Annotated in this window: 46 protein-coding genes and 2 tRNA genes (2 of these 48 cut by a window edge); 21 read left to right on the top strand and 27 right to left on the bottom strand. The window is 69.3% G+C overall.

The features are described 5' to 3' along the window. The 5 genes in view from ACQE3L_RS06465 to ACQE3L_RS06445 are tightly spaced (at most 2 nt apart) and all read right to left on the bottom strand, a layout consistent with a single transcriptional unit that may run on beyond the window. Positions 1-2389, bottom strand: the 5' portion of a protein-coding gene (locus ACQE3L_RS06465) for a hypothetical protein (protein WP_426962949.1). It extends 278 nt beyond the left edge of the window; the window shows 2389 of its 2667 coding nt (coding positions 1-2389); its start codon is at positions 2387-2389; its stop codon lies beyond the left edge, outside the window. Further along, positions 2386-2991 (bottom strand): hypothetical protein, encoded by a 606-nt coding sequence (locus tag ACQE3L_RS06460; RefSeq protein ID WP_426962948.1) that lies wholly within the window; start codon positions 2989-2991, stop codon positions 2386-2388. The genes ACQE3L_RS06465 and ACQE3L_RS06460 overlap by 4 nt, the downstream gene beginning before the upstream one ends. Continuing rightward, positions 2988-5798: a hypothetical protein gene (locus tag ACQE3L_RS06455; protein ID WP_426962947.1), complete on the bottom strand. Its 2811-nt coding sequence runs from the start codon at positions 5796-5798 to the stop codon at positions 2988-2990. The genes ACQE3L_RS06460 and ACQE3L_RS06455 overlap by 4 nt, the downstream gene beginning before the upstream one ends. Next, on the bottom strand, positions 5795-6841 hold the full coding sequence (locus ACQE3L_RS06450) for a hypothetical protein (RefSeq protein ID WP_426962946.1): 1047 nt from the start codon (positions 6839-6841) through the stop codon (positions 5795-5797). Before ACQE3L_RS06450 ends, ACQE3L_RS06455 begins: the two co-directional genes overlap by 4 nt. Positions 6842-6843: 2 nt before the next feature. After that, positions 6844-8673, bottom strand: coding sequence for a hypothetical protein (locus tag ACQE3L_RS06445; protein WP_426962945.1), 1830 nt, complete (start codon positions 8671-8673; stop codon positions 6844-6846). 286 nt (positions 8674-8959) lie between these two features. On the opposite strand from ACQE3L_RS06445, the gene ACQE3L_RS06440 reads away from it, so the two are divergent. Then, entirely contained in the window at positions 8960-11134 is a 2175-nt protein-coding gene (locus tag ACQE3L_RS06440; RefSeq protein WP_426962944.1) for a S9 family peptidase, read from the top strand. 24 nt (positions 11135-11158) lie between these two features. On the opposite strand, the gene ACQE3L_RS06435 is transcribed toward ACQE3L_RS06440, so the two are convergent. From ACQE3L_RS06435 to ACQE3L_RS06425, 3 genes are all read right to left on the bottom strand, one after another. Then, on the bottom strand, positions 11159-11554 hold the full coding sequence (locus ACQE3L_RS06435; RefSeq protein WP_426962943.1) for an acyl-CoA thioesterase: 396 nt from the start codon (positions 11552-11554) through the stop codon (positions 11159-11161). Between the two features lie 89 nt (positions 11555-11643). After that, a complete protein-coding gene (locus tag ACQE3L_RS06430; RefSeq protein WP_426962942.1) occupies positions 11644-13860 on the bottom strand; it encodes an amino acid permease in 2217 nt (738 codons plus the stop codon). Beyond that, on the bottom strand, positions 13857-14291 hold the full coding sequence (locus ACQE3L_RS06425) for a universal stress protein (protein WP_426962941.1): 435 nt from the start codon (positions 14289-14291) through the stop codon (positions 13857-13859). Before ACQE3L_RS06425 ends, ACQE3L_RS06430 begins: the two co-directional genes overlap by 4 nt. Positions 14292-14589: 298 nt before the next feature. Here ACQE3L_RS06425 and ACQE3L_RS06420 point away from each other — a divergent pair, with 298 nt between their 5' ends. Further along, positions 14590-15354 carry an Lrp/AsnC family transcriptional regulator gene (locus ACQE3L_RS06420; RefSeq protein ID WP_426962940.1) on the top strand — a complete coding sequence of 255 codons (765 nt, stop codon included), beginning with the start codon at positions 14590-14592 and terminating at the stop codon, positions 15352-15354. A gap of 180 nt (positions 15355-15534) precedes the next feature. Further along, positions 15535-15699 (top strand): DUF7838 family putative zinc beta-ribbon protein, encoded by a 165-nt coding sequence (locus ACQE3L_RS06415; protein ID WP_176696591.1) that lies wholly within the window; start codon positions 15535-15537, stop codon positions 15697-15699. A gap of 489 nt (positions 15700-16188) precedes the next feature. Here ACQE3L_RS06415 and ACQE3L_RS06410 read toward each other — a convergent pair whose 3' ends face one another. From ACQE3L_RS06410 to ACQE3L_RS06395, 4 genes are all read right to left on the bottom strand, one after another. Continuing rightward, positions 16189-17028 carry a fumarylacetoacetate hydrolase family protein gene (locus tag ACQE3L_RS06410; protein WP_426962939.1) on the bottom strand — a complete coding sequence of 280 codons (840 nt, stop codon included), beginning with the start codon at positions 17026-17028 and terminating at the stop codon, positions 16189-16191. After that, on the bottom strand, positions 17028-17375 hold the full coding sequence (locus ACQE3L_RS06405; RefSeq protein ID WP_426962938.1) for a cupin domain-containing protein: 348 nt from the start codon (positions 17373-17375) through the stop codon (positions 17028-17030). Before ACQE3L_RS06405 ends, ACQE3L_RS06410 begins: the two co-directional genes overlap by 1 nt. Positions 17376-17572: 197 nt before the next feature. After that, entirely contained in the window at positions 17573-17806 is a 234-nt protein-coding gene (locus ACQE3L_RS06400; protein WP_426962937.1) for a hypothetical protein, read from the bottom strand. Positions 17807-17873: 67 nt separating this feature from the next. After that, on the bottom strand, positions 17874-18668 hold the full coding sequence (locus tag ACQE3L_RS06395) for an SDR family oxidoreductase (protein ID WP_426962935.1): 795 nt from the start codon (positions 18666-18668) through the stop codon (positions 17874-17876). A 154-nt stretch (positions 18669-18822) separates the two neighbouring features. On the opposite strand from ACQE3L_RS06395, the gene ACQE3L_RS06390 reads away from it, so the two are divergent. Next, entirely contained in the window at positions 18823-20091 is a 1269-nt protein-coding gene (locus tag ACQE3L_RS06390) for a CaiB/BaiF CoA transferase family protein (protein WP_426962934.1), read from the top strand. A gap of 79 nt (positions 20092-20170) precedes the next feature. Next, positions 20171-20452 carry a DUF7553 family protein gene (locus ACQE3L_RS06385; protein ID WP_426962933.1) on the top strand — a complete coding sequence of 94 codons (282 nt, stop codon included), beginning with the start codon at positions 20171-20173 and terminating at the stop codon, positions 20450-20452. 36 nt (positions 20453-20488) lie between these two features. On the opposite strand, the gene ACQE3L_RS06380 is transcribed toward ACQE3L_RS06385, so the two are convergent. After that, positions 20489-21007, bottom strand: coding sequence for a hypothetical protein (locus ACQE3L_RS06380; RefSeq protein WP_426962932.1), 519 nt, complete (start codon positions 21005-21007; stop codon positions 20489-20491). A 152-nt stretch (positions 21008-21159) separates the two neighbouring features. Here ACQE3L_RS06380 and ACQE3L_RS06375 point away from each other — a divergent pair. Then, a tRNA-Val gene (locus tag ACQE3L_RS06375) sits at positions 21160-21234 on the top strand. Between the two features lie 240 nt (positions 21235-21474). Here ACQE3L_RS06375 and ACQE3L_RS06370 read toward each other — a convergent pair. Then, on the bottom strand, positions 21475-22359 hold the full coding sequence (locus ACQE3L_RS06370; protein WP_426962931.1) for a hypothetical protein: 885 nt from the start codon (positions 22357-22359) through the stop codon (positions 21475-21477). A 275-nt stretch (positions 22360-22634) separates the two neighbouring features. On the opposite strand from ACQE3L_RS06370, the gene ACQE3L_RS06365 reads away from it, so the two are divergent. The 3 genes from ACQE3L_RS06365 (at position 22635) to ACQE3L_RS06355 (ending at position 26324) form a co-directional block, all read left to right on the top strand. Continuing rightward, on the top strand, positions 22635-23636 hold the full coding sequence (locus ACQE3L_RS06365; protein WP_426962930.1) for a C-terminal binding protein: 1002 nt from the start codon (positions 22635-22637) through the stop codon (positions 23634-23636). A gap of 93 nt (positions 23637-23729) precedes the next feature. Further along, positions 23730-24890, top strand: coding sequence for a hypothetical protein (locus ACQE3L_RS06360; protein WP_426962929.1), 1161 nt, complete (start codon positions 23730-23732; stop codon positions 24888-24890). A gap of 78 nt (positions 24891-24968) precedes the next feature. Further along, positions 24969-26324, top strand: a complete 1356-nt coding sequence (locus ACQE3L_RS06355; RefSeq protein WP_426962928.1) for a hypothetical protein — start codon at positions 24969-24971, stop codon at positions 26322-26324. 30 nt (positions 26325-26354) lie between these two features. Here ACQE3L_RS06355 and ACQE3L_RS06350 read toward each other — a convergent pair whose 3' ends face one another. From ACQE3L_RS06350 to sucC, 3 genes are all read right to left on the bottom strand, one after another. After that, positions 26355-26663 carry a DUF8119 family protein gene (locus ACQE3L_RS06350; protein ID WP_426962927.1) on the bottom strand — a complete coding sequence of 103 codons (309 nt, stop codon included), beginning with the start codon at positions 26661-26663 and terminating at the stop codon, positions 26355-26357. 127 nt (positions 26664-26790) lie between these two features. Then, positions 26791-27660, bottom strand: a complete 870-nt coding sequence (gene sucD, locus ACQE3L_RS06345; RefSeq protein ID WP_426962926.1) for a succinate--CoA ligase subunit alpha — start codon at positions 27658-27660, stop codon at positions 26791-26793. Beyond that, positions 27657-28802, bottom strand: coding sequence for an ADP-forming succinate--CoA ligase subunit beta (gene sucC, locus ACQE3L_RS06340; RefSeq protein ID WP_426962924.1), 1146 nt, complete (start codon positions 28800-28802; stop codon positions 27657-27659). Before sucC ends, sucD begins: the two co-directional genes overlap by 4 nt. Positions 28803-28989: 187 nt before the next feature. Between sucC and ACQE3L_RS06335 the strand changes: the two genes are divergently transcribed. Further along, positions 28990-29634 (top strand): DUF4870 domain-containing protein, encoded by a 645-nt coding sequence (locus ACQE3L_RS06335; RefSeq protein WP_426962923.1) that lies wholly within the window; start codon positions 28990-28992, stop codon positions 29632-29634. 47 nt (positions 29635-29681) lie between these two features. Here ACQE3L_RS06335 and ACQE3L_RS06330 read toward each other — a convergent pair whose 3' ends face one another. Then, positions 29682-30860 (bottom strand): inorganic phosphate transporter, encoded by a 1179-nt coding sequence (locus ACQE3L_RS06330; RefSeq protein WP_426962922.1) that lies wholly within the window; start codon positions 30858-30860, stop codon positions 29682-29684. A gap of 162 nt (positions 30861-31022) precedes the next feature. On the opposite strand from ACQE3L_RS06330, the gene ACQE3L_RS06325 reads away from it, so the two are divergent. Continuing rightward, positions 31023-31724 carry a hypothetical protein gene (locus ACQE3L_RS06325; protein ID WP_426962921.1) on the top strand — a complete coding sequence of 234 codons (702 nt, stop codon included), beginning with the start codon at positions 31023-31025 and terminating at the stop codon, positions 31722-31724. A 60-nt stretch (positions 31725-31784) separates the two neighbouring features. Here the strand turns inward: ACQE3L_RS06325 and ACQE3L_RS06320 are convergent, their stop codons facing one another. From ACQE3L_RS06320 to ACQE3L_RS06310, 3 genes are all read right to left on the bottom strand, one after another. Further along, positions 31785-32276 (bottom strand): DUF7979 domain-containing protein, encoded by a 492-nt coding sequence (locus ACQE3L_RS06320; protein WP_426962920.1) that lies wholly within the window; start codon positions 32274-32276, stop codon positions 31785-31787. Between the two features lie 556 nt (positions 32277-32832). After that, complete coding sequence (locus ACQE3L_RS06315; RefSeq protein ID WP_426962919.1) at positions 32833-33879, bottom strand: hypothetical protein; 1047 nt, start codon at positions 33877-33879, stop codon at positions 32833-32835. Positions 33880-33903: 24 nt separating this feature from the next. After that, a complete protein-coding gene (locus ACQE3L_RS06310) occupies positions 33904-34605 on the bottom strand; it encodes a DUF1405 domain-containing protein (protein WP_426962918.1) in 702 nt (233 codons plus the stop codon). 101 nt (positions 34606-34706) lie between these two features. Between ACQE3L_RS06310 and ACQE3L_RS06305 the strand changes: the two genes are divergently transcribed. Then, complete coding sequence (locus ACQE3L_RS06305; protein ID WP_426962917.1) at positions 34707-35348, top strand: FxsA family protein; 642 nt, start codon at positions 34707-34709, stop codon at positions 35346-35348. A 103-nt stretch (positions 35349-35451) separates the two neighbouring features. Further along, a tRNA-Ile gene (locus ACQE3L_RS06300) sits at positions 35452-35525 on the top strand. A gap of 295 nt (positions 35526-35820) precedes the next feature. On the opposite strand, the gene ACQE3L_RS06295 is transcribed toward ACQE3L_RS06300, so the two are convergent. The 3 genes from ACQE3L_RS06295 to ACQE3L_RS06285 all read right to left on the bottom strand — a co-directional run bounded on the left by ACQE3L_RS06295 (position 35821) and on the right by ACQE3L_RS06285 (position 37693). Then, positions 35821-36564 (bottom strand): hypothetical protein, encoded by a 744-nt coding sequence (locus ACQE3L_RS06295; protein ID WP_426962916.1) that lies wholly within the window; start codon positions 36562-36564, stop codon positions 35821-35823. 110 nt (positions 36565-36674) lie between these two features. After that, positions 36675-37229: a type IV pilin domain-containing protein gene (locus ACQE3L_RS06290; RefSeq protein WP_426962915.1), complete on the bottom strand. Its 555-nt coding sequence runs from the start codon at positions 37227-37229 to the stop codon at positions 36675-36677. A gap of 2 nt (positions 37230-37231) precedes the next feature. Further along, positions 37232-37693, bottom strand: coding sequence for a type IV pilin domain-containing protein (locus tag ACQE3L_RS06285; RefSeq protein WP_426962914.1), 462 nt, complete (start codon positions 37691-37693; stop codon positions 37232-37234). 351 nt (positions 37694-38044) lie between these two features. Here ACQE3L_RS06285 and ACQE3L_RS06280 point away from each other — a divergent pair, with 351 nt between their 5' ends. Together ACQE3L_RS06280 and ACQE3L_RS06275 are read left to right on the top strand one after the other, a co-directional pair. Beyond that, a complete protein-coding gene (locus ACQE3L_RS06280; protein ID WP_426963105.1) occupies positions 38045-38296 on the top strand; it encodes a DUF8006 family protein in 252 nt (83 codons plus the stop codon). A gap of 55 nt (positions 38297-38351) precedes the next feature. Further along, positions 38352-39236: a homoserine kinase gene (locus ACQE3L_RS06275; protein ID WP_426962913.1), complete on the top strand. Its 885-nt coding sequence runs from the start codon at positions 38352-38354 to the stop codon at positions 39234-39236. Positions 39237-39329: 93 nt separating this feature from the next. Here ACQE3L_RS06275 and pdxS read toward each other — a convergent pair whose 3' ends face one another. Next, a complete protein-coding gene (pdxS, locus tag ACQE3L_RS06270; protein WP_426962912.1) occupies positions 39330-40238 on the bottom strand; it encodes a pyridoxal 5'-phosphate synthase lyase subunit PdxS in 909 nt (302 codons plus the stop codon). Between the two features lie 104 nt (positions 40239-40342). Here pdxS and ACQE3L_RS06265 point away from each other — a divergent pair, with 104 nt between their 5' ends. Continuing rightward, positions 40343-42493, top strand: a complete 2151-nt coding sequence (locus tag ACQE3L_RS06265; protein WP_426962911.1) for a hypothetical protein — start codon at positions 40343-40345, stop codon at positions 42491-42493. Next, a complete protein-coding gene (locus ACQE3L_RS06260) occupies positions 42483-43466 on the top strand; it encodes a hypothetical protein (protein WP_426962910.1) in 984 nt (327 codons plus the stop codon). The genes ACQE3L_RS06265 and ACQE3L_RS06260 overlap by 11 nt, the downstream gene beginning before the upstream one ends. Positions 43467-43480: 14 nt before the next feature. Here the strand turns inward: ACQE3L_RS06260 and ACQE3L_RS06255 are convergent, their stop codons facing one another. Beyond that, a complete protein-coding gene (locus tag ACQE3L_RS06255) occupies positions 43481-44911 on the bottom strand; it encodes a hypothetical protein (protein WP_426962909.1) in 1431 nt (476 codons plus the stop codon). Positions 44912-44929: 18 nt separating this feature from the next. Then, a complete protein-coding gene (locus ACQE3L_RS06250) occupies positions 44930-48466 on the bottom strand; it encodes an FtsZ/tubulin family protein (protein WP_426962908.1) in 3537 nt (1178 codons plus the stop codon). Positions 48467-48960: 494 nt separating this feature from the next. On the opposite strand from ACQE3L_RS06250, the gene ACQE3L_RS06245 reads away from it, so the two are divergent. The 4 genes from ACQE3L_RS06245 to ACQE3L_RS06230 all read left to right on the top strand — a co-directional run. After that, positions 48961-51039 carry a hypothetical protein gene (locus ACQE3L_RS06245; RefSeq protein WP_426962907.1) on the top strand — a complete coding sequence of 693 codons (2079 nt, stop codon included), beginning with the start codon at positions 48961-48963 and terminating at the stop codon, positions 51037-51039. An 8-nt stretch (positions 51040-51047) separates the two neighbouring features. Beyond that, a complete protein-coding gene (locus ACQE3L_RS06240; protein WP_426962906.1) occupies positions 51048-54551 on the top strand; it encodes a coiled-coil domain-containing protein in 3504 nt (1167 codons plus the stop codon). Positions 54552-54599: 48 nt separating this feature from the next. Continuing rightward, positions 54600-56057 (top strand): hypothetical protein, encoded by a 1458-nt coding sequence (locus tag ACQE3L_RS06235; RefSeq protein ID WP_426962905.1) that lies wholly within the window; start codon positions 54600-54602, stop codon positions 56055-56057. Positions 56058-56130: 73 nt separating this feature from the next. Beyond that, a protein-coding gene (locus ACQE3L_RS06230) for a restriction endonuclease (RefSeq protein WP_426962904.1) crosses the window boundary here: on the top strand, positions 56131-57193 show its 5' portion. The gene runs 737 nt beyond the window's last position; the window shows 1063 of its 1800 coding nt (coding positions 1-1063); the start codon lies at positions 56131-56133; its stop codon lies beyond the right edge, outside the window.

Below are 57193 nucleotides of genomic sequence, written 5' to 3'. Positions count from 1 at the left end.
CGATCGCCTTCGTCGTCCCGTCGATGGACCGCTGGACCGACTCCAGGTCCTCGACCGTCGACCGGAGCGTCGACAGGCGGTCCTCGAGGTCGGACTCGCGCTCGCGGGCCGCGTCCAGCACGCGCTCCCACTCTGACTCCCGCCTGTCGGTGAGCGCGCCGATGCGCTGCTCGCGCTGTCGCGCGAACGCGATCGCGCCCTCGATGTCGGAGAACGACCCCGAGACGGCGACCGAGGCGTCCTCCAGGTTCGCGCGCTTCCGCTCCAGGCGCTGTCGCAGGTCCGCGGCCGTCTGCTCCCCCTCCCGAGCGTCCGCCCGATACCCCTCGCGGACCTCCCGGAGCGACTCGCGTTCCGCCTCGAGGAGCTCGGTCCGCGTCCGCTCGTCCTGGTCCGGCGCGTCGACCGCCTCCAGCGAGGACAGCTCCTCGTCGACCTCGGATAGCCGGTCGTCGAGCGCGGACGCGCGCCGGTCGTCGGCCTCGGCCAGCCGCTCCAGATACGCGACGTTCCGCTCGATCCACGCGAACTCCTCGGCGATTCCCGCCTCCACGTCGGTCCCGAGGTCCAGGCGACGCAGATACGCACCCAGCTGCTGGTGGTAGCTGGGCGCCTCCTCCACGAGGCGCTGGACCCGACGGTCCTCCTGCTGGAGTTCGACGAGCGTGTCCAGGGAGTCGATCCGGCGCTCCAGAACCTCGATTAAGCCGTCCCTGAGCGTCCGTCCGGCGGACAGCAGCTGTCGGCGGAACTCGGCCTCCCGCCGTTTGTACTGCACTCGCTCCTCGCGCCGGTCGGCCTCGCGGCGCTCCCGCTGGTCGCCCCGGCGTTCGCTCTCGCTCGCCCGAGCGCGCGCTCGGTCGGCCGTCTCCCGCGCGCGAACGGTCTGGTAGTACCCGCTTCGCACGAGCGCGTCCCTGGCCGCCGGCCCGAGGGGGTCCGGCGCGTCCCGCATCAGCTGCGAGAGGTGATCGCGCGCGTCGTCGTGGCCGAGCGTCTCCAGCGCCGCGACCGCTTCCCGCGCTCCCGCCGGGTCGCTTTCGCCGGCGTCCGCGGCCGCCTCGGCGACCGGGTCGGCCGCCGCGAGGATCACCTCGTTCGAGACCGCATCCAGCGCGGCGGCGACGACCGGATCGTCGGGGTCGCGGTCGTCCAGGAGCGCCGTCAGCCGCTCCGCGAGGTCCTCCGGCCGGGACCGTATCAGCTCCGCCACCGCGGCGGAGACCGTCGCCTCGTCGGCCGACCCGCGCTCGCCGATCTCCTGGAAGAGCGTCCGGATCTCCGCGTCCGTCGCCGCCACCTCGTCGTCGGTGACGTACCGGACGCGGTCGCGGTAGCGAACGTCGGGGCGCTCCTCGACCTCCGCGTCGAGGCCGGTGAGGACCGAGCAGAGCGCCCGGACCGCCTCCCGTCGTTCGGGACCCGTCTCCTCCGCGGCGACGTCGAGCAGCACGTCGACCACCGCTCGAACGCCGGTGACGCCGTCGAGGGTCTCGATGACGTGTTCGATCGACTGGCGGTACTGGGGGAGGTCGCGCAGCCGGTCGACCTCCTGGCCGAGCGCCTCCACCGCGACCTCCGAGAGGGCGATCTCGTTCCGGAGCCGGCCGGGGAGCTGTTCGCGGTCGGCGCGCTGGTAGGCGTCGAGCGCCTCGACCGCCTCGGTCAGCGCGAACTCGTCGTCGCCCGGCAGCTCCGCCGACCACTCCTTCAGGTTCCGCAGCGCCGTCATCATCACCGACTGGTCCTTGCTGTTCCGCAGCGGAACCAGGTGGTACAGCAGGACGTCGAAGTCGGTCTCCGAGAGCGACCCGTCGCCGAGCAGCCGGAGCGAGCTCTTGACCTCCTCCGGCGGCGCCGTCTCCGAGAGCAGCTGGTTCAGGGACCGCTGCTGGTTGAAGTTCGTGACGACGTCCGCCGTCGGCGAGTCGTCGGTCGGGGCGCTCCGGTAGAGGTCCTTGAGGGCGTTCCTGACGCGCGGTGGATAGCTCCCCCCGCGCCGGGAGCGCTCGGCCTCGGCGACGATCGCCGAGAACAGGTGCGGCTCGGACGACCGGTGGTTCCGCACCCAGCCGACGACCGCGGACAGAAAGCTCACGGCCTGTCTCGGCGGGTCGGACGCTCCCGCGAGGTTCACGAAGAGGACCTCCAGGAGCAGTCGCCGGTCGTCGGCGCGCATCTCCCGGAACCGGCGCCGGAGGGTCCGCTTGCAGAGCCGTCGAACGTCCCGGTCGTCGTCCCAGAGCCCCAACACCAGCGCGCGCGTGACGCGCCGGTCCCCCGGCGGCGCGTCCGCCAGCGTCTGCGCGTCCGCGTTCCGCTGTGCCGCGTCCCCCCGTCCCGCACTGAGCCGGCGAACGGCGGACGACACCGCCGACGCGCCGCTCATGTGTCCCCCTCCCTGTTCTCGTCGCGCTGCCGGCGATCGGCTGGCTCGCGTTCCGCCGGGCGCTCCTCGTCGTCGGCCGCCACCTCGGGCGCCCCCTCGCGGAAGCCGATGGGGAAGACGTCCTCGCCGATCGGGAAGCGGTCCGAGTGAAGCTCGAACCAGTCCTTCTCGGTGTACGGGACCGGCGTCTCGGGCTCGACCGCCGGTCGCTGTTCGGCCTCCGCGACCGCTTCGGCGACCTCGTCGACGGTCACGGGATCGGAGAGGTGGTAGTCGTTTCGCGCCGGGAGGTCGGGGTCACCGTGGACCGACTCGCCCGCCGAGACGGCCGGCGGCGGTCCGGCCGCCTCGCCCGCGTCGAAGTCGGCCTCGGCCCCCCGTGCCGACTCCTGGCGGTCCGTCGTCCGAGCGACGTCGCTCCGGGTCTCCTCGACGTCGGCCGCGGTTCCCTCCCAGGTCTCCTCGATGCGGTCCGTCGACCCCTCGATCTCCCGCTGGAGCGACTTCGAGTCGTTCAGAAGGCTCTCCGTCCCGTTCAACAGCTCGTCCCAGTTCGACCGGTTCCGCTCCGCGTCGCCGGCGCGGCGGGGGCGCTGTCTCATCGCTCCTCACCGCCCTCGACTCGCTCGGCGGCCCGGTCCGCCAGTTCTTGGTCGACGTCCGCGACCCTGTCCGCCTCGACGGCCCGCCTGAAGACGCTGTCCAGCCGCCACTCCGTCTCGTTGCGGCGGTACTGGCGCGTTCGCGCTCGCTCCGCCGACTCGACCGCCGCCACGTCGGCCTCCGGGACCTCCGCCCTCGTCCGCTCGCCGAGGGCCGCGAGGTCGTCGTGGTCCGCGTCGAGCCGGTCCGCGAGCTCCCTGACGTGCTCGGCCTGGCGCGTTCGCCGGTCGAGCGCCTCCGACTGCGTCTCGGCGAGGGACCGGAGCGTCCCCCGGAGCGAGTCGGCGCGCGACCGAGCCGTCTCGCCCCGGTCCCGCAGCGTGGCCTCCCGCGACCGGGCGGACTGTCGCACGCCGGTTAACTCGCCGACGATGTCGTCGACCCGCGCCTGGACGCGGTCGTACTCCTCCCTGATCTCGCGGAGCTCCGACTGCCGGTTCTCGAGTTCGCGCCGGTAGCCGTCGATGCGCTGGAGCGAGTCCTCGAGGTCGCTCTCGAGGTCGCGGTGATCGTCGCGGAGCCGCCGCAGTTCGTCCTCGAGGTCCGAGATGTCGGCGGTCAGCCGCCGGAGATCGGACTTGCGGTTCGAGAGCTCCGTCTCCGCCTCGTTCTGCTTCCCCTCCAGCTTCTCGATCTCCCGGTTTATCTCGCCCATCTTCCGTTCCCACTCGTCGTGTCTCCGCTCGTACTGCTCCCGCCAGTTCTCCCCGGAGAAGTCCCGCGGTGACGGCTCCTTGCCGTCCAGCTGCCGGAACTCCCGCTGGAGCGACCCGACCTCCTGTTCCAGGCTGGGGATGACCTCATGTTGCAGCTCCTGGATCCGGTTTTCGACGTCGTCCTTCTCCCGTCGCGCGCTGTCCAGGTCCCCTTCGGCCGCGTCGATGTCGCTCTCGACCGCCTCGATGTCGCGCTCGATCCGCTTCGCCTCGTCGCGCTCCGTCTGCACCTCGTCGCGCAGGGAGTCGATCCGGCCGACGAGCTCGCGGATCGCTTCCTCGAGCTCCTGCAGCTGGTCGAACAGCGGCGCCAGTTTCAGCATCCGCGTCGCCCCCTGCGACCGGAACTCGGCCAGGTTGTCGACGCTCTTCGACGCGGCCTCGGCCGCCTCCAGGCCGGCCCGCTTTCGCTCGTCCTCCGTCGACGCTCGCTCCTCGGCCCGGTCGCGGATCTCGCGGTCGATGTCCGTCGCCGTGGACATCGCGTCGAAGCGGGCCTCGATCCGGTCGGCGGTGGTGCGGCGCTGCGACTCGCGTTCGACCTCCGACTCGTAGCCGGCGTCGACGAGCGCCTCGCGGGCCGCACGCCGCAGTTCCCCGTCGTCCGCGTCGAACGCCGGGTCCAGCAGGACGTCCACGATCTCCCGCGACTCGAGTCGGTCCAGCGCGTCGACGAGCCGGAGCCGTTTGTCCGCGTCCCCCTCGGCGGCGTCCCAGAGGTCGGCCGCGACGTCGACGAACTCGACGAGCCGGTGGTCGGCCGCGGCCTCGAGTTTGGCGTCGGCGACGGCGCTTTCCCCGACGTCCTCGGCGTCGATCTCCCACAGGAGCCGCTGGATCTCGGGCGGCCGAACCGAGAGCCACGCGCTCGCCGCGTGCGCGCGGACCGCCTCGGAGTAGGAGGAGGACTCGACGATCGTCTGCAGCGTGGACCGGACCGCCTCGTCGACGCCGAGCTCCGCCTCGGTGAAGAACACGCCCCGCATGTGGTCGGTCTGAGCCGGAGTCTCCGTCTCCTGCCGGGGCTCCAAGCCGACGAGGACCGACTCGAGGACGTCGATGCCCGCGTGCACCGCCTCGTCCTCGTGAGCGTCCCGGAGGAGGAACGAGCAGACGTCGTCCGCGCAGCCGCGGAGGCCGGGGACGTGCTCCAGCGTCTCGAAGGCCGAGACGACGACTTCCTGCCGGCTCTCGATGCGCGGCAGCTCACGCAGCCACTCGACGATGGCGGGACCGACGTACCCGGACATCACGATGCCCGTGACCATCGAGGTCGGCAGCTCGTCGAGGTCGCCGGCGAGGTCCTCCTCGAGCAGTTCGATGGCCTCCTCCGCCGTGCGCCGGTCGTCGAGCTGTTTCGCCCACGTCTCGTAGGCGTCGAGCGCCGCCTTCTCGACCGCGGCGTCGTAGTGGTTCCGCAGCGGATAGAGGACGTCGACGACCATCCGCGTCGGAACGTCCGCGAGCGGTTCGTCGCCGAGCGTCCGCAGCAGCGAGACCCGCGACTCCGCGCCGAGATTCGGGTCGACGAGCCGCTGCTGGATGTCCCGTTCGCGGAACGCCGCGACGCGCTCGTCGGACTCGCGGTCCCCGACCTCGGCGAGCCGTCGGAACTCCTCCTCCGCGGCCGAGATGCCCTCTGAGGAGGTGTCGTACCGCAGCAGCGACTGGACCTCGTCCAGGAACGCGATGAACACCTCGGGGTTCCGGTGGCGGAGCTGATACGCTCGGTCGCCGAGCGCGCGGACGCCCTCCTCGGACTCGATCCCCGCCGCGGTCCGCGTGCCAAGGTTCCGGACGAGCCGACGCAGCCACCGGGACTGCTCGTCGGCTTCCAGTTCCGACAGCGCCTCCAGCAGCCCCGCCCAGTCGAACTCCTCGTCGAGCGACGCGAGGCCGTCGTCCGTCGTCGTCGCCACCGCCACGAGGTGCCGCGGCCGGAGCTCCCCGGGGTCGACCCCCGACTCCCCCTCGCGGTTCGAGAGGAACCGCTCCAGCTGTTCCGGGTCGGCCTGCCCTCGGTCGGTCATAGGAAGGCGACGGCGAGGACCCCCGCGGCGGTGACGGCGAGGAGCGCGACCTTCGCGTACTCCAGCGCGGCGGGCGTCTGGGTCGCCTCGAGCTCGGCGACCGTGGCCTGCAGCTCGTCGACGCTCGAGGCGAGATCCTGGTTCGAGTTCCGGATCGCCTCCGAGACCTCGTCCTGGACGGTCCGGTTCCGGTCGGCCTGCTGGCGGATCTGGTCGAGGACCTCCGCGGACTGGCGCTCGAACTCGGAGGCCGCCTCCTCCATCGGCGTCGCGATGCCGTCCAGCTTCTGTATCGCCTGCGACTGCCGCTGGTTCAGGTCCGAGAGGGTCTCGCTGACCTCCTCGAGGCCGGCCAGCGTCTCGGGGACGTCCTGCGCGAGCATCTCCCGCGTCTCCGCCTCCTTCTGGATGGTCTCGTTCAGCTGCTCCACCGTCCGCCGCATCGCCTCGGAGTTCTCCTGGAGCTGCTCCAGGCGGGACTTGAGCGCCTCGGAGTTCTCCCGCTGGGTGATCGTGTGTTCGGTCTGCCACTCCTCGAGCCCCTCCATGGACTCCTCGTACACCTCCTCGACGCGCCGGTGCTGGGCGGCCCATTCGGTGAGGATGTCCGTCGTCTCGTCGAGCAGCTGCTGCTGTTCCTGCCGCCAGGTCTCGACGTTGTTCGCGACGCGCTCGACGGGCTCGGCGGCGTCGTCGAGCGTCTCGCCCCACTGCCGGAGCCCCTCGAAGTCATCGACGGTGCCGATCGCAGCGGAGAACCCGCCGACCGCCTCGTCCATCCGGTCGAAGACCGCCTCGAAGTCGTCGCCGATCTCGTTGAGCTCCTGTTGTGACTCCTCGAGCTTGTCGACCTGCTCGGTCACCGCCTGGTCGACCGACGCCTCGATGCGGTCCGCGTTGTCGTCTAACGCCCCCTTCATCTCGTCCTCGAGGGACTCGAGCTGTGCCTGCTCCTGCTGTTGGGAGCGGTAGAGGACCGCCCCGAGACCGCCGGTTCCGACCAGGATCGATGCGACGATGAGTAGGTTTCCAGTAGTTACCATGATCAGTGTGCCTCCGTGATGCCCGCGCGCCGGGCCTCCCGTTCGAGCTCCGTCAGCAGCTGCCGTCCGCCCCGTCTGAGGTCGGACTCCGCCAGGTTCCGTTCGAAGCCGTCCGTGTCGACGCCGGCCTCGCTCAGTTCGTCGATGAACCGCTCGGCGTGGAGCGAGACCAGGATATCGACTAACCCCTCCACGACGTCGAGCCGCTCCTCGAGGTCCGGGTGCTCCGTGCGAACCCGGTCCGCCACCTTCCGCACGACGCCGAGGTTCAACAGGAGCTGTAGCTCCGAGGTGTCGATGGGCGCCGCCAGCAGTCGTTCCGTGACGTCGACCGCGGTCTGCCCGTCGACGGCGGCACCGTCCTCCTGAACGTACTGCATCAACCTCGACAGCCGGTCGTAGAACCGGCGGTCCCTGTTCGACAGCGCCGCGTCGTCCTCGAGGAACGACTCGAGCCGCTCCCACCGACCCAGGCCGGCGAGCGACTCGACGTATGCCGTCGCCACGGCCTCGGCATCGTCCTCCGACGCGTCGGGGAAGACGCCGTCGGTCGACTCCGCGACCTCGACCACCCGTCTGGCGTTGTTGCGCCGGCTCCCGATCCGCATGAGGAACCGGGCCGCTCGGACCTCCTGGCCGAACTCCTCCTCGAGCCGTTCGACGTACTCCTCGGCGGTCTCGAGGTCGCCGACCCGGAGCCTGTTCTCGACCGCGTTCCGACACACGGCCGGGTCGGGATGGTCCTCCAGCAGCGCCGCCCAGACGTCGAACGCGTCGTGCCAGCGCTCGTCGGTTTCGGCCGCCCTGGCGGCCATCATCCCGGTCTCTCGGTCGCTCTCGCCCGAGACGTAGGTGTCGGCGTCGTACGCGGTCAACACGTCGGTCGCGATCTCCCGGCGCCCCGCCGCATCCGCCGCCTCGAACAGCTCGGGGCCGACGTCGAACAGCTCCGCCGCGGGGAAGAGGTACGTTCGGTAGAGTTCGAGCGCGTCCTCGCGGCCGGTGTCGGTCCCGCACAGCAGCGCCTCGATGGAGGCGGCGATCAGGCGCCCGTCGATATCCGCCGGATCGGGCTCGCACTCGCGGAGCCACCGCTCGACCGCGAGGACGATCTCCGGGTAGCACTCCGCTCGGCGGCCGAACTCCACGAGCGACTCCAGCCGGTCGACCCCCTGTTCCGGCTCCCAGCGGTTCAGGCTGCCCCGGAGATGTCGTCGAAATCGCTCCTCGAGGCCCAGGTCGTCCGCGACCGCGAGCAGCGGGACCGGCGTCCGCAGCGAGGTGCGGGCGTCCAGCGCCTCGGCCACCAGGTCGGCAGCCGCGTCCGGCCGCCCGCGCTCCCGTAACGCCCTCGCGACGGGGACGACCGGCACCGAACCGACGTCCAGCGTCGAGAGACGAGCGATCTGGTCGTCGGTCAGCGGGACGCTCGCGCCGTGGATGGCCACCGTCCGCAACAGCAACCGGCGCCACTCCGACCGCGCCATGCAGAACTCGAAGCGGTCCGCGTCGAGGCCGCCGGACGCGTCCCCGCGACCGGCCGTCAGACACCAGTCGAGGAGGTCGTCGTGGGGACTCCGCGGAACGTCGACGTCGGGGAGGTCCTCGGCCCCGAGGCGGAACTCGACGATCAGTCTCGCCGCCTCCACGAGGCCCGACGCGTAGCCACCGCCGCGATAGTCGACGCGAAGGAACCGATCGACCGCCTGAACGACCGCCGGCCGGTCCAGCGATTCCGGATCCGACCCGAGCTGCCGGTCCAGCCGGGTCAGCCGATCCAGCGCGGTCGCGTACTCCCGGGACCCCTCGACCGGGGGCGGCTCCAGATCCACACCACCGTCGGCTCGGACCGCCCCCCGACCGGACGCGTCGTCCGATCGCCTGACAGGGACGTGACTTTTGTCACCAGATGACACAGAACGCACACCGAGTCGGACTCACTTATATCCAACGTCATATTATATCTGACATCAGCCGGGAGTTCCGAACCCGCATCGACCCGCCGTCGCCGGACGTGTGCCGACCCCGACCGGCGCGGCCGCGAGTCGGCCGCGAGCGGGACGCACGCAACCCGCCGCCACCCAAACACCCAATTGGGCGGCCCGGGTACGGCGCCCCATGCCCGACCCCATCCCGCTCGATGCGTACCACGACCTCCGCATGCCGAACGACGTGGCGGTCTCGCCGGACGGCGACCGCGTCGCGTTCGTGGCGGACGAGATGCACCCCGACCCGGACGAGCGCCACAGCGCGCTGTACGTCGCGCCCGCGGACGGGTCTCGTGACCCCCACCGCCTCTCGCGCGCGTCGGACGCTCGCGCTCCCGCGTGGTCCCCCGACGGCGAGCGGCTGGCCTTCCTCGCGGCGCGCGAGGATGACCTCGACCGCGGGCGCGGACGCGACGCGGACGAGGAGGCGGACGAAGAGACGGGCGAGGAAGACGCCGAGGGGGGAGCGGACGACGACGAGAACGACGGCCCGAACGGCGACGACGAGCCGAAGCCGCAGGTGTGGGTCTTCGACCTCGCGCTCGGCGGCGACGCCCGGCAGGTGACCGACCGCGAGGAGGGCGTCCGCGAGTTCGACTGGGGGCCCGAGGGCGAGCGGCTCGTCATCTCCGCGCGCGACCCGACCGTCGAGGAGCGCGAGTACCTCGACGCCCGCGAGGAGGGCGGTCCGGTCGAGACGGAGCGCCTCCAACACAAGTTCGACGGCGTGGGCTTCACCGACACCGTCACCACCTACCTGTTCGTCGTCGACGCCGCGACCGGCGAGGAGACCAGACTCGACGACGCCTACGGCGCGGGCTCCTCGGAGCCGATCATGGGCCTCCAGCCGGCGTGGGGCGCGAATGACCGGATCGCGTACGTCTCCGTCGACCGGGAGGACCCGCCGGGCGAGGCGACCGACCCCGACGACACCCTCGCCGCCGACGTGTACACCATCGCGCCCGACGGCACCGACAGGCGGCGGCTCACGGGCGGGACGCTGCGCTGCTCGAGCCCCGAGTGGTCCCCCTCCGGCGACCGGGTGGCGTTCGCCGGCGGCAACCCGACGAACTGGTACCAGCCGACGGAGGTGTACGTCGCGGCGGACGGCCCGGACGCGACCGACGGGAGGGAGGCGGACCCGGGGCCGGCCTCCGTCTCCGGGTCGCTCGACCGCACGGTCGCGCGGTTCGGCGCGCCGCGGTGGCGCGACGCGGACACGCTGGTCTGCCCGGTCGCCGACGAGGGCTGGACCCGTCTCGTCGAACTGCGCGCGGACCGCGACGAGCCCGTCCGCGTCTTCGACTCGCAGGGGCGCGACCGCACCCTCGGCCGGTTCGACATGGCCGGCGGCACGGTCGCCTGCACCCTCTCCAGCCCCCAGGGCGGGTCCGACGTGTACGCGGTCGACGCGGACGCGCTCGCGGGCGCCGACGAGGCGGACCTCCGGCGGCTCTCGCTGCTCAACGAGTCGTTCCTCACCGCCCACGAGCAGCCGACGAGCGAGCGGGTCGCCTTCGAGAACTCGGACGGCGAGTCGGTCGAGGCGGTCGTCTACCGGCCGCCCGGCTTCGACCCCGACGACCCCGACCCGGCCCCGACGGTCGCGGCGATCCACGGCGGCCCGATGTCCTACGACGCGCCGACGTTCCACTTCCCGCACGCCTACTGGTGCTCGCGGGGCTACGTCGTGATCCGCGTCAACTACCGCGGCTCCACCTCCTACGGCAGCGAGTTCGCGGAGGCGCTCAACGGCTCCCGCGGCGAACTCGAGTCCGACGACGTGATTTCCGGCGTCGAGCACCTCGTCGACCGCGGCTACGCCGACCCCGACCGGCTGTTCGTCACCGGCTTCTCCTACGGGGGGATCACGACCGCCCACATCGTCACGCGGACGGACCGGTTCGCCGCGGCCGCGCCCGAACACGGGATCTACGACCTCTACTCCACGTTCGGCACGGACGACAACCACAACTGGCACCAGTGGGAGTTCGGACTCCCGTGGGAGAACGTCGACGCCTACCGCGAGCACTCCTCGATCACGGACGCCGGCGCGATCGACACGCCCCTCCTGATCACCGCTGGCGGGAAGGACTGGCGCTGTCCCCCCTCGCAGGCCGAACAGCTCTACGTGAGCGTCAAGAAGCGGGGCGTCCCCGCGCGCCTCGTCGTCTATCCGGAGGAACACCACAACGTCGGCGACCCCGAGCGCGCGACTCACCGCGTCCGCGAACTGACGGAGTGGTTCGAGCGCCACGACCCCGCGGTCGAGGCGGACGACGAGGCGGGGACAGCCGACTCCTAACGGATCCGACCCGCCCCTCGAAGCTCAGAGGTCGTGATACGCCTCGATCGCCGACCGGAGATCGTCGGGGATCGGCATCGAGGAGCCGTCCTCGTCGACGATGACCTGCACCGTCTCGGCCTCCGCCGCGACGCCCTTCTCCGTCCTGATCTCGTAGGACATCGGGATCGACGACCGGCCGAGCTCCGGCACGTCGAGCGAGACGGTCACCGATCCCTCCTCCAGCGTGACGGGCGCCCGGAAGTCCACCGACAGCGTCGCCAGCACGCTCGGGATCCCGTCGAGACCGCGGTCGGTCACCTCCCTGAAGTAGTCCGTCCGCGCCTGCTCCGTGTAGGTGGCGTACACCGCGTTGTTGACGTGGCCCATCGCGTCGATGTCCCGGAACCGCACGTCGATCTCCGTCGTGAAAGCGGGCATGCTCGCTCACTCGCGGAGACGCCCCATGTAGCCACCGGAGCCGGCCGGGGCCGGCCGGGGCGGCCGGAGGAACCCAAGCCGGGCGCCGGTCAGCGGAACAGCCGCTCGCGGAGGGACCGCGAGGTGGGGCGCTCCGCGAGCAGGACCGACGCGTCGAGGTTCTCGAGCACCGAGAGCGCGAGGGAGCCCTGCACAACGCGCGAGAGCAAGCCCTGTTCGGTCGCCCCGACGACGACGAGGGTCCGGTCGGCCGCGGCCCTTCTGATCGCCGGTTCGACCGCCCCCGTCTCGACGCGGATCTCCGCGTCGTCGAGGTCGTGTTCGGCGGCCCACTCGCCGAGGAACGCCCGGCCCGTCTCGCGGTCGTCGGCGACGTACAGCAGCGTGACGTTCGCGCCGACCGCGTCCCGGAGCGCGCGGGCGACCTCCGCGGACAGGTCGGAGGAGTAGCCGCCCGCGGTCGGGAGCAGCACCTCGCTCGGGTCGAACGACCGCTCGTTGAGCACGAGCACGTCACACGGGAGGCTCTGCGCGAGTTCGTCGAGCGTCCCCTCCGCGCGCCCGCCGGCCAGCCGCGTGCCGCCGTAGCCCATGATGAGGGTGTCGGCCTCGTGGTCCCGCGCGGCGTCGAACACCTCCGCGACGCCCTGGTGGGAGAGGATCGTCCGCGTTTCGACGGGGACGTCGAACCGTTCGGCGTCCTCCCTGGCCTCGGCCAACAGGCGTTCGGACTCGTCCATCACGCCCCGGCGGCGCTCGGCCGCGGCCGCCAGCGACGTCTGGTCGGGGACCTGCACGACGTGCGTCGCGAACACGGTCCCCCCCTTCGCCTTCGCGAGCGCGCCGGCGAGCGTCATCAGCGGCCCCTCAGTGCGCGGGTTCGAGAGCGCGACCATGACCGTCGGCCCCGCGTCCGCGTCCGGCGTCGTGGCGACCGACTCCTCGCCCTGCGTGCCCGCCGAGACGTGACGACCGAGCAGCCCCTGTCCCTCCGTATGGCGGTTCGCGTAGGCGACGTACCACAGCACGGAGCCGACAACGAAGACGGCCGAGAGGGCGAGCTCGCGGAGCCCGACGAACGCGAGCAGCCCGAGCGAGAGCACCACCCCGAGGATCGGCGTCACCGGATAGAGCGGGACGGTGAAGTCAGGGTCGTACTCGGGCGCGTCCGTCTCCCGGAAGACGATCAGAGCGGCGTTCATCAGCGCGTAGACGACGAGGTGGAGCACGCTCGCCGCCTTCGACAGCACCTCGAGGTCCTGTCCGAGCAGCGCGATGAACGCGAGGATCATCGCGCCCGTCACCACGATGGACCGGTACGGCGTCGCGAACTTCGGGTGGATGTCGTTGAGCCAGTCGGTGACGATGCCGTCTCGCCCCATCGCGAAGTTGATCCGCGCGGACGCGAGGATCGAGGCGTTGGCGCTCGAGGCCGTCGCCAGGAGCGCCCCGACGGTGACTATCCCCACCGCGATCGCCCCGTACTCGCCCGCGAATGCGACCTCCGTCGCCTGCGTCAGCGGCGCGCTGGTGCTGAGATCGGTCCACGGCACGACGCCGAGCATGATCGACACGAGCACGGCGTAGATGACGGTCACGATCGCCACGCTTCCGATGACGGCGATCGGGAGGTTTCTGCCCGGGTTCTTCAGCTCCTCGGCGACCGTGGCGATCTTCGCGTACCCGAGGAAGGAAACGAATACGAGAGCCGTCCCCGGTAGAATGGCCCCGTAGCCCATCGGCGCGACGCCGTCAGTGCCGAGCAGGGTCGCGGCGTCGAACGCGAGCCAGCCGCGGACTGCGAACAGCGTCAGGATCCCCAGAAGCAGCGTCACGATGACCGTCTGCACCCCGCCGGTCTCCTTCGCGCCGACGTAGTTCACGAGGACGAACGCGGCGCCCGCGAACAGCGCGCCGACCTGCACGTCAGTGAGGAACAGCACGCTCGGCATCGGCGCCAGCGTGGCGAGGTACTGACCGAACCCGATGCTGTAGAACGCGGAGGCGAACGCGAGCCCCATCCAGTCGCCCATCCCGGCGATCGAGCCGAACAGGGGACCGAGCGCCCGGTTCACGTAGTAGTAGCCGCCGCCGGCCTTCGGCATCGCCGTGCCGAGCTCGGAGACGGAGAGGGCGTTGACCATCGCCACGAGCCCGCCGACCACGAACGAGACCACGACGATGGGGCCCGCCGCCTGCGCGGCGACGCCGGGGAGCACGAAGATGCCGGCGCCGATCATCGTTCCGATCCCGATGGTCATCGCCGAGACCAACCCCAGGTCCTTCGCCAGTTCTTCGTCGGTCATCCGTGGTCCTCCGCGCCGAGGCCCGGGAGCGAGATCACCGGAACCGCTGGGTCCGTGACGAGCTTCACCGCGGTATCGCCGGCGACGAACTGAACGAGCCGGCTCCCGCCCCGCGGACGTACGACGACCGCGGTCGCACCGACGGACGCCGCCTCGTCGAAGATCGTCTCGACGACGTCCGTTCCGAACGCCGTCCGCGTGTCCACGGCAACCTCGCTCGCGAGGGCCGCCTCGACGACCGCGAGGCAGGCGGCCGCGTCCTCGCGCCGCTTCTCCAGCGGCGCCTTGTCCATGGTCCCGCCGCCCTTCTCGATCACGTGGAGAGCGGTGACCCGCTGGATGCGGTCCACGTGCGGGCGAAGCGCGTCACACGTCGCTCGTGCGTCCGACTCGCTCGCGACCGGGAGCAGCACGTGGTCGAGAAGCGCCACGTCACCGCACCCCCCGGACGATTCGTAGCCGCCCCGTCTCCACGGTCGGTCTCGGACTGTGGTCACGATCGTCGGGAACGGAACGAGCGGCTGTCCACCCCACGCTGCGTTCGATCGCTTCGACGAGAGTCATTGTCGGACCGTCGGAGACGTCGAATATAATCGTTCCGATAGAATTACTCGATGAGCAGAAATGACCGGGTTATATTTTTGATTCAGTAACACGTGTGCACTTCCCTGGCTGAATCGGCGTCATACTGAACCGCGGGATAAAGTGGATCCCCGTGGTACGCGCCGTATGGACTACCGGCTCGACGACATTGATCGGCGCATCATCTACGAGCTGATGCGCGACGCCCGAACCACGTCCGCGCCGACGATCGCAGAGCAGGTGAACGTCTCGGCCGGTACGGTCCGGAACCGGATCGACCAGCTCGAGGAACACGGCATCATCCGCGGCTACACCGCCGGGATCGACTTCGAACGCGCGGAGGGGCAGTTGACGAACCTCTACGTGTGCAACGCGCCGGTCTCCGAGCGAAAGGCGCTGGCGCGGGAAGCGCTCGCGGTTCCCGGCGTCATCAACGTCCGCGAACTGATGACCGGGCGACGAAACCTCCACGTCCTGGCGGTGGGAGAGAACACCGAGTCACTCCGGCGCATCACGCGCGCGCTCTCGAAACTGGGGATCGAGATCGAGGACGAGACGCTGATCGAGAGCGAGACCGACGGGGCCTACGCGCCGTTCGGCCCCGACGACGAACCGCCCACCACCGACGCCACCGACTTCATCAGTCTCGCGGGCGACGCGAACGTCGTCGATGTGACGGTCTCGGAGGACGCACCCATCGTCGGACTCACGCTCGAGGCGGCCGTTCAGGAGGGGCTCCTCGACGACGATGCCCTGATCATCGCCATCGAGCGCGGCGATCGCGTCCTCACGCCGCACGGGACGACCACTGTCCGAGCGGACGACATCGTCACCGTCCTCTCGCGAAGCGGGGACACGGCGTCCGTCCTCGAAGCGTTCGTCACCGAGGAACGGACCGCCGCAGAAGAGTGACGAGAATCGGCCCATCGATCTTGCCCGTAGAGCCCACCCAGCCACGCCCCTCCAGAAAAACGGTCACAGAAACCTTGTGTATCTCGATATACGATTTATAGACTGCCGATCGTCGGCTTTTCGCGACGCGGCCGGCACCGAACCAACATCTTCAATTTCCCGCCGCGTGCACGTCCGCGTATGAGCCTCGAAGCGGAGGTCGACTGTCCCAACTGCGAGGAGACGCGCTCGTTCTACCGGTCGGCGGCGATGAACCTCCACCTCGGCGAGAAGACGAAGTGGCGCTGTCCGGAGTGCGGCTACGGGTTCGTGCGGATCAACGGCATCAGCACGCTCCCCGCATAGCGGCGGTCCCCTTCTTCGACGCCTCGACCCCGGGAGTGACGACGCCGGAACGGGCGTCCGCGCGGACCGAACGCGGGCGGCCGTGTCTCCGGCCTGTCGAGACGGGGGAGTGAGGGAGGAGTAACTCTCACACGCGCACGCGTGGGGGCTACGGGTCGACGGACAAGTCACCGCACGGTCGCCACGGCATCACCGATCGGTCGGAGGACGAGCGTCCACCTCCCGGCGACCGCGGCACGCGTCTCGGTACGGGGCGCTACGTAGGCGGGCAGGGTGCGCTGTCCCGTGCGCCGCGGCTCAACCGTTCCTCTCGCGCCGTCGATCGGACCCGATTTCGGAGGATCTCCGACGAACTCGCCGAGAATCGTCCGGATCCGCCGACCGCCGCCGATCAGATAAACGACATAGTGCGATACAGAATCGGTGGCTGACGCTCGCTCCGCCGACAGAAGGTCCGGTCGGAGAAGCTCCGCAGGAGGTGTGAGACCTCTACGACTCGCGGACGACGTCGGCCTCGAGGACGCCGACGCCGTCGACTTCGGCGCGGACGGTGTCCCCGTCCTCGATGACGCCTGCGCCCGGCGTGCCGGTGTTGATCAGGTCGCCGGGCTCCAGCGTCATCACCTCGGAGTGAAACGAGACGAGTTCCGGCGGCGAGAACAGCATCCGGTCGAGCGTGTTCTCGGCGATCACCTCGTCGTTGATCACCGTGCGGACGGTCGTCTCGGCCAGTCGGTCGACGCTCGCGGGCGCGGACACCCACGGGCCGACGACGAGGAAGGAGTCGAAGCTCTTCGCGCGCGTGAGGAACCGGGGGTTGCGCTGGAGGATGTCCTCGGCGGTCATGTCGATGACCGGGACGAACCCCGCGACCACGTCCGCGAAGTCGGCCTCGTCGACGCCCTTGCAGGTGCGGCCGATGACCACGCCGAGTTCCGCCTCGGCGGTGACGCGGTCGGAGACGTCCCGCGGCGGGAGTCGGATCGGACCACCGGGGGCGGTGACCGTCGTCGCGGGTTTCAGAAAGCTCGCCGGCTCCTCGGGCCGGACCTCGTCCAGATCCGCCGCGTGGTCGGCGTAGTTGAGCCCGATCCCCCAGAGCTTTCCGGGGTCGAACGGCGCCGCGAACCGGACGTGCTCAGTCGGGCGGGGCCTCGCGGGGAGCGCCGACATCGGAGGTAGGTCACCGGTCGCGGCGGCCGCGAGGGCGTCGGTCGTCGTCGCGTCCGCGGAGTAGTCGGCCGCGGAGAGCGGAGCGAACCCCTCGGCGTTTCCGAGGAGGGGCCGCCCCTCGACCGTCCGGGCGATCCGGTGTGTCTCGCCGGACATCACTCCTCCCGGTCGGTCCAGAACTCGAAGCCGCGGCCGGGCGCGAACACGTCCAGCCCGACCGCGCGCTCGTCGCCCGCGTTCTCGACGCGGTGGGACTCCCACGCGTCGAGGTGGACGGAGTCGTAGGCGGCGAGCGTGACGGTCTCCGTCTCGGTGTGAACCGTCAGCTCCCCCTCCAGACAGACGCAGACCTGCTCGTTCTCGTGGTCGTGCATCGGCGAGGAGTGGCCCGGCGGCTTCTCGAACCACTCGAAGGAGAAGCGGTCGCTGCCTGCGAGCGCGGCCCGCTGCCAGCCCTCGTCCGGTTCGTACGTCTCGGCGTCGTCGAACGACACATGATCCATGCAGGGTGGTGGCGTGTGGCGACAAAAGCGGTTGCGGTCGCCCGGGTTCCTCGCCGCGGTCGATCGGATAAACCGGCGGTCACGATAGCGAACGTCCGATGGACCGATCAAAAACGTCGGAAAGAGCCACGCGGCTCGGCGGGGACGGACGGAATCGGAGGAGGGTACGAAGAACGATCGTCGGTACGGGTGCCGGCTTACGTCTGGGTCTCGGGGTTCGCGAAGCCGACGCCGCCCGCGAGGATCGCCGTTCCGGCGAGGACGGTCGCTCCGAGCACGACGAAGCCGTCGTCCGGGCTCAACCCGGCGATCGACGCGGCGACGTCCACGACGAACACCGTGATGAACAGGCTCAAGATCGCGAACGCGAGCATGACGAATCCTGCGACGAGCGCACTGGCTAACGAACCGAACGCATCGAGAATTCCCATGGGACTTCGTTCCAGACCACACGGAAAGGCGTGGCTATCCCTCACCGATTTCGACCGGAACCGCCGCTCAGAGGTTTGCGTTGCCGGCGCCGCCGTCGATGACGACGGACTGCCCGGTGATGAAGCCGGACTTCGGCGAGGAGAGGAACGCGACCGTGTTCCCGAGTTCGATGGGGTCGCCGATGCGGTCGAGGGGGTTGTTCGCCCACTCCTGGAGCCCCTCCTCGTAGGAGTCGTACTCCCCGCGCTCGACGGCGGCGTTCACGAGGTCCTCGATGCGGCTCGTCTCGTGGGGACCGGGGAGGACGGCGTTGGCGCGTACGTCGGGCGCGAGCTCCTGCGAGAGCGTCTTCTCCAGCCCGATGACGCTCATGCGCACGGAGTTCGAGAGGACGAGCCCGTCGATGGCCTCCTTCACGGAGCGGGAGGTGATGTTGACGATGGTGCCGCCGTCGCCCTCCTGCAGGGGATCGGCGGCCGCGCGGGTGAGGCGGACGACGCTCATCACGAGCAGTTCGTACGCGTTCTCCCAGTCCTCGTCGTCCGTTTCGAGGAACGGGCCCGAGGGCGGGCCGCCCGCGGACGTGACGAGGTGGTCGAGTCGGCCGAACTCCTCGAGCGTCTCGTCGACGAGTCGCTGGATGTCGTCCGGGTCGGTGAGGTCGCCCTGTACGGGGTGGACGGTCGCGTCGCCGGCGGCCTCCGCGCGGAGGTCCGCGGCGGCGTCCGCGAGTCGGTCCTCGTCGCGACCGTTGATGACGACGTTGACGCCCTCGCGGACGAGCGCCTGCGCGGAGGCGAAGCCGAGTCCGCTGCTCGATGCGGTCGTGAGCGCGACGTTCCCGTCGATCTGTAGGTCCATACGGCGTCATTCGCCGCGTGTGGCATAACCGTTGTCGCTGGGGCCGGCCGCCGCCGCGTTCCGAACGCTTTTGTGTGGCGCTGGCGCCCGCGGTCGATCTCTCGGCGAAAGGCTTTGGCCGGCCGGGCGAAATCCCCGACCATGGTGAGCCACGATGGTCGGTGAGGCCCGCGATCCGGAGACGGACGAGGGGCCGCTCTCGGGCGTGACGGTGCTCGACGCCTCGCGCGTGCTGGTGGGGCCGTTCTGTACGATGCAGCTGGGCGATCTCGGCGCGGACGTGATCAAGGTCGAGCGACCGGGGACGGGCGACCAGACGCGGGACTGGTACCCCCCGACGTTCGACGCGGCCGACGGGCGGGCGGGAGCCGACGCGGACGATCCCGGCGAGAGCGCCTACTACGTCAGCGTCAACCGGAACAAGCGCTCGGTCGAGTTGAACCTCGCGAGCGAGGCGGGCCGCGAGGTGTTCCGCGACCTCGCGAGCGAGGCGGACGTGCTCGTGGAGAACTTCCGCGTCGGCAAGATGGCCGACTGGGGCCTCGACTACCCCGACCTCGCGGCGGAGAACCCCGGCCTCGTCTACTGCGGCATCTCGGGGTACGGCGAGTGGGGGCCCGACCGCGACAAGCCCGCCTACGACATCATGATGCAGGCGCGGGGCGGCCTGATGTCGATCACGGGCGTCGAGGGGGGCGCGCCCGTCCGCGTGGGCGTCGCGCTCGCGGACGTCGGCGCGGGGATGTACGCCACGCAGGCGATCCTCGCGGCGCTTTTAGAGCGCGAGTTGGGCGACGGGACGGGCCAGAAGGTCGACGTGAGCCTGCTCGACGGGCAGGCGGCGTGGATGAGCTACATGGCGACCAACTACTTCGCCTCGGGCGACCCGCCGGGCCGGATGGGGAGCAAGCACCCGACCATCGCGCCGTACCAGGCGTTCGAGACCGCGGACGGCTACGTCGTCGTCGCGTGTACGTCGAACGCCTTCTGGGAGCGGCTCTGCGAGGCGCTGGACCGCCCGGACCTGCTGGCCGACGAGCGCTTCGCGACAAACGCGGACCGCGTGCGGAACCGCGAGGCGCTGGACGCGGCGCTCGACGCGGCGTTCGCGGAGTGGACGACCGCCGAGGCGGTGGAGACGTTGGAGGCGCACGACGTGCCCGCGAGCCACGTCCGCGACATGGCGGAGCTGTTCGCGGACCCACAGATCGAGGCGCGGGGGATGCGCGTGGAGATGGACCACCCGACCGCGGGCAGCGTGACGATGCCGGGATCGCCGATGAAGTTCTCGCGGACGCCCGCGACCTACCGCCAGCATCCCCCGCTGCTGGGCGAGCACACCGAGACGGTCCTCCGGGAGTTCGGCTACCGGGACGCCGACCTCGCGGACCTCCGCGAGCGCGGGGCCATCCCCGAGGAGTAGCGGGACCTCCGCCCACCTCCCGGGAAGGCGGCGGCGACCCGCCACAAGGGCTATATCTGTTGCCGCCCAGAGGACAGGTATGAGCAAGCACTTCGAAGACGCGCGGTACTACCTCGGACGAGCGGTCGAGCACGCCAAGGAGGGCGTGAAAGAGGAGCTGGAGCCGGTCGAGCAGCGCGTCCGCGACATCGTGGGCGACGAGGAGGAGCCGGAGCCCTCCCGCGTGGACGCCATCATGGCCGACCTGAAGGAGCTCGAGCAGCGCGCGGAGGGCGAGGCCCGCGAGGCGGTCGCGAGCGCGCGCGAGAAGCTCGACAACTACCGCGGTCGCGGCGAGTCCGCGGACGCGGACGGCGAGTAATCCGCGACCGCCCCGCCGCGGCGACCCGCCCGCGTCTCACTCCCGAGTCCCGGCCGCCGCGTCGGGGCCGTAGCGCTCGTCCACCCCGCGGACGTCGAACGGGACCTCGTTCTCGCGGAGGAGGGTTCTGAACCGGCGGATGCCCTCCGCCGCGTCGACCGACTCCGCCCGATAGTGGCGGATCGGGTGGCGGATCCACGACGGCTCCCAGTGCGCGTACACGTCGGTCGTGTCGCGGTCGGGGCCGACGTACAGCGCGAGGTGAAGCTGGTGGTCGCTCCACAGCGCGCCCTCGGGGTACCACGCCCAACTCGCCTCGGTCACCTCCGGGTCCGTGGCGTACGCGCGGTACTTCAGCGAGGAGAGCAGGTTGCGGACGAAGCCGAGGCGGTGGAGCAGCGCCTCGACCTCCTCGTGCGGCATCGCGAGCGTGCAGGCGTACTGATCCCGCGGCGTCGCCCGCTCAGCGTAGAGGCCGACGAGCGACAGCGGCGCGTGGAGCAGGCCCGCGACCGCCTGCCGCGCCCGCTCCGCGAACTCCAGTTCGTGGGTCATGCGTGACCGATGGACGGCCGCGCCCTTCAGTCCCCCGCGAGAAGTAACCCTTAAGTCTCGGCCTCGGGGTCGTCGGCGGACTCCGACGTCACGATCTGTCCCACGACAAAGTAACCCTTAAGTCTCGGCCTCGGGTACGAAGTGATGCACGCGGGTTGGTGGTCTAGCCCGGTTATGACGGCTCCTTCACACGGAGCAGGCCGGCGGTTCGAATCCGCCCCAACCCATAACTTAAACACCCTTTCTCTAAGAAACGCTCCCCTCCGGAGTACAGAGGTTCTTCCGCATTTCCGGTCCCTAGGAGACTGTTGGACGCCTCACGCACTTTATCCCACTGTCTGTGGTGCTTCGTCAGTAAGGACCTCTGCTGGCCTGACAGATTTTAGAGTATTGAGACTAGAAGTCGCCACCTCAATGCGCCAATCCTTCATTCCGGGTCAAGAGAGAGAAGATCCACGGAGATATTGTCAGTTTGACTCGGAATCATCAATAGATGCTGTCCTGAGGTTCTCCAGAACGTTTTCACCGTATTTCTCATTACTCAGTTCTCTGGGGCTTACATCTCTCATTCTTGCTTCAAGAATCGTAATGAATGGCCGGAGAAGATTGTGAACAGTACCTTTCTTACTCATGTTGACTCCGGCAACGGACTTGTCCATCACACTATATAAATAATGCTCGTACAATCGCCCATCAACATCATACATAATCCGAAGAATAAGAACATTCCTGAGAAGGAAATCGTTGTTCACTATCCCTTCGTTCCATGCAAGAATCATTTCGAGTCGATTCACACCTACTCCCGATTTGGGAATATCGTATAGAAGCGACTCCATGGTCGTTAACCTCGCTGCGACGATTATCAGTAATCCAACTGAAAGTGCAGCCATTACGTACCCTGGTGTTCCTGAGAATACTCCTGCAATTGCGATAGAAAATGCAAACACGGCCTCCCCATTCGATATTAATCTGCCCGAAACCTCGTGCGTCTTCTCAATATAGTCTCGTAACTGCTTCTCATCTCTTTCTTTTTCAAGTTGCACGACCTCACTGTTGAGATATTGTTCTCCTCGATCCACAAAATCCGCACGTACCTTTTCACCAAACCAGATTCCCGGATAGTATTCAAAAGCGGTCGTACTCCACTCTGAGACTGGAAAAATACGACCGACAAGTTTGACGGATTTCGTAATCCACCCAAGCGGAAAGAGTATAGCGATAAACAGAATAGTGAAGGTTTTGACCGCTGCTTCCTGCGTTGAATTGAATATCAATCGGAGACCTAGGAATAGAATTACCAAGACTAAAATCGCTATACCGGTAGTTAGAATCGCCCACCAAGGAAGGATCATTATTCGCCTGAGTTGAGAGGCGTATCTCGTAATAGGTTTAATGGTATTGGGTTTGATATTTGAAACGGACTCATAGATCCGTAAGCGGGTAAACTATGACTCGGACTTCTCTTCTGCCAGAACATTGCCGGAGATTGGTCTAGGCTCACTTCACAGTAGCACACTGGTTATGGTAGTTCTGAGTGGTGAGTTATGCACCCAGCATGTACTGATGAGATACCCTTCAAACTCCCCGCCTCACAAGCCTATAAGCCGTCACCGACGACCACCTACCCATGCGCGTCGTACTCACGGATCGGCGATTCACGGATCAGGAACCCTACCGCGAGGCGGTCGAGGCGGCGGGGGGCGAACTCGTCGCGGTCGAGGCGGAGACGGAGGCGGAGGTGGTCGCGGCCTGTCGGGACGCGGACGTGGTGGTGACGTTCAAGGCGCCGATCTCGCGGGCGGCGATCGAGGCGATGGGCGACTGCCGGCTGATCATGCGCAACGGCGCGGGGTTCGACAACGTGGACGTGGCGGCCGCGAGCGAGCACGGGATCCCCGTCTCGAACGTGCCGGGGTACGGGAACGACGACGTGGCGAGCCACGCGATCGCGCTGATGCACGCGGCCGCGCACGAGATCGTCCACGCCGACCGCGACGTGCGCGAGTCCGAGGGGTGGGGGGAGCGCCGGCCGATCAACCCGATGTACGGCCGGACGTTCGGGATCGTCGGCTTCGGGCGGATCGGCCGCGCCGCGGTGCCGATGGCCCGCGGACTGGACATGGACGTGATCGCGTACGACCCCTACGTCGACGACGACGTGTTCGAGGCGTTCGGCGTCGAGCGCGTCACCTTCGCGGACCTGCTCGACCGCGCGGCGTGCGTCTCGATCCACGCGCCGCTCACCGCGGAGACGCGAGGGCTGTTCTCGACGCCGGAGTTCGAGCGCATGGCCGCGGACGCCGTGCTCGTCAACACCGCCCGCGGGCCCATCGTCGACGAGGCGGCGCTGGTCGAGGCGGTCGAGGAGGGGGCGATCTACGCCGCCGGGCTGGACGTCTTCGAGACGGAACCGCCGACGGACACGCCCGCGCTCGCGTGCGACCGGATCGTCTGCTCGCCGCACCACGGCGGAATGTCGCCGCGCGCGAACGAGCGCTGCGTCGCCATCGGCCGCGAGGAGATCGTCCGCGCGCTGACCGGCGAGCACCTCCGGAACGTGGTCAATCCCGAGGTGTTCCAGCGGGGCGAGGGGCTCGTCAACCCCGAACGCGACGCGTGGAGCGAGTGAGGGGCGCGTGGGACCGCGTCGAGCGCCGCGCGGTCGCTCCCGGTCTCCGCGCCGCGAGGGTAGGTTCTTGTCCCCGGGCCTCGAGCTCGACCCATGAACGAGGCGGCGGTGTTCTCGGGCGTGCTCACGGAGCTCGAGGAGCGGAACTACGACCCGCTCGTCCACGTGCCGGAGGCGCACGCGGAGACGTACGCGGACGTGCTCGACCGCGCCGAGCAGCACCGGATCACCATCCGCGGCCGGTATCCCGACGTGCTCGGGTTCACGGAGACCGACCGCGTGTTCGCGGTCGAGGTGAAAGGCGACGAGGGGCTCCTCCGCGGGATGGGGCAGGCGCTCACCTACCAGCGCGGCGCGCACGTCTCCTACCTCGCGGCGGAGGCGACCGCGGTCGAGGGCCACGCCGACCTGCTGCACGCGAAGGGCGTCGGCACCATCGGCGTCGACGACGGGGGCGTCGCGGCGTGGCGTGACCCGCCGGCCGCGGAGTCGACCGCGGAGGTGGCCGACGTTCGCGGCCAGCTGTCGCTGCGCGCCGGCGGCGCGGAGTTCGGCGGCGACGTGACGACGCTCAGCCTCGCCCAACCGCTCAACTACCTCGCGCCGGTCGTCGCCGTCGACCGACACGGCCCCCTCCACCGCGACGAACTCGGCGACGTGCTCGCCGAGGAGTACGGCTTCGGCGCCGGCGACGCGGCGGTCGCGGGCGCGCGGGCGCTCGGCCTGCTGACGACGGCGACGCCGCACGACCACACCGACCAGGGCGACCTCGCGGCGACCGTCCTGCGCGGGTACGGGGTCGAGGACCTCGACGACCTGCGACTCCGGAAGGACGAGACGCGGGGCAGCACCGTCGCCGCGGTCCACGAGCCGCTCGCGGTGCTGCTGCGGAACTGCTTCACGCGCCACCCGGAGTTCGGACTGCTGCTCGAGGCGCTCCGGAAGGAGGGGCCGCGCGCCCACTTCCTCGACCTGCTGGAGCGGCTGGTCCGCGAGTACCCGAACGTCTTCCTCGGCACCGTCTGTACCGCCCGCGGCCGCGAACGCGCCCGAACCCTCATCGAGCGGGGCGAGACGGCGCGGCTGTACGAGGACCGGGACGTGTGGGCGGACGTGGTGCGCACAAACGTCCTCTTCAACTTCGTCCAGCAGCTGAAACACGTCGGCGTGCTCGCGCCCGAGACGCGGAGCCACGGGAGAGCGATGGCCGATTACGACCCGGACGAGAAGCCCTGGGTCCTCGCCGAGCGCTGACCCGGGACTCGGAGGTTCCGCTCCGCGGGCGAGCGCGCGGACAGACCTTTATCGGACCGCCCCTCACACCCTGCAACGATGCCGAGCACTCCCCGCCCGTCGACGGCGGTCGCACTCCTGTTCGTCGTGCTCGCAGTCGGTGCGGTCGGCCCCGCGATGCTTCCGGGAGCCGCGGGCGGCGGCGCGGACGACCCGAGCGACGCGGCGACGGAGCCCCCCTTCCACGTCGTCCACGGCGAGGCCGGGACGGGCGACCGGACGGCGGTGTGGCCCTACACGAGCCGTGCGCGGGCGTTCGAAACGCGCACGCTCCCGCTGAACCTGATCGTCAAGGGCGACGTGGACGCGACACGTCGGCACCTGGAGCGGTCGAGCCGCGGGGACTGGAACGAGACGCGGGGCGACTTCGAGGACGAGGGGGTCGGCGAGGGGTACGTCCGACCGAACGGCACCGCGACCGCCTGGGGCCAGGCCACGGGCTCGACGCGGCTGACCTACGTCGTCGGCCCGGGTGAACGGCTCGACGAGGGACAGTGGCTCCTCGAGAGCTACCAGCTGCACGACGGCGACTACCTCGGGGCGCGCCACCACATCCGGGCGTACACCGCCCCGGACCCCGACGAGGAGTGGACCGCGATGCAGGCCCACCGCGAGCACTGGGACTGGTTCCGGCTCAGACACACGGTCGGCAGCGTCGAGGAGTCGCAGTCCTCCGTCGAGCGCGAGTTCATGGGCCGGTGGTTCGTCTCGGACGTCTACCGGACCTACCTCGCCAACGAGGGCGGGTCGGACGCCGACGGCTGGGCGACCGTGGTCGAACTCGGCCGGGAGCCTCCGGCCAGCGGCTCCGCGCCCGCGGCGATCGGCGCCGACGCAGCCGACCGCGCGGACGGGTCCCCGATCGGCGGGGCGACCGCGACGGCGGTCCTGATCGTCGGCCTCGCACTCGGCGGCCGGCGGCTGGACCTCGTCGAGCGAGCGGACGCCGCCGTCGGCAGGGACGTGCGGCGCGCGCTGACCCTCGCGGCCGCGATCGTGGCCACGTTCCTGTTCGTGCGGTTCGGGTCGGTCGGGCTCGAGCGGACGACGCCGCTCCCCCCGAAGCTCATCGCCGCGGCGTTCTACCCGGTCGTCTTCGCCGGCATCCCCGCCGTCACCTACCTGCTGTCGCGCCAACTCGACCGGCCGCTCGCCTTCTCGGCTGCGTCGGTCGGCTTCCTCACCGCGGTGCTCCTGGACTACACGTATCTCGGCGTCACGGTGCTTCCCCTCGACGCGCTGATCCACCGCGCCGGGCTATCGGTCGCGCTCGGCTTCCTCGCCGTCGGCGCCTCGTGGCCGGAGCGCGTCGACCCCGACCCGTCGCGGCACCTCCGGCTCGGGGTCCTTCTCTGGCTGGCAACGCTGGTGCTACCGCTGCTGCGGTTCGTCTGAATCGGGTCGGTTCCGGCCGACCATCGGGGGTCAGCCGCTCCGGTACGGGCGCTCCCACGTCGGCGTGGCGAGCGCGTACGCGCCGACCCCGACGAGCAGGACGAGGTAGTGGAGCCACTGCGGGAGTCCGAGCCGACCGAACAGCGACGCGCTCGCGACGATCCACGCCAGCAGCAGCGCCGCGTCGACGATCAGCCGGTCGCGGTTGTGTCGGAGGAACCCCAGAAGTCGCTTCCGGCGCGAGGCGACGAAGGGCCGGTCGTCGACCGGCGCCGATCCCTCCCCGTCGACCTCCGGAACGGCGGGGGCGGCCTCCGAACGCGTGTCGTCGCCGCTCATGGGCGGGCTTCGGACGCCGTCTCAAAAAGGTCACCGCGGCGGTCCGACGCGTCGGCGAGGGTCGCGACCGCCGACCGGTGGTTCGGTCCCGGGCGGCGGCCCGAGACCTGACCGATGTCGGTCCGCGCTACAGGAAGTCCTCGATGTGGTCCGCGACCTCTTCGGGAGTGTCGCCGACCGGGACGCCCGCGTCGTTCAGCGCGTTGATCTTCGACTCGGCGGTGCCGGTGCCGGAGCCGGAGACGATGGCGCCGGCGTGACCCATGCGCTTGCCCGGCGGCGCGGTGCGGCCCGCGATGAAGCCCGCGACGGGCGTGTCCATGTGCTCGCCGATGAAGCGGGCGGCCTGCTCCTCGTCCTCGCCGCCGATCTCGCCGCACATGACGACCGCGTCGGTCTCGGCGTCGGCCTCGAACGCCTCGAGCGCGTCGACGAAGGAGGTGCCGATGATCGGGTCGCCGCCGATACCGACCGCGGTCGTCTGGCCGATGCCGCGGCTGGTGAGGCTGTCGACGACCTGGTAGGTGAGCGTCCCCGAGCGGGAGACGAGCCCGACGTTCCCGTCCGCGAAGATGTTGCCCGGCAGGATGCCGAGCTTCGCCTCGCCAGGCGTGATGATGCCGGGGCAGTTCGGCCCGAGCAGGCGCGTGTCGGTCTCGCCGAGGCGCTTGTTCACCTTGGCCATGTCCTGCGTCGGGATGCCCTCCGTGATGGCGACCGCGAGGTCGAGATCCGTATCGAGCGACTCGAAGATGGCGTCCGCGGCGAACGCCGGCGGCACGAAGATGACGGACGCGTCGGCGTTCTCCGCCTCGACCGCCTCGTCGACGGTGTCGTAGACGGGGACGCCGGCGACCTCCTGACCGCCCTTGCCGGGCACCGCGCCCGCGACGACGTTCGTCCCGTACTCGATCATCTGCCCGGCGTGGAACTTGCCCTCACCGCCGGTGATTCCCTGTACCACGACGCGCGTGTCGTCGTCGACGAAAATGCTCATTGGGTCACCTCCTGTGCGTTCTCGACCGCACGCTGGACGGCGTCCTCCAGCGTCTTCTCGACCTGCACGAGGTCCGTGTTCAGGATCTCCATCCCCTCCTCGGCGTTGGTGCCGGCGAGGCGGACGACGACCTTCTTCGGGATCTCGTCGAACTGTTCGAGCGCCTCGTTGATCCCCTTGGCGACCTCGTCGCCGCGGGTGATCCCGCCGAAGATGTTGAAGACGACCGCGTCGACGTTCTCGTCGGAGAACACCATGTCGAGCGCGTTCGCGACGCGCTCGGCCTTGGCGCCGCCGCCGATGTCGAGGAAGTTCGCCGGCGACCCGCCGTAGTAGTCCACCAGGTCGAGCGTCGTCATCACGAGGCCCGCGCCGTTACCGATGATGCCGACGTTGCCCGACAGGCGGACGTAGTCGAAGCCGTACTCGCCGGCCTTGCGCTCGAGGTCGTCCTCGTAGGACTCCTCGGCCATCTCGGCGAGTTCGGGCTGGCGGAACAGCGCGTCCTCGTCGATGTTCATCACGGCGTCCGCGGCGACCACGTCGCGGTCGCTCGTGATCATGACGGGGTTGACCTCGATCTCCGAGGCGTCGCTGTCCTCGTAGAGGTCGTACAGCGTCGAGAGGATCGACGCCACGTCCAGCGCCACGTCCGCGTCGACGCCCGCCTCGTAGACCACCTTCCGGGCCTGGTAGGGGTGCAGGCCGAACGCGGGGTCGACGTGCTCGCGCGCGATGGCGTCGGGGTTCTCCTCGGCGACCTCCTCGATGTCGACGCCGCCCTCAGTCGAGACCATCAGCACGGGCTTGCCCTCGCCGCGGTCCATCGTCACGCCGACGTACAGCTCGTCGACGAAGTCGACGCCCGCCTCGACGAGCACCTTGTCGACGGTGTAGCCCTTGAGGTCCATGCCGAGGATCTCCTCGGCGTACTGCTCCGCCTCGTCGCGGTCGCCGGCGATCTTGATGCCGCCGGCCTTCCCGCGTCCGCCGACATGCACCTGTGCCTTCACGGCCGCCGGGTACCCGATCTCGTCGACCGCGTCGAGCACCTCGTCGACGCTCCCGGCGAGCCGGGACTCCGGGACCGGGATCCCGGCGTCGGCGAAGATATCCTTCGCCTGATATTCGTGGAGCTTCATTAGCGTGTAAAGGGGCGTCCGACGGGCGCTTAAAACCAGTTATTCGCCGCGAGGGGGATCCACACACTCCCCGGCGGATGGCGCCGCGGTCGCGGCCCGATGAGGGAAGAAGTCGGCTCCTGACCGGCAGCGACCCCACCTCACGCCGCCGAAGGTGATTTATGTCATCGGCATGAGGTGGTCCGTGATGCCACCTGACGATCCTCCGGGGTCCGCGGGCTCGGACGACGAGCCGGACCCGAACGACGAGCGTACCGAACCGACACGGGACGAACCGGCCGACGCGGACGCGGAGTCGGCGGACACGGACGCCGAACCGTCGGACGCCGAGCCGGCGGACACCGAGGACCAACAGGGGCCGGACGCCGAAGCCGGTGGGTCGGACCCCGAGGAGTTCGGTGAGGCCCCGACGGATGACGTCACGACCGGCAGCGCGGCAACGGATGACGCCACGACCGGCGGCGCGACAACGGATGACGTCACGACCGGTGGCGCTGCGATCGACAGCGAGGCGGCCGCGTCCTCGGCTGACGACACGTCGCTGGCCGCGATCACGCACGTTCTCGCGCTGTTCACGTGGGTGATCGGTCCCGTCATCGTCCTCGTGGTGAGCGAGGACGAGTTCGTTCGCGAGAACGCTCGTAACGCGATCAACTGGCAGATCTTCATGACGATCTACTCGATCATCGGGCTGGTCCTCACGCTGCTCGTCGTCGGGGTGTTCGTCATGCTGCTGGTCGGGCTCCTCGACCTGATCTTCTGTGTCGTCGCCGCGGTGAAGGCGAACGACGGGGAGGCGTGGTCGTACCCGCTCACCCTCGATCTGGTCTGAGGCGGCCGCGGTCCCCGGTGGGGGTCGCCCGCCGCGGACCTCGTCGGCTACCAGACGAACCGGAACAGCACGAGGAAGGTGACGTAGGCGCCGACCGTCGAGATGACCGGCACGGCGTTCTGCATCATGATGACGCGGCCGGTGGTCGCGGGGTCGAACAGGTCCGCGGCCGCGGGGATGTCCGCGGGCTCCTCGTCGCCGATGTCCGGGGCGGCGTCCCCCGGATCCTCGGCCGTCAGCGCGCCGACGGAGACCTTCGTCTCGCCCTCGCCGCGAATGCTCTGTGAGACCGTGACGGTCCGCGTCGCGCGGCCCCAGCCGAGGCCGACGATGGACATCGTCGCGATGATGACGAAGGAGGCGGGGATGCCGATCGCCGACAGCCCGGTGACGATGGCCGAGGAAACGACCGCGACGATGATCGACGCGGTCAGCGGTAGGTTGGTGATGTCGTTGCCGAGCGTGTCGAGCGTCCGGCGCGCGATGGTGAACGCACCGACCGCGACCGCGACGCTGCCGAGCACGATCAGCGGTTCCAGGTCCATCCCCGCCCCGACCAGCGGCGCGATGGCGTTCGCGATGTTCGAGGTGCCCGAGGAGAAGGCCATCAGACAGCCGATCAGGATGACGACCACGGAGCCGACCGCCTCACGGCGTGTGGTGTTCTCGCCCGGGACCAGTCGCGGGACGACCCCGCTCCGATCGACGGTGAACAGCGGCCCCTCGCTGGACTCGATGGCGACGCGGCGGTTGATCTGCGGGTAGAGGTACCGGCCGATCATCCCCGAGACCCAGAAGCCGATGATCGGCGCGACGATCCACCAGACGGCGATCTCGCCCATCACGGCCCAGTCGAGCGAGCCGGTCGCGACGCCGAGCCCCGCGATGGCCCCGACCGCGGTCATCGAGGTCGAGGCCGGGACGCCCGCGTAGTTCCCGATGAACAGCGCCGCGCCGATGAAGAACAGCACGACGATGCTCGTCTCCAGCGTGAAGATCCCGCCGCGGGTCACGAGGTCGTTCCCGAGCGTGTCGACGACGCGGCGGCCGATCGTCCACGCGCCGATCGCGAAGAACACCGACATCAGCGCCGCGGCCCCCGTCTTCGAGAGCACGTCCGAGCCGACCGCCGGACCGAACGCCGGCCCCGTCGTCGCGCCCCCGATGTTGTACCCGACGAACAGGGCGACGACCAGGCCGAAGGAGATCAGCAGAAGTTCGATCATACCGGAACCAGGGGGCGACGAGAATTAAACGCCCGGTCTCGCGTGCGAGTCGAACCCAGGCGCTCCGGTCCGCGGGAAGCGGACGCTATTACCGTGGGGAGTACGAACTGGCGGTATGAACGATTCCTGTAGCCGCGACCCGCCCGCGGTGGTGGTCGGCCGATGAACCCGAACCGCGTCGACTTCATCGTCGACCTGCTGTACGGGCTGATGATCTTCGTCGCGGTCGTCCTGATCGCGTACGTCGAGACGCTGATCGGCGTCGCGTTCGGGCTCGGGGTGCTCGCGTCCTACGCCATCCACGTGGGCTGGAAGATGGCGCGGTTCGACCCCGACTGGATGACCGAAGAGGTGACCGAGAACGTCGAGGAGACGCTCAACCGCGAGGTCGAGGCGGTCATCGAACGGCTCGAGGAGGTCAACGAGCGGGTCGACCGGCGCCCGCGCACCGAGGAGGTCGAGGAGAAGGTCGGCGAGGTCTCGGACGAGGTCGAGGAGACGGTCGAGAAGAAGGTCGACGAGGTCTCCGAGAACGTCGAAGAGGCAGTCGAGGAGAAGGTCGGCGAGGTCACCGAAGAGGTCGAGGAGACGGTCGAGGAGAAGGTCGGCGAGGTCACCGAGGAGGTCGAAGAGACGGTCGAAGAGAAGGTGGACGAGACGGTCGAAGAGAAAGTCGACGAAACCGTCGAGGAGAAGGTGGACGAAACCGTCGAGGAGACGGTGGAGGAGACGGTCGAGGAGAAGGTGGACGAAACCGTCGAGGAGAAAGTCGACGGAGCCGGCGAGGGATCGGGCGACACCCCGAACGAGTCAGACGACGACGAGGGAGAGGACGGCGAGGACGACGACAAAGCGTCAGACTGACCGTTCGCGTCGGGACGTGCTTCGCTCGCGGTCGCCCACACGTTCATCTTCGCGGCGTGGTCACTCCCCGACCGACTCGTCTCCGAGACGGCCCGGAAACGCGAGCGCGACCGCGCCGAGGACCGCGAAGAACCCGATCAGGAACAGCCCCGGCTGGACCAGCACGCGCTGGGCGACGACCGTTCGCGGCTCCGGTTCCGTCGTGTAGGTCCACAGCGCGTATTCGGTCCCCCCGTCGGCGACGACGGTGAGCCCCGAGGTGGCGTTCGGCGACCGCGGGTACGCGAGCGTGTCGACGCGCTCGTCGGGGTTCCCCGTCGCCCAGACGTTCTCGTCGGCCGCGCGTGCGCGGTCGAACGCCTCGCGGACGGCGGGGTCGAGGTCCTCGTAGGCGACCGCCTCGGGAGCGTCCTCGCCGAACGCACCGTCCGCGGGCGCGACGTTGTGCACGTACCGCTCCGCGGCCGCCTCGTCGGAGACCGGGAGGTACAGCGGGTTCACCATCAGGGCGACGCCGAGGAGGACCAGCACGACGGCGAGGACGCGGCGCATACCCCCTGTTCGTCGGTCCGCCCCTCACCTCTTTCGGTGACCAGAGGCGACTCGTCGCGGTGTCGACGCGGGGCGTGAAAGAGCGCGATACTTAGTGGAGTACGGTGGTTGTCCTGTTTTTCTGTCAGACAGTGGTTTTTCTGTTTCTGTTGTAGGTCCTGCTGCGCTCGACAACAACGCCCAGAAAGCCCCAGTCGGCTCGACCGGCCGCGCCTCGCTGCGCTCCTCGCTCTCCGCACAGCCCGCTGCGGTGCTTACGTCGTCGGGGCCGGACCGAGCCGTCTGCCCCTTTCAGTCCCACCCACCGCCCCGCGACCGCACCGTAGGCCTCACACCTCCCCAGCCTCGGCGGTGGCGCGGCCGCGAAACCGCACCGCAATGCGGCCGCGCCACCGCCTCCCTCGCGCGGTCGCGGCGACACGCGGAGCGGTCGCCGCGGCGCGCGCCGACAGCACAGCACCGCAACCGCACCGCTTCGCGAGTTTCAGAAAAGTGATGTTTCTGGATCGGTCTGTAACACGCAGTATCGCGATTTTTCACCGATACGGCTGACCGATCAAGCCCACCGGAGACCCGAGACATCCGGAATCTCCAGCGGACTGGTCGGGTAGGGACCGGTCGCGTCGGGGTCGTTGAACACGCCGGGCGCCACGTCGTTCGGGGCGTCGGGGTACAGCAGGGCCGCGAGCAGTTGGACGGTCTCGCGGCCGGCGCCGAGTTCGAACTGGCCGCCCCCGTAGAGGCGGATTCCCTCCTCGAGACAGAACTCGACCGTCTCGAACAGCGACTCCACGGAGCCGAACCGCGAGGGCTTCACGTTGCACCAGCCCGGTTCGACCGGGAGGTCCCGGAGGCTCGCGAGGCCGGTGACGGGGTAGTCGAACGCGAGGCGGTCCGCCTCCGGTTCGAGCAGGGGCGCGGTCGCGTCGGTGAACGCGGCGTCCTCCACGACCGCGTCGCCGAAGGCCTCGAGCACGAGCTCGTACAGCTCCGGGTCGGCGGGCACGTCGACGTCGGTTCCCTCGTACCAGCCCTTCAGGTCGACGACGCGGACGGCGTCGGTGTCCGCGAGCGCGGCGACCAGGTCCTGGGTCCACGCGGGCGTCGGATCGAGCTTGAACTCGCGGTCCGGGGCGTCCGCGAGCAGTCGCTCGACGCGGTCCGCGGTCGGCGGGTCGCCGAGCCGCGTCGAGACGACGAAGCGGAGCGGGTCGGCCTCGCGGTCGAGCACCGATCCGAGATCCGTGTCGGCCTGCCGGAGCGCCAGGTCGAGCGCGGCGCTCTCGTAAGCCCACCGGCGGTAGTGTCGGGGTCCCTCGCCCTCCGGCTCGCGCGTCGGGAACAGGTCGATGTCCGCGAGGTGCGCGGAGAACTCGTCGACCGTCCACTCGCCGGTCAGGCCGAAGGCGGGCGCGTCCGCGAGCGCCTCGTGGTCGGCGGGGTCGTAGCTCACGTCCTCGCCGCGCCCGACCGCGCCGTCGCCCGCGAGTGCGACCTCCGTGGTCACGCGCTCGAAGTCGCTGGTCGTGTCCGCGCGCAGCTGCTCGCGGGACTCCTCCTCGATCCGGAGCGGCAGGTCCGCGACCGCGTCGTAGAGGGACATACCCGCCGTTCGGTCGCGGGCGCCTTAGCTCCCCCAGCCGAGCGCGTGGCGTTCGGCCTTCCGCACCCGAGTCGCCAGCGCCAGAAACAGCGGACCGACCGTTAGGACGACGGCGCCGGCGGCCGCGACCTGCAGCACCGTCGTGGTCCACCACGGCGTCGACCCGGCGTACGGGACCGCCGTGTGCGTCACCGAGCCGGCGAGCGGGACGAAGTAGTCCATCAGGAGGTCGACCGTGTACCACGCGGTCGCAATCCCGACCGCCTTCAGCGGGAAGTCCGTGATACGGTGGAGTAGGAACGCCTGCACCGCCATCGCGACGTGGCTCACGAACAGGAACGCGTACATCGCCGGGTGAGTGTACGCGAGAAAGCCCGGCGCGAACGCGGCGAGCACGTACGGCGTCCACAGCCCGAGCTTGATGTTGCCGACGAACGCCAGCGCCGAGAGCGTGTCGTTGGGCTTCCCCACCGCCCACGCGGCGAGCGCGAGCGCGATCAGCAGCGTCGCGCCGGGGCTGTCGGGGACGAAGGCCCACATCTCGACCGGCGTCCGCGCGAACTGCGCCCGGTAGTACCAGAAGCCGAACGCCGTCCCGACGAGGTTGATCGCGACGATGACCCAGACGAACCGCAACGCGACCGCCTCCAGGCGCGCCGGCAGCGGCGCGAGCCAGCGCGGGAGCGGGTCGCGCTCGGGGGGATCGGTCGGCGTGCCTCGCGTCATGTGCTGACGGTCGCACGGGGGCGACAAAGCGATGGCGGTCGGCCGTGCCGACGCCGTGGCCGACGAAAAGGGCTATGGGCCGCGGGCGGGAACGTCGGGCCATGCGCCTGCGCTACCTGTTCGCGCTGTTTCTGTTGATCCCGCTGGCGGACGCGCTCTTCCTCGTCGTCGTCGCGGACGCGGTCGGCTGGCAGGTGACGGTCGCGCTCGTCGTCCTGACCGCCCTCCTCGGCACCCTGCTCGTTCGCGCCGAGGGGCGGCACACGCTCGCCCGGATCCAGCGCAAGGCGGCCAGCGGCGAGCCGCCGACCGACGAACTGCTCGACGGCGCGATGCTCATCGCGGCCGGCGCGTTCCTGCTCACCCCGGGACTGGTCACCGACGCCCTCGGGTTCCTGCTCGCGCTGCCGCCGACGCGCATCCCCCTCCGCGCCGGGCTCAAGCGCTTCGTCGTGGTCCCGTACCTCGACAGGCAGACCGGCGGCTTCGCGACCGGTAACGTCTGGATCGGCGGGTTCCCGGATGGCGACGAGTTCGACGGCTTCGGGGGAGTCGGTCCGACCGGCCCCGACGCGCCCGGCCCGGGCGGCTCCGGACCCGCCGCCGACGGGGCCGAGGACGGCACCGACGGAGCGAGCGCGGAGCCGACCGGGAGCGCGAACGGCGGCCGAACGGACGCCGGCGACGACGTCGTAGACGTCGACTACACCGTAGAGGACGGGAACGACGAGCGCCGAGAGTAGCGTCGTGCGAAGCGGTACCACGTCGAAAACCGACAGACGACGGCGTGCTGCTGAAAGGAAACGCTTAAACGATTACCCGCGCAACGAATGAATGCGCTCACCTGGGCCAATAGCTCAGTCAGGTTGAGCGCTCGGCTGATAACCGGGAGGTCCACGGTTCAAATCCGTGTTGGCCCACCTACTTCCCTGGCCGTTTCCGGCCGGGGGAAATTGGGGCCGGGAACTCCCCAGCCACCCAATTTCGGTATTCTAACGGCATTGAGAGCCCACTATATCGGGGTGTCCCTGCTCGTTCTACCCTGCACCTGGGTAGCGTACCGCGATCTTCGTTACCGGAGGTGCCGCGGCATGATGCGGCTGCAGTCGACCGCCGAACGCGGGGTCTGTCATGATCAGAGATACTCCTCGTAATCGGGTTGCGGTATCGGACGAGCGTCGAGAGTCGGTGGCGGTGAGTCTCGACGCGGATCCGCTATCTCGGTGCCTGTTTGGAACTACTCCGGTTCGTCGATTCACGGTCGACACCGAGCGCCCGAGATGCGGCCGCAGAGAGGGTAATTCCGCATTCGTTGACAGTCACCGATTCCTCCGTGGCGGCCGCGAGCAAGTCTCGAAGGCTGTGCCGATATGCCTGTGACCGATCTTCGAGGATCCGCGTTGTGTCCTTTTCCGAGTAACTCACGGCTCGATGTTTGGCGTACACCTCCGCAAACGCCCGACGAGAGGATGCGTCCGCGAGCCGCACTACTTCCGGGAGACCGCTCATCTGCGTTTTTGGACCCGCCGGCGCGCCTGCTGCGACGAGCACACGCCCCAGGATAGCGCCGTCAGTCGCGGGAGTTACCTTTGGCGGCCGGTCGTCGTCTGCGCGGCGGTGGACCGTCGCCTGACACCCGACGGCCTCGATCGCGTCGACGAGCGTCTCGACCGGGACGCGGCGGCCGGGCGTGAGGGTAGGCAGGTACGTCTCCGCGGGAATGGAGCCGCCCGCGAGGACGTGCGCGAGCAGCTCGACGAGCGAGTCCAGCATGTCGGGTTCGGGGTCGATCCATCCGTGGGCGTGGGCTGTCTGGATGCCCCGAACGGGAGCCGGCCGGCTGCCGTTGAGCCACCCACGGACGCGGCCCGGCGGGAGTTCGAGCGCGTTCCCGACCGCGACGCGGCCGGCGTTCGGGTGGTCGGCCGCGTACTGCTGGACGCGCCGGTAGTCGAGCACCTTCTGGAACGGGTCGGGATACTCGCGAGCGGAGTATGTTCGAGCGACTGCGGCGGCCGTGATTGGCATGCGGTATGAGTGAATAATGGGGAACGCGCTTCGATAGCGCGCTAGTTGATGTCGCGGGTGAACAGCGTCTGCGAACTGGATCCGTCGTTCGAGGTCCAGATGACACGCGCGGTGTCACCCTCGGAGAGACCGGTCGCACTTCCGGTGTCTACTCCGTCAATGGCGCCTCCGCTCGTGGTGTACTGGCCGCTCGCGGATCCCGAACTGGATGCGACGACCGTCACGCTGGATCCGGCTTGCACGTCGCCCGATCCGTTCCAGACGGCTTCGGCTTCCTCGCTCGTGGTGTTGTAGCCATAGGCGGTGTTGCCGCTGACGGTTACGCTCAACTGACTCTCGGAAACACTGTCACCACCCTCATGGGAGATGGTTAGCGAGGTCACGTCAACGTCGGACCCACCGCTGTTGTTGATCGTCGTCGTTCCCTGATCACCGGCGAAAGACACAGACGGGCTCTGCGTCTGCAGCGAATCGCCGAGCCCGAGCACGAATGTCCCGATGACGGCCGCGAGGATGACAGTAATCGCGACCATGAGGATGACCCCAATGACCGGCGAGACAGCACGATCGTCCGTGAATATGCTACGTATTTCCATCGTTAGTTACTCGGTGCGGTGGAGCTCCCCACAGTCTGGGAACTGGAACCATCGTTGGAAGTCCAGACGATGCGTATCTCCTCGCCAGACCACGCGCCCGCATCAAATTGGGTGCTCGTGATATCTGCCGCAGCATCGCTCCCGAGAGTTATCGAACTCCCGGCGCTTACCGTTCCGTCAGCCTCCGGCCACGTTCCTTCATCCGCCCCCTCCACGTTGACCGAAAGCGTCGAGTTGTCGATCGAGTCGCCGCCCTCGTGGGCAATCGTCACGTTGTCCGCGGGCGTGTCACCGTAGTCGAAGCCGAAACTCGCGGACGGACTTGTCTGCTGCACCGAGTCACCGAGACCGAGAACGAACGTCCCGATCACGGCGGCGAGAATCACGGTGATGGCGACCATGAGGATCACGCCAATAACCGGACTCACCGCCCGATCGTCTGACAGTAGGTTGCGTAGTTGCATTGGTGTATCGGACACACCAACCCGAGCGAAAGAGGTAAGGTCTAACAGCCAAACCTATTAGATGACCAACGGGTTCTCGGAACCCACTGGTCGGCCCCCCTTTCGTACCGAGTCGTGTGCGTCTAGCCGCAGGAACTCCTCTCCGAGACTTATATCTGTGGGATTGGGTATCAGAATTAATAATTAGTGCGCTCTGACACGATCGGCATCGGAAAACTGTGTGGTGATCGGGGCACCAGAGCGACGACCATACCGAATGGAGCGATCGTCGCGGTTCGCGGAGCGCGTCGACGGCATCTCCCCTCCGAAACGGAACTTTAATGCGCGAATCAGCCGCAGGTGGAACCAAGAATGCTCCCCCTGCAGCTCATAGACAGTTTCCTGCTGGATTACCACGTGGGGCACGTACTGCTCTTGGCGTTCGCAGTCACGACGCTCGGGGTGCTACCGCTGAAGTCCCAGGAGGCGCTCGCGGCCAACGTGACGCTGTTCGGGCTCATCTTCATGATCATGCCGTTCACCCTGCTGCCAACCGTGTACGTCCTCCTCGGGATCGCGTTGATCCTGATCGGGCCGCTGCTGTGGACGACCGCGTCCGAGTGACGGCGAGCGTTCCGCGAACCAGCCCCTTTTTCACCGCAGGCGGTTACCCACCTGCATGATCACGGTACGGGCGCCGGCGACGAGCGCCAACCTCGGCAGCGGCTTCGACGTGTTCGGGGCCGCGCTCTCGCGCCCGGCCGACGTCGTCTCCGTCGAGCGGGCCGAGACCACCACCATCGAGGTGACGGGCGTCGGCTCGCAGTACATCCCCGAAGACCCCGAGGAGAACACGGTCGGCGCGGTCGTCGAGGCGCTGGACGCACCCGCTCACATCCACATCGACAAGGGCATCCGGCCCGCCTCCGGACTCGGCTCGTCGGCGGCCAGCGCCGCGGCCGCGGCGGTCGGACTCAACGAGCTGTACGACCGCGGGCTCTCCCGCGAGGAGCTCGTCCCCATCGCCGCGGAGGGCGAGGCCGTCGTCTCGGGCGTCGCGCACGCGGACAACGTCGCGCCGGCGATCCTCGGCGGCTTCACGGTGACGACCGGCCACGGGACGCACTCCGTGGACGCCGACGTACCGCTCGTCACCTGTCTGCCGGAGGTCGCGGTCTCGACCCGCGACGCGCGGCGCGTCGTCCCCGAGAACGCCACCATGGACGAACTCGTGGAGACGGTCGGCAACGCCGCGACGCTCGCGGTCGGCATGTGCCGCTCGGACCCGAACCTCGTGGGGACGGGCATGGACGACCCGGTCGTCACGCCCGCCCGCGCACGGCTCATCACCGGGTACGAGGACGTCCACGAGGCGGCGGTCGCGGCGGGCGCGACCGGCGTCACGGTCAGCGGTGCCGGCCCGACCGTCATCGCGGCCTGTCCGGAGGAACGCCGCCGCGACATCGCCGCCGCGATGGTGGACGCGTTCGCCGAGGCGAGCGTGGAGTCGCGCGCCTACCAGACCCGGATCGGCGAGGGGGCGACCGTGCTGGACCGGGACTGACCGCGCGGAGCGCGGCCGCTCGTCGCTGTCCGAGCGTCGGCATCGAAACGGTTCGCGGGCGGTCCGCGAGAGAAGTCGGTCGCAGTCGGCCAGTCAGACGCCGCGGCCTTCGAGCCGCTCCTCTTCCGGGATCGAGTCCTTCGACTGGCCCTTCATCCCCTTGCCGATGTCGCTGGCGATCTCCGCCAGCTCCTCGGGGTCGTCCCAGTTGTTGACCGCCTCGACGATGGCGTTGCCCATCTCGACGGGGTCCTCCGCGCCGAAGATACCGGACCCGACGAAGATGCCGTCGCAGTCGTAGTGCATCATCAGCGCCGCGTCCGCGGGCGTCGCGATGCCGCCCGCCGCGAAGTTGACGACCGGGAGCCGCTCCTGCTCCGCGGTCTCGTGGACGAGTTCGCGCGGAGCGCCGTGCTCGCGGGCCCACTTCTCGCGCTCGTCGTACGCCAGGCCGGAGATCTCGCGGATCTGGCGCTGCATCGTGCGCTGGTGTTCGACGGCCTGGTTCACGTCGCCCGTGCCGGCCTCGCCCTTCGTGCGGATCATCGCCGCGCCCTCGTTGATGCGGCGGAGCGCCTCGGGGAGGTTGCGCGCGCCGCAGACGAACGGCGACGTGAAGCCGCGCTTGTCGATGTGGTACTCGTCGTCCGCGGGCGTCAGCACCTCGGACTCGTCGATCATGTCGACGCCGAGCGCCTCCAGGATCTCCGCCTCCTTGAGGTGGCCGATCCGGGATTTCCCCATCACCGGGATCGACACCTCGTCGATGATCTCGGTCACGTTCGCGGGGTCGGGCATCCGCGCGACGCCCCCGCGCTTGCGGATGTCCGCCGGGACGGCCTCCAGCGCCATCACGGCGACCGCACCCGCGTCCTCTGCGATCCGTGCCTGCTCGCGCGTGACGACGTCCATGATAACGCCGCCCTTCTGCATCCGCGCGAAGCCTCGCTTCACGAGCTCCGTTCCGCGTTTGAGCTCCTCCAGATCCGTTGCGTCGGCCATACCTGAGATAGGACCGGCCACCACTTAACGGGTTGCTTTCACGAACCGAGCGGGACGATGCGGTGGAAAAACAGTTTTGTATCAACGACGAAATGGAACTCAACGTGAACAACGAGATCGGGAGCGGGGGGCTGCGCGAGTGGATCCAGCAGCCCGGCGTGGTTGACGTGGGGGTCGCGGCCGCGTACCTGGTGGGGATCGCGGCGACTGCGACGTTCTTCACCGGCGACGTCCTCGCGGCCGCGTGGAGCAACGAGGGACTGCTGTTCGCGGCGTTCGCGCTGCTGTCGGAGGTGCTCGGCGGTCCGCTCCGCGCACAGGTGAGCGTGTTCGGCGTCGCACTCGGCGTGTCCCTGGTGTGGGCCTTCGACACGTACAAACGGTATCAGACGTTCGCGCCGCTGACGCTGCTCGGCGCCGCGGCGTACGCCGCCGGCGCGCTCCGCCCGGCGCTGATCGGCGACGTGACGATCGGGACGGCCTCGCTCGGCGTGGTGGCGGTCGTCGCCGGCGCGCAGGCGGGCGGACTGCCGCTCGTGCAGCGCCTCGTCGGGCGCGCGAAGCGGCTGCGCGGCGTTCCGCCGGTCTCCTTCCGTCGCGCGCCCACGCTGCTTTTCGCAGGCGTCGTCGCGACGGTCGTGGTCGGGCTGGCGGACCTCCACCTCGGGCTGGGGACCGGATCGCCCGGGCTCACCGCCGTGAACGACGTGCCGGTACACGGCGCGACCGGCCTGGTGCTCGCGCTACTCTTCTACAAGTTCACGCAGTACGACAGCGACGTGAAGATCGTCCAGCTCGGCCCGGCGCGGTCGGGGAAGACTTCGATGATCGGCGGCCTCGCGGGCGACGTGGACCGCGAGGCGCGCGAGGGCGACGGCGACGGCTCCCTCGACGAGATCCGGTCGCGGCTCGAGGACGAACGGCGGTTCCCGAACCTCACGGACGAGGTCACCTACCACGAGTTCAGGTACATGTCCAACCGACCGGTGTTCCGGAAGCGGCACACCATCAGCACGCTGGACTACCCCGGCGAGAAGCTCACGGGACAGGGGTCGGAGGAGCCGCTTTCGGACCGGATCATCAACTACCGGCAGCGACAGGAGCCGTCGCTGTTCGGGCGGCTGACCGCGGCCGTGAAGCGCTTCGTCCCCCTCGACGAGCGCGAGGACTCCTGGGACGAGGGAGTGCGCGACCTCGAAGAGGACGCCGCACACGAGATGATGGCGCTCGCGAAGCTCGTCGACGCGGCCGACATCGTGGTGTTCACGATCCCGCTGGACGACTTCCTGAGCCGGGCCATCGAGCGTGGCAACACGCCGGGGTACCTCGACAGCGTCAAGCTGATCGAGCCGGCCGAGGCGGACGGCGAGTTCGTCGTCAGGACGCCGGACGGGAGCGCGGACCGCGTCCACCGAGAGGCGGGGGAGCTTCGGTACGCCGACACCGGCGAGCCGTACCCGGACCCGTGGGGCGAACTGGAGTACCTCCCGCGGACGCCCGACGGCAACTACTACTACGTCGCCCGCGACCGCTCGGGCCGCGACGAGTACAAGGAGGAGTACAAGGAGCTCATCAGGATCCTCAACGACGACCGGCGCAAGAGCTTCGTCTGGACGACGACGATGTCGGACCTGATCAACGAGGACTTCCTCAGCGTCTACGAGGACGCGTCGCGGCTGGCCGACCGCTCCGGCCACGGCGGCGCCCTCGCAGAACACGTCGAGCGAGCGAGCGAGGCCGGGCTGTTCGACACGACCCCAACCGAGTTCCTCAGACACGACCGACAGGGACGGAAGGTCCACGCGCGGTGGATCCAGAAGGAGTACATCGAGAACGCGTTCCCGGAGTTCGACCAGATGCTCTCCGACACGTTCGAGGCGTTCGTCTACCCGGTCTGGTTCGAGATCGACGAGAACCGGACCGCCACGGAGACGCCCGGCATCGAGATCAAGAATGACACGATCCTCCAGGGTTCGGACCTGGTCCTCGACCGGTTCGAGAACCGGCGGCTGCTGGAGCAGGCGTCGCTGACCGGCGGCGACGACTCCGTGATCGAGTCCGGCTACCGCGTCATGTACGCCGCCGCACAGGAGGCGATGGAGGACGCCCGCGACGACGCGGCCGACCGAAGCGGCAGCGCACGCGTCGACGGACCGCAGGTCGCCTCGGACCCGGAGGCCGGCGGACCGACCGACTCCGACCGGGACGGCGGGCCCGACCGCGAGTCAGGCGGGGCGGCCGTCGATGTCGAGTAGCCGCGTCTACGCGGTCGCGAGCGGCCAGTGTCTCGTCCGCGGCCCCGAGGGCGTCGACGAGACGGAGCGCGACCTCGTCCAGCGGGACTTTCACGCCGGCGTCCGGCTCGTGGTCGACCCGGAGCGGGGGGAAGTCCGCGGCGTCGTGCCCGTCCGGCGTCGTTCGGAGGAACTGTTCTACGCGGTCGTGTGCCCCGACGCGGACGAACCCCTCTCGGCCGGGACGTTTCACGCCGCGGTCGCCGAGGTGTTCAGCCGCCGCGACCGGTGGGCGATCCGCACCGACACGCCGGAGGGGGAACCGTTCCGGCGGTTTCTCGGGAGCGCGGGGAACACACCGACGGAGGAACAGGAAAGCGAGACGGCGGGGCCGAAAGGCGGGACGACGGAGGACGCGCTCCCGGAGGAGTTCGAGGACCTCGCAGAGTCGGTGGCGTCCCTGCTGCGGGAACGTGACGAGTCCGACCCGCCCGTCACGGTCGGTGTCGGCACGTTCGGTGCGGGGCTCGCGCTGCTGGACGCGCTTCGCGAATCCGGCCTCGACCCGGCGTCGGTCGGAGGCGCCGTCGTCGCACGGACCGCGCGAACCGACCACCTCGCGCCGGGGCTCGCCGTTCGGATACGGGACGACGAGACGGGGATGACGGTCCTCAGTCACGAGCGACGAGGTACCGAAACCGAGGAGTCCGGCGGCCCGGACCGCACGCCTGGCGTCCACGGCGATGCGGAGACGGCCGACGGGGCTGAGACGGCTGACGGGGCGGAGACGGCCGACGAAGCTGAGACGGCCGACGGGGCGGAGACGTCACGGCCCGACGAAGAACGGGCGTTCGGGCTCGGCGGTGTCCTCACCGGCGCGGGACTGCTCGGCGGAGTCCTGTTGATCGTCGGCGGGGTCGCCGGCGGCGCCCCGCTGCTCGGGGCGGTCGGGACCGGCGTGGCGGCGGCGACGCTCCTGCTGGTGTGGCGATAACGCCCCCGCGGGAACTACCCGGAGACTTCCTCGAGCAGGTCGTCGAAGCCCTCGGCCGGCCGTCCCGCGGTGCGATCGACGTTGAAGCGGTCGGTCGGAACGACCGCGACCGTCCCGAAGGCGGCGTCGTCGACGCCGAGCCGGTGGACCGCGACGGTCCGCTTGAACACCCGGCTGTCCGGGGCCAGTCCCTCCGCCTCGGCGACCGGCCCGGCCTCCGTGGTCGCGAGGACCACGTCGGTCCCTGCACGGTCCCCGAACCGCTCACACAGCGCTGCGAGCGTGTCCGTTCCCTCGGGAGCCTCCTCGTCGGGACCGGGCGTCGGCCCGACGAGGAGTATCGTGTCGGCGTCCTCGAGGCGGTCGAGGATGGAGCTGTGAGTTCCCTGCAGCGCCCGGCGGACCGGGACCGGGACGAACCGTCGGAGGTGATAGCGGACGCGCGCGACCCCACGCGCGACGCCCGCCGGAAGCACCGCCGGCCCCGGGTCCGGGTCGACCTCGCCGATCTGGTCGGTCGTCCATCCCTCGGACTCGATGATCACCGTCCGGAGGAAGAGCCGCTCGGCGAGGTCGTCCGGAACCCCGGGCAACCCGCGGAACATCGAGGAGACGAAGCCGAACGCCACCGAGGAAGCGAACCGGTCCTGTAGGTCCGAGAGGCTGTCGGGCGTGCTCGCGTCGACCAACTCGCCGTCGCCCTCGATCGGGTAGCCGTGTCGATCCAGCTCGACGGCCTCGTAGAGCCCGCCGACGACGTACGGCTGGTACTTGTACTCGCCCGCGAAGTCGGGCGGCGAGACGACCACCGTCGTCCGCCGCTGGTCGTAGCGCATGAACACCGACAGCGCCCCGACAAGTACGACACCCGCCACCGCGACGAGGAGCCTATCCAGCACGCCACCCACGGTCGTCGCGTAGTCGACGACCACGACCGCGGCGACGGCGGTCATGCCGTAGCGGAAGGCGCCGCCGGCCGCGGGGAACTGGATCCACCGCAGCTTCTCTACCGGGGAGAGGTCCGGCGGGCGCTTGACGCCGTAGAACCGGGAGGAGGTGGCCGTTCCCGACAGGAGGCCGGCCGCGAGCCCGACCGCGGCGGCCCACGGCGTGCGGACCACGGCCTCGGCGAGGCGGCCGGTCTGGTCGACGAACAGGCCGAGCGGGACGCCGACGCCGACCAGCACGAACAGCGCCTGCACGCGCTTGGTCCCGTCGAGACAGAACAGCAGCAGCCAGCCCGCGAGCAGACCACAGACCAGCAGCACCGGCACGTCGAGGTTGCCGCCGAACGGTCCGCCCAGCACCGACGTGAGCCCGTAGATGAGCCCCTCGTCGGTCCAGACGCGGTCCGCAGCCGTCACTATCGGTCGCGTGGACAGGGCGAGCAGGACGAACGACCCGACGACGGTGGCTAGCTCGAAGGCGTCCTTTGACTGAGACATGGTGGCGGAACGCTCGCCTCAGTCGTCGGCCTCGGTCGCCGTCTGAGTGATGTCGATGCTGCTCTCGTAGGTCCCCGTCGTCAGCATGTCGAGGAAGATGTCCCGCGGGTCGACGTCGTCGTCGGACTGGTCCGCGATCATCACCTCGGACATGAACTCCTGGTCCACGTCCCGGACCGTGTCGCGGGCGACGTAGGCGCCGAAGTCGGCGCCCCCGTGCGGCTCGCCGTCCGCGGTGGCCCACTCGTGCATCGTGCTCCAGCGGTCCCACATCCCGCCGACGCCAATGGTGTGGTGTGCGGGGATGAAGCCGCCGCTTGCGCTCTCCTCGTAGAGGTCCTTGTAGCCGTTCCCCTTGGTGACCAGCTTGAGGTTGTCCAGGAACAGCCCGCCGATGAACGTCACCATCGTGATCTCGTCGCGGTCGCCGGCGCTGTGGCGACCCACCTTGTACATGCTGTTGTTCGCGACTTCGATCTCGTCCTCGAACGCGTTCCGGACGGCCGGGTAGTGCTCGTTCATCACGTCCTCCTCCTCGTAGGCCCTGGAGAGGTAGACGGGGTTGATACGGATGTTCCCGAAGTTGGGCTCGACCTCCTGCCCCTTCGCGGTCGGACTGAGGTCGTTGATCGGGGCGCGGCCGTCGTCCCCGTTCAGGAGGCTACGGACCGAGTTGACGAGCTCCCGAACGATCCGGTCCTCGTTCGCCTCGAGAATGTCGGACTCGGCGATGTCGTGTGCCCCCGCGACGTGTTCCTGCTTGGCCTCCTCGTGGAACACGTACGGATGGTCGTCGTCGTCGGACCGGCCGACGCTTCCCTCGAGTTCGACCTCGTAGCGACCGCGGTAGTTGCGGGCGAAGTCGCGCCCGTACGTCTCGCGGCCCTGGTCGTACTCGTGGGCCTTGGGAAGCTCCACGTCGCTGAGCTCGACGCTGCCACGCGAGAGGCCGCGGAGAAGCTCGAACCGCTGGATGAGGCCGGGCGCCTCGTCGTTCTCGCCGGTGAGCTTCGCCAGCTGGTCGCCGGACTTCGCGTGCTCTTTCGCGATCGGACCGAGGTATGCCTCCACGAGCGTGCGCGTCGTCGCCGTCTCGAAGTCGTCGGAGACGGAGCTCGGGTCCTGCGGATCGACCGCGTCCAGCGAGAGGACGCCCTTGAGCAGCGTGCCGGGGTCCTCGGCGTCGGTGTTGCGCAGCGCCTTCGAGACGGTGGTCTTGGTGCCGGCCGCGTCGAGCCCCTGCGGGAGGGAGATGGTCTTCGACTCGGCACCGCGACCGTCCGTCGTGTAGGTGAGGCTGTGAGAGACGAACTCCCCGCCCTCGCTGAACGCCGACTCGAACGCGTCGACGAGCGAGTCGATCAGCTCGTCGCGTTTCGTCTCGATCTCGGACTCGCGCCGGAGGCGGTCGCTCGTGAACCGACAGCTGAACGTCTCCTCGACGGACGGGTCGGGGCTGTTCGGGTTGATCTCGAACCAGCCGGTCTCGCGGGCGGAGGTGACGTTCGTCTCGAACTCGTCCGAGCGATCGTCGCCGCGGCCGATGCCGAGGAAGCCGGTCCCGTGGTTCAGCTTGTGCTTCTTCGCGGACTTGACGAAGCCGAAGCCGCGCTTGATCTCCGCGACGTCGATCTCGCCGACGCCGATCTCGTCGAGCTTGTCGTTGAGCGGGGCGACGCCCTCGATCTCCATCCCGTCGAGCGGGCCGATCCCGTCGAGCGTCACCGCGTCGACGCCGTCCTCCGTGGAGGCGCTCTCGACCTTCTCGACCGCGTTCCCGACCTCGTCGACGAGGTCGTCGATCGCCTCCACGACGCTCTCCTCGTGCTCGTTGATCGCCGCGAGGGCCTTCGCGTCGTCGTAGGCGGTCTCGTTCCACTCGTTCGCCCGCTTCGTGAGGTCGCCCGCGACGGTCTCGTGGAACTCGGACAGCTCGTCGACGGTGGTCCGGAGCGACTCGCGCTGGCTCCGCCAGCCGTCGATCATGCTCTCGAGGCTCGGGTCCTGGAACCGATCCATCAGCAGCTCCGTGTCCGGGTCCATGATGACCTCGCGGATCGCCGTCCTGACGACCTCGGCCTCGCCCTTGTCGAGGTCGGTGTGCTCGGGCGTGATCGCCGACGTCGCGCGCCAGATGCGCGCCCGCGTCTCGATGTTCGTCAGCTCCGTCTTGAGGATCTCGACGAGGTCGTACCGGAGCTCGTCGTCCGGGCTGATCTCGGTGAACTCGGGCGTGTTCTCCAGCCGGTCGCGAATGATCCCCGGCACGTCGTTGACGAAGTCGACCGCCTCCGCCATCGGGTCGACGCTCTCGCCGTCGTCGCCGTCGGCCTCCCCGTCCGCGTCCGGCGGCCGCACCATCGGCGCCGTGTCGATCGTCTCCTTGATCTCGTCGACGAGGTCGCCCAGGTCGGCCAGCTCGAGCGCCTCCTGTTCGAGCAGGGTGCCGCGGATGTCGTCCTCGATCCGACCGCGGAGCTGATAGGCGGCGTCGCGACCCCACTCCGTGTCGAGACTCCCGAGACCGCCGCCGCGGAACTCCGCGCCGGCCGACTCCGGGAACATCTCGGTGAGGTACTGCTCGATCACCTCGTAGAGGTCCGCCTCGTTCTCGAGTTCGGACTCCTTCGCGTCGAGCATCTCCCCGACCGCGTTCTCCGCCGCCTCCCGCATCTCGAGGTCGTACTTGATCGTGTACGGGGCCGCGAGCGTGAACGGCGTGTACCGCGGCGGGTTGGTCGCGATGTCCGTCGTCGGCGTGATGTAGGTGGTGAAGTTGCCGCTCCGCACCCCGTTCTGATGGGCGAGGATCGAGCGGACGACCCCCATCTCGAAGTCGTGGTTGTTATCCTCGAGCTCCTCGAGGTGGGGGACGAGCGTGATCGTCTCGAACGGTCCCTCGCCGGTGAGGTGGGCGTACTCCAGCTCGGAGAGGGCGGCGTGCGCGTTGGTCTTCTCGAGGCCGCCCGCCCCGTCGTGGGGGAGCACGCCGAAGAGGTGGACCTGTTTGTCGCCCCCCTGCAGTTCGCTGGCGAGGTCGAGCGCCATGCCGGAGCCGGTCCCGCCGCCGAGCGCGGCGACGATGTAGACCTGCTCCTCGCCGTTGCCGCCGGGCACCACGCTGTTGTCGGTGTACTCGGCGATGTGGAACAGCAGCTTGCTCACGGAGCGGCGTCGGAGCACGCCGCCGGAGAAGCCCTGGTCGTTCACCTTCGAGAGCGGCTCGCGTCCCTGCTCGAGCCACCAGCTGGTGAGCCCCTGGTCCTCACAGAGGTTCCGCACCGCCGGCGGCGCCGTGAGCGACTCGGCGAGCCAGGTGTCCGGGACCATCTCGCTTATCAGATGCGGCCCGTCGAACTCGACGAAGCCGTCCCGAGGACGGTAGTCGGTCCCGTCGTAGGCGTTCTCGACCTTCTCCTCGACGACCGAGGACCGGTCCGCGTGGAACTTGTCGTCGGTCGCGGAGTCGATGACCGTCGCCCGCAGCGTCGCCGGCTCCGGCTCGTTGTACTCGTCCGTCTTCATCACCTCCTCGAGGATCCAGTCCTGCTGCATGAAGCGGTAGACCACCCGACTCCCGCCACCCCCAATCCCGATCAATCTGTCAGGAGTACTGCACCGTGGCATAACAGATGCCATGTTACTCATCACATATAAAACCCGTTTAGTACGGGGATACTGCCACCGATTCGGTGAGCGCTGACGGGGCGGAGACGCCGGTGAACGGGCACGGCGCGGCCGTTCGCTGATCGCGGGAACGCACGGCTGGACGCCGGTGTCGCCGTCTGACTTCCGGACTTCGAACTGTCGGGGACGGCCGAATTCGTCGACGGAACACGTATCAGATATGCGACCTTCATAACCCTTTTGTCAGTTCACAGATTTACGCAGACTATACACATGTTAGGGACACGACCGTCCGCCGGGGCAGAGGCAGCCGCTCGAGCTGCTTCGGAACGCGCCGGAGGCGTGAGGGTGTCGGCGTGGGGACGCCCGCGAAGTGACGGTGTTTCGGTGTGCGGACCGCATCGAAGCGCCGGAGGAGAGACATGAACCCGCAGGAACGTCGCGACTTCGCCTGGTACCTCGGCGGCATCTTGCTGACGACGCCCGTTCTCGCCCACCTGTTCTACAACATGTGGCTCGGCGGGGGGTACCTGCTGGCGCGGTACCTGACGATCGTCCCGTTCGTCCCGGACGGCGTGACCGGCGTCGAGGCGCTGCTCTCGTTCGGCTTCGGGGTCTACCTCGGTCTGCTGGCCCTCTACTCGAACGACTACCGGAAGCGGTACCAGGGGCTCCTGCTGCTGTCGGGGCTCGTGGTGCTCGTCGGGGGGCTGACGATCGGCGGTCTCGGCCTCGGGATCACGCCGCTGAACGCGGCCGCGCTGGCGGCCGGGACCCTGCTGGGGATCGTGGTCGAGGCGGTCCGCTCCGAGGCGCTCGGTCTCGAGGGGGAGCTCCGGCTGGTGAACCTCGGAAAGAGCTCCGTCGGCAACGCGGTCCGCGACGACGACGAAGCCGCGCAGTTCCGCGTCGCCTCGCTGGCGCTCGTCGTCGTCACGGTCCTCGCGGTCGTCGTCGGCAACGGGCTGTACCTCGTCGTCAGCCCGCCGGGCCTGGAGACGTACTCCTTCTCGGCGGCGTACGTCGTCGCGTCGCTGGTGTTCTTCTACTTCCTCCACGGGTTCATCACGCTCGACCCGACCGGCGAGAGCGAGCGCGCGGACCCGGACACGACCTCCTTCGAGGTCATGGGTCCCAAGCAGTCGGGGAAGACCTACTTCGCGCTCGCGCTGTTCCTCGAGGTGCTGAACAACGAGGACAAGTACGACCTGGAGGGGCGGAGCAAGGGGATCCGGTCGCTCGTCAACGAGTACAACAACGCCGGCGATGACCTCCGGTGGGACATCGCGAACACGCTCCCCGACGAGGCGGTCCCGCTCCGCTTCGAGTTCATCGCGCGGTCGCGGCTGAACCCCTCGCGGATCAAGGTGAACATGCTCGACCACCCCGGCGAGATCCTCCCCGACGTGAGCGAGAACCTCTCCGGCGAACGCACGGTCACCGACGGCGGGTCGCCGGACGAGGACGAAGAGGAGTCGGACGGACCCGCGGTGTCGCTGCCGGAGAGCGCGGCCGACGAGATCCCGGCCGACGAGGTGCTCGACCGGCGCGACGACCCGGACGAGTCGTCGGCCGACGAGGAGCCGGACGCCGAAGAGGACTGGTCGCGACAGGACGCGGGCGACGGAAGCACGCTCGACAACGGGACCGCGAGCGACGTGGACGCGGTCGAAACGGACGACGTCGACGTCAGCGGGGACGAGAACGGGACGGAGGACGAACGCGGCGGCGCTGACTCGGCGACCGAGACCGCCGCCTCCTCGACGGCCGTGGACGACGCCCAGTCGTCCGTCGATCCGGACGCCTCGTCGGTCGACTCCGACACGTCGACGGTCGATCCGGACGCCTCGACGGTCGACCCGGAGGAGGAGCCGGAGGCGACCGACGAGGAGCCGTCCGGCGATGCGACCGAGCCCACGTCGGCCTCCGCGGACGCAGAAGCGGAGGAGACCGAGCAGGCGGCCGACGACGAGGGGACGGCGGACGAGGACACCTCGACCGCGAGCGTGAACCGCGAGCCCGTCTCCGCACAGGACAAGGTGATAAAGCGCGTCGAGAACAACGTTAAGGAGTCGAACAAGCTCGTGTTCCTGCTCGACTCGGAGCGGTTCCACGGCCACGTGCCGCCCGGCGCGTCCTCGGCCAACATGCACGTCGAAGACTTCTCGGACATCGTCGAGAACGTCGACGTCGACGACGTGGTGCTCGTCGCCTCGAAGGCGGACTTCTTCATCGAGGAGTGGCAGGAGGAGAAGGGCCATCAGGCGCGGCCCGGATCGAGCGCCAAGCGGTTCGAGAGCTTCCGCGAGTACGTCGCCGAGCAGCTGATGGGTGACCTTCAGGTCAAGGGGCTCGCGCGGATGGTGAACGCCTCGACGATCCACCCGGTCTACTTCGTCACGGAGGAACGGGACGGCGAGCTCCAGCCCAAGCCGGACAAGCAGGGGAACATCCAGCCGGTCGGGGTCGAGAACGTGCTCGAGTCGATCATCAGCTCCTGATCCGACGCATGGGCACGCTTACCATCTACGGAACGCAGGGGAGCCAGATCGAGCCGGAGACGGGGACGGACGTCCAGGCGGAGGGACGCCTCGCCGCCCACATCGACAACTCGGTCGACCTGTTCCTCGACCCGGCGTCGAACCGCGTCGTCGCCTACGTCCGCGCGCGCGTCAGCGGCTCGCGACCGAATCACTACCACGCCGAGTACGTCGGCGAAGACGGGGAGAACGTCCTCGCGGGGCTTCTCGACCGGCTGCGGGCGCTCGCGGACGACGACGACCCGGCCGGCGACCACGAGTGGACGCTCCTTCGCGACCGCGACCGGTTCAACCTCGCGTGGTGGGCCGTCGAGCTCGAGGACCCCTCGCTGGACGACCTCGGCGTCGACCTCCGAAAGCGGCTCGCGATCGACCAGCTGCTCGAGGAGGGGACGGACCTCGACTTCGGCGTGGCGGGCTACCGGGCGGCCGCGACGGCGCTGGGGTACTACGCCCGCCGGTCGGGGTCGACGCCCTCGATCGGCGTGAGCAGCGGGGGACGGATCAGTCCGGTTCAGTCGGTCGACCTCGTGTTGGCCCCGGGCGAGTACGAGGGGCTCACGCCGCTGACGGACGGGACGGAAGCGGCGCTCCGGAGCAAACAGGAGGACATCGAGGGACTCGTCAGACAGGACTACGAGAGCCGGGCGCTCGACGCGGTCGACGAGCTGTCGGCGACCGACGATCTGAGCGCGTGGCGGCTCCACCAGGACCTGACGGCCCTCGAGACGTACCTCACGTCGCTGTGGACCGACGACCCGAAGTCGGTCGAGGTCCGCTCCGACGCGGCCGAGCGCGTCGCCGAGACGGTGACCGGACTCCAACACGAGGGGCAGACGGGCGAGCTCCCCGATCCGCGAATGCTCGATGCCGAAGCCAAAGTGGGCGTTCGCGACCGCGTGCTCGAACGACTCGCGGAGGAGCGCGACCGCCTGGAAGCGGAGCTGCCGGAGCGAGTGCGCGGAGAGTTCGACGCCGCGACCGACGACCTGACGAGCAACACGATCACGACCGTCACGCACTCGATCGAGGCGCTGCTCGACGTGTTCGACGGGCATCGAGAGACGGTGCCTGACTCGTGTCCGGAGCCGGCACACCGGATCGTCGACCGGCTTCGGGAGCTCGAGGCGAACACAGCGCTCCCGGCCCGAGAGCGCGACGAGATCCGGAGCGAGGTGGAAGCGGAGCTCACAGAGACGCTCGAGGCGCTCAAAGAGCACAAGCGGTCGCAGTTCCTCGACCGGTTCGACCGCTGTCTAGAACAGGTCGAACTCGCGGACGTCCGCGACGACCACCTCGTGGCGTCGATCCGTCGCGTCGTCGAGGGGGACGAGAGCGTCGACGCCGACTCGGACCTGCTTGCGCGTTTCGCCTCGGTCGTCGACGACGTGGAGTCGGCGGACGTGTTCACCGACGACGAGCGACGCGACCTCCGGTCGGAGTTCGTGGGGCGGATCGAGGACCGCGTCGCACAGCTCAGGGCGAGCCGCGAGACCACGCTTCGAGAACAGCTCGAGGCCCAGCTCGACGAGATCGAACAGCGGAGCGGGAACGAGCCGATCGACGCGGTGTACGAGCGGCTCTGGACCGCGAAACAGCAGTGCACGCTCGACCCGAGCCGCGACGTGGACGACCCGGCCGTCCGGAAGTTCGCGACCCTGGTGGCGCGGCTCAATCAGGACGAGGTCATCACCCAAGATCGGAAGTCGGAGATCCGCGCGGACCTGAACGAGCGCATCGCGTCGGAGCTGGACCGGATCGAACGGCGCAAGCGCGAGGACGCAGTCGAGCGGGTCGGGGACGAGCTCGACCGCGTCGTCCCCGCGATGCGGGCCGAGTTCGGGGAACAGACGGCCTTCGAGCGGCTCGAAGCGCTCCGTCGGTACGTCAACGGCGACCGCGACCGCCTCGACGAGGGCCATTTCGACAAGATCGTCTCCGAGGTGGACGAGTTGGACGGCGCCGAGAACGGCGTCCTCGACGTGGAGGACATCCGTGAGGCCAGATCCGAGATCCGGTCACGCATCGAGGACCGACAGGCGGAGATCCGACGCGAGGAGAAGAACCGCCTCGCCTCGGACCTCGAGTCGGCGGTCGACGAGCTGCTCGACCACTCCGGTCTCTCCGCGCGGACGAGGCTGGAGATACTCGACCGCGTTCACTCGTTCTGGACCGAGAAGGGAGGGAACCACTCGACGAGCTGGAGCGAGGTGGCCGTCGAGGTCGACCGGCGGCACGAGGAGTCCGTCGCGTCGCTGTACGACCGGATCACCGACGACCTCGAACAGGTCCGAAACCGGCGCAAGCGCACGATACTCACGGACGAACAGCGCCGGACGCTCAAGAACGAACACTTCGAGTCCACGCTCGGGGACGCCATCGACCGGGCGAAGGCGGAGTACCGCGACGCCGTAACCGAGCAGTTCGAGGGCGAGATCAGGGACGCCGTCGCGGGGCTCAACAGGTACGAGTCGGACCTTACCCGGGTGCGAGAGGACCTCGAGACGCTCGAGGCGACGAAAGCCCTGCTGGAAGGGTCGACGCGGCGGGGCGGGTCGGCGGCCCCCGACCGGCTCCGCGAGTTCGTCGAGGAGTTCCGCACCGACGACCTGTTGCGGCCCGACGAGGAGAAGCAGCTGCGCGAGCAGTTGCTGGCGGTACTCGAGGAGCGGATCGAGGAGCGCCGGGAGCTCGAGACCGAGCTCCAGGAGGGGACGTTCCGCGACCTGCTCGAGGACTTCCGGGAGGAGGACCTCCAGCCGAACGAGCGGCTGGTGGCGCTCTTCCAGTTCGAGCGGCTGCTCCGGGAGACCGACGGAGCGGTCGAGCAGGAGTACATCAGGAACCCGCAGGTGCTCCGGGAGCGCCGGGAGAGCCTCTCGGAAGGAACGCGCCAGGACCTCGTCGAGGAGATAGCCGAGGTCCGAGCCGAGATCGCCGGCGAATACGCGGCGACCGTGATCGACGACATCGAGACCTCGCTGGAGAACTACGTCGAGGAGACCGGCGACAACGTGGACACGAACCAGGGGCTCGAGAGCTTCAACCAGTTCCTCTCGGGCTCCGAGTTCGATCCCCAGATCGCACAGCTCATCGCGGCGAAAGACCAGTTCGAACAGGCGCGGGGGCTGCACGCGACCGGCGCGCTTCCGGACGAGGAGTACGGAGAGGTCACGGAGGCGCTTCACGAGAAGACGGAGGAACTGAAGACGGGCGAAGTCGCCACCGGCGGACGGCTGGGTGGCGTATCGTCGAAGCTTTCCTCGGTCGTGCCGTCGGTCGGGCTCCCCGACAGGAAGACGCTCGCCACGTTCGGGGCCGGGGTCGCCGTCGGCGTCGTCCTGACCGCGGCGGCGGTCGTGCTCACCGTCGGCCTCGCGGGCATCGGCCCCGTGCTCGCCCTCTCGGGGGCGGTCGCGGCGCGGCCGGTTCCCGAGGCGCCCGGGGCGCTCGGTGAGGACGCGCCGGAATAGGTCGACGCCGGAGAGCGGTCGAGCCGACACGAACTCCCGACTCACACGATGACCTCGCACACCGCACTCACGCTCGGCGGACCGACCTCGGCGGTCTCCGTGACCGTCGGCGGCGGGCCGGCGACACCACTGCCGGTCGGACAGAGCGTCATCCCCGGCGTCCCGGACCTCTTCCTGGCCGTGTTCGTAGCCATCATTCTTCTCGCCCTCGCGGGCGCCGTCCTCTTCGCGTACACTCAGCGGTCCCGCGGCGACCGCGCGGAGGAGTGGTCCAGGCGGGACGCCGAGCAGGCCAGGAAGCGGGCGGAGGAGGTCCTCGACCGTCTCGACGACCTCGTCGACGGTGACCTCGACCCCGGGAAGTGGGAGATCCCGCGACGGAAGCTGGAGGTCAGCGGCGAGGCGCTGGAGGCCGGCGAGTACACGAAGGCCCGCCAACACGCACAGGGCGTGCTCCGGGCAGCGCGGCGGAACGCGGAGAACGCGGTCGAGGCCGCGGAGCTGACCGTCGAGGATCGCGTCCCCGGCGCCGACATCGAGCGGGCGACGGACCGACTCGACGCCGCGAGGAGCGCGCTCGAGTCGGACCAGTACGCGGAGGCGTTCGTCCGGGCGCGTGAGGCGGACGAGGCCGCCGATCCGGATCTCAAGGAACTGGTCGAGACGGCACAGGCCGCCGCGGAGGCGGCCGCGTCCTCGGAGGTGGAGGCGGAGGAATCGCCCGCGGCCGCCGAACGGAGCGCGACGAAACGACGCGAGAGCCGGGACGCGTACGCCCGCGCGCTGGAGATCGCCGAGGACCGCGACGAGGAGGAAGTCGCCGAGCGGCTCCGGGAGGAAATCGCGGACGCGGAGGACGCGCTTCGGGAGGCCGAGAAGCGCCGAGCCGTCGTGCGGATCCGGGAGTCAACCGAGAGCGCGGCCGAGACCGCCGACAACGGGAGCGCGCTCCGGGAGAACGGGGAGTACCGCGACGCCGCCGACACGTTCGCGTTCGCGGCCGAGGAGTACGAACGGGCGCTGTCGATGGCGCGCGAGCACGACCTCTCGTCGGCGATCGACCGGATCGAAACCGGCCTCGAGTGGACCCGCGGTCGGGAGACGGCCGCGCGGCTGGACGCCGCGGAGGCCACGATCGACGACGCGGCCGAGCGCGTGAGCGAGACCCCCGAGGCGGTCAGCGAGGAGATGTCGACGCTCATGGAGCGACTGGAGGAGGACACACACGCCGACGGCCGGGACGAGCGCGTCGACGCGTTGCGGCGCGAGGCGGGCCGCGTCAGGCTGATCGCGAACACCGAACGCCTCGAGGAGCTGATCGAGGAGGCTGAGTCCAACATGACCGTCGACCGGATAGAGACGGCGGTCGACAAGTACGAGTCGGCGCTGTCGGCCGCCGAGAAGGGGATCGAGGTCGCAGAGGAGAGGGGCTTCGACGACGAACAGGAGCGACTGGAACGGCTCGCGGAGCTTTGCCGCGTGAGGCTCGATGACCTCCGAGAGTGACCGCCCCGCGGCGGGGCGACGCCCCGTCGCGTCGGGAGGGTTTCCGCGAGTCGCGCTCCGTCAGATCGAACGGATGGACTGGCGGACGTTCGAACACGTGGTGGGCGACCTCTGGGAGGAGATGGGGTACACCACGGTCGTCCGACAGGGGAGCAACGACCGGAAGATCGACGTTATCGCCCGGAAGCGCGGTCCGGGCGGGAAGACGATCGCCATCCAAGTCAAACGCTACGACTCCCGGACCGGAAACGACGTGACGCGAACCGAGGTGCAGGAGTACTACGGCATTCACACGCAGATAGACGCCGACGAGTGCATGATCGTCACGAGCGGCGAGTTCGCCGACGACGCCGAAGAGATCGCGGAGCGGCTCGGCGTGCGCACCGTCGACGGCGAGGAGTTCCTCCTGGCGATGGAGCGGCACGCCAGCCTCGCCTTCTACGCCGAGCACGCGACAGCGCTCGGGATCGAAGTCGGCGACGTGTGGGCGGAGGTCGCCGCCCGCAGCGAGCGGTCGGTTCCCGGCCGGGTCGGAACCTACTGTCGGTCGACCCTCGGGCGTGCCGAGGTGCTCGCGGGACGCGCGAGCCGCGAGGCCGGCGAGACGGTCGACCGCTGGCAGAGCGCCGCCCGCCGCGCGCGCGTCCGCCTCCGCGGGTTCGACCCCGCGATCCGGGCCGAGCACGACGACGGCGACCGTGATCCCGCGGCCGGAGGTGCTGGAGACCCCGACGCGACGCCGGAGTCCACACCGGCTTCCGATCGGCTGCGGGAGACCGGGCGGCAGCTCCTCTATCGCGGCACCGACCGGATGCGTGCGCCGCCGGTCTCCTGGTCGCCGGGCGGTCGGGCGCTGCTTCCCGCGGCGGGAGTCCGACCCCGGCTCCGGCGGGAGCGATGGTTCACCGGATCCCGACAGACGGCCGCGTGTCTGATCGCGGCCGCGTGCTGTCTCCTCGCCGCCGCGGCGGCCCTCGCCGGCGTCGAACTCACCGTCGGCGGACACCCCCTCGAGGCGATGCTCGTCGTCGGTGGAGCGGTCGGCGTCGTCGGCACCGCAACGCCGAGCCTCGCGCTGGCCCGAACCCCCATGGAGGCCGCACGGGTCGCGTACGCGCCACTGATGGCCCTACCCG

It is taken from the genome of Haloparvum alkalitolerans, assembly GCF_050122995.1.
In the GTDB taxonomy this organism is placed as follows: domain Archaea; phylum Halobacteriota; class Halobacteria; order Halobacteriales; family Haloferacaceae; genus Haloparvum; species Haloparvum alkalitolerans.
The sequence above is the reverse complement of the archived record's forward strand: the minus strand, read 5'-3'. Positions and strand labels throughout refer to the sequence as shown.

Bases quoted from the DNA above. Each gene is read 5' to 3' on its own strand.
- ACQE3L_RS06440 (WP_426962944.1), top strand. From the start codon at position 8,960: ATGCCCGACCCCATCCCGCTCGATGCGTACCACGACCTCCGCATGCCG.
- ACQE3L_RS06455 (WP_426962947.1), bottom strand. From the start codon at position 5,798: ATGACCGACCGAGGGCAGGCCGACCCGGAACAGCTGGAGCGGTTCCTC.
- ACQE3L_RS06350 (WP_426962927.1), bottom strand. From the start codon at position 26,663: ATGAGCGGCGACGACACGCGTTCGGAGGCCGCCCCCGCCGTTCCGGAG.
- ACQE3L_RS06255 (WP_426962909.1), bottom strand. From the start codon at position 44,911: ATGTCTCAGTCAAAGGACGCCTTCGAGCTAGCCACCGTCGTCGGGTCG.
- ACQE3L_RS06435 (WP_426962943.1), bottom strand. From the start codon at position 11,554: ATGCCCGCTTTCACGACGGAGATCGACGTGCGGTTCCGGGACATCGAC.
- ACQE3L_RS06390 (WP_426962934.1), top strand. From the start codon at position 18,823: ATGGTCGGTGAGGCCCGCGATCCGGAGACGGACGAGGGGCCGCTCTCG.
- ACQE3L_RS06395 (WP_426962935.1), bottom strand. From the start codon at position 18,668: ATGGACCTACAGATCGACGGGAACGTCGCGCTCACGACCGCATCGAGC.
- ACQE3L_RS06315 (WP_426962919.1), bottom strand. From the start codon at position 33,879: ATGTCCCTCTACGACGCGGTCGCGGACCTGCCGCTCCGGATCGAGGAG.
- ACQE3L_RS06325 (WP_426962921.1), top strand. From the start codon at position 31,023: ATGAACCCGAACCGCGTCGACTTCATCGTCGACCTGCTGTACGGGCTG.
- ACQE3L_RS06415 (WP_176696591.1), top strand. From the start codon at position 15,535: ATGAGCCTCGAAGCGGAGGTCGACTGTCCCAACTGCGAGGAGACGCGC.
- ACQE3L_RS06385 (WP_426962933.1), top strand. From the start codon at position 20,171: ATGAGCAAGCACTTCGAAGACGCGCGGTACTACCTCGGACGAGCGGTC.
- ACQE3L_RS06355 (WP_426962928.1), top strand. From the start codon at position 24,969: ATGCCGAGCACTCCCCGCCCGTCGACGGCGGTCGCACTCCTGTTCGTC.
- sucD (WP_426962926.1), bottom strand. From the start codon at position 27,660: ATGAGCATTTTCGTCGACGACGACACGCGCGTCGTGGTACAGGGAATC.
- ACQE3L_RS06285 (WP_426962914.1), bottom strand. From the start codon at position 37,693: ATGCAACTACGCAACCTACTGTCAGACGATCGGGCGGTGAGTCCGGTT.
- ACQE3L_RS06305 (WP_426962917.1), top strand. From the start codon at position 34,707: ATGCGCCTGCGCTACCTGTTCGCGCTGTTTCTGTTGATCCCGCTGGCG.
- ACQE3L_RS06420 (WP_426962940.1), top strand. From the start codon at position 14,590: ATGGACTACCGGCTCGACGACATTGATCGGCGCATCATCTACGAGCTG.
- ACQE3L_RS06430 (WP_426962942.1), bottom strand. From the start codon at position 13,860: ATGACCGACGAAGAACTGGCGAAGGACCTGGGGTTGGTCTCGGCGATG.
- ACQE3L_RS06330 (WP_426962922.1), bottom strand. From the start codon at position 30,860: ATGATCGAACTTCTGCTGATCTCCTTCGGCCTGGTCGTCGCCCTGTTC.
- ACQE3L_RS06245 (WP_426962907.1), top strand. From the start codon at position 48,961: ATGAACCCGCAGGAACGTCGCGACTTCGCCTGGTACCTCGGCGGCATC.
- pdxS (WP_426962912.1), bottom strand. From the start codon at position 40,238: ATGGCCGACGCAACGGATCTGGAGGAGCTCAAACGCGGAACGGAGCTC.
- ACQE3L_RS06405 (WP_426962938.1), bottom strand. From the start codon at position 17,375: ATGGATCATGTGTCGTTCGACGACGCCGAGACGTACGAACCGGACGAG.
- ACQE3L_RS06290 (WP_426962915.1), bottom strand. From the start codon at position 37,229: ATGGAAATACGTAGCATATTCACGGACGATCGTGCTGTCTCGCCGGTC.
- ACQE3L_RS06275 (WP_426962913.1), top strand. From the start codon at position 38,352: ATGATCACGGTACGGGCGCCGGCGACGAGCGCCAACCTCGGCAGCGGC.
- ACQE3L_RS06335 (WP_426962923.1), top strand. From the start codon at position 28,990: ATGCCACCTGACGATCCTCCGGGGTCCGCGGGCTCGGACGACGAGCCG.
- ACQE3L_RS06320 (WP_426962920.1), bottom strand. From the start codon at position 32,276: ATGCGCCGCGTCCTCGCCGTCGTGCTGGTCCTCCTCGGCGTCGCCCTG.
- ACQE3L_RS06410 (WP_426962939.1), bottom strand. From the start codon at position 17,028: ATGTCCGGCGAGACACACCGGATCGCCCGGACGGTCGAGGGGCGGCCC.
- ACQE3L_RS06240 (WP_426962906.1), top strand. From the start codon at position 51,048: ATGGGCACGCTTACCATCTACGGAACGCAGGGGAGCCAGATCGAGCCG.
- ACQE3L_RS06235 (WP_426962905.1), top strand. From the start codon at position 54,600: ATGACCTCGCACACCGCACTCACGCTCGGCGGACCGACCTCGGCGGTC.
- ACQE3L_RS06250 (WP_426962908.1), bottom strand. From the start codon at position 48,466: ATGCAGCAGGACTGGATCCTCGAGGAGGTGATGAAGACGGACGAGTAC.
- ACQE3L_RS06260 (WP_426962910.1), top strand. From the start codon at position 42,483: ATGTCGAGTAGCCGCGTCTACGCGGTCGCGAGCGGCCAGTGTCTCGTC.
- ACQE3L_RS06310 (WP_426962918.1), bottom strand. From the start codon at position 34,605: ATGACGCGAGGCACGCCGACCGATCCCCCCGAGCGCGACCCGCTCCCG.
- ACQE3L_RS06450 (WP_426962946.1), bottom strand. From the start codon at position 6,841: ATGGTAACTACTGGAAACCTACTCATCGTCGCATCGATCCTGGTCGGA.
- ACQE3L_RS06280 (WP_426963105.1), top strand. From the start codon at position 38,045: ATGCTCCCCCTGCAGCTCATAGACAGTTTCCTGCTGGATTACCACGTG.
- sucC (WP_426962924.1), bottom strand. From the start codon at position 28,802: ATGAAGCTCCACGAATATCAGGCGAAGGATATCTTCGCCGACGCCGGG.
- ACQE3L_RS06460 (WP_426962948.1), bottom strand. From the start codon at position 2,991: ATGAGACAGCGCCCCCGCCGCGCCGGCGACGCGGAGCGGAACCGGTCG.
- ACQE3L_RS06370 (WP_426962931.1), bottom strand. From the start codon at position 22,359: ATGATCCTTCCTTGGTGGGCGATTCTAACTACCGGTATAGCGATTTTA.
- ACQE3L_RS06365 (WP_426962930.1), top strand. From the start codon at position 22,635: ATGCGCGTCGTACTCACGGATCGGCGATTCACGGATCAGGAACCCTAC.
- ACQE3L_RS06360 (WP_426962929.1), top strand. From the start codon at position 23,730: ATGAACGAGGCGGCGGTGTTCTCGGGCGTGCTCACGGAGCTCGAGGAG.
- ACQE3L_RS06400 (WP_426962937.1), bottom strand. From the start codon at position 17,806: ATGGGAATTCTCGATGCGTTCGGTTCGTTAGCCAGTGCGCTCGTCGCA.
- ACQE3L_RS06380 (WP_426962932.1), bottom strand. From the start codon at position 21,007: ATGACCCACGAACTGGAGTTCGCGGAGCGGGCGCGGCAGGCGGTCGCG.